Source organism: Leptospira semungkisensis (assembly GCF_004770055.1).
In the GTDB taxonomy this organism is placed as follows: Bacteria; Spirochaetota; Leptospiria; order Leptospirales; family Leptospiraceae; genus Leptospira_B; species Leptospira_B semungkisensis.
Genome location: NZ_RQEP01000005.1, coordinates 1,552,019 through 1,609,689, shown reverse-complemented (window position 1 = coordinate 1,609,689; position 57,671 = coordinate 1,552,019). Strand labels below are relative to the sequence as shown.

The 57,671-nt window shown below is 41.1% G+C and carries 49 protein-coding genes (1 of these 49 cut by a window edge); 17 read left to right on the top strand and 32 right to left on the bottom strand.

The genetic code is table 11. The annotated features are described in order from the left end of the window. Window positions 1-332 precede the first annotated feature (332 nt). Window positions 333-1,952 (top strand): helix-turn-helix domain-containing protein, encoded by a 1,620-nt coding sequence (locus EHO59_RS07680; RefSeq protein WP_135586349.1) that lies wholly within the window; start codon window positions 333-335, stop codon window positions 1,950-1,952. A 72-nt stretch (window positions 1,953-2,024) separates the two neighbouring features. On the opposite strand, the gene EHO59_RS07675 is transcribed toward EHO59_RS07680, so the two are convergent. From EHO59_RS07675 to EHO59_RS07650, 6 genes are all read right to left on the bottom strand, one after another. Further along, window positions 2,025-2,456 carry a hypothetical protein gene (locus tag EHO59_RS07675; protein ID WP_135586347.1) on the bottom strand — a complete coding sequence of 144 codons (432 nt, stop codon included), beginning with the start codon at window positions 2,454-2,456 and terminating at the stop codon, window positions 2,025-2,027. After that, the gene (locus EHO59_RS07670; RefSeq protein WP_425460209.1) at window positions 2,453-2,797 is read right to left on the bottom strand and encodes a hypothetical protein; all 345 of its coding nucleotides are present in this window, start codon (window positions 2,795-2,797) and stop codon (window positions 2,453-2,455) included. The genes EHO59_RS07675 and EHO59_RS07670 overlap by 4 nt, the downstream gene beginning before the upstream one ends. A gap of 249 nt (window positions 2,798-3,046) precedes the next feature. Continuing rightward, on the bottom strand, window positions 3,047-4,234 hold the full coding sequence (locus EHO59_RS07665) for an MFS transporter (protein WP_135586343.1): 1,188 nt from the start codon (window positions 4,232-4,234) through the stop codon (window positions 3,047-3,049). Then, on the bottom strand, window positions 4,234-5,208 hold the full coding sequence (locus EHO59_RS07660) for a spermine/spermidine synthase domain-containing protein (RefSeq protein WP_246052696.1): 975 nt from the start codon (window positions 5,206-5,208) through the stop codon (window positions 4,234-4,236). The genes EHO59_RS07665 and EHO59_RS07660 overlap by 1 nt, the downstream gene beginning before the upstream one ends. A gap of 5 nt (window positions 5,209-5,213) precedes the next feature. Beyond that, complete coding sequence (locus EHO59_RS07655; protein ID WP_135586341.1) at window positions 5,214-6,359, bottom strand: hypothetical protein; 1,146 nt, start codon at window positions 6,357-6,359, stop codon at window positions 5,214-5,216. Between the two features lie 28 nt (window positions 6,360-6,387). Continuing rightward, window positions 6,388-7,116: a hypothetical protein gene (locus EHO59_RS07650; RefSeq protein WP_135586339.1), complete on the bottom strand. Its 729-nt coding sequence runs from the start codon at window positions 7,114-7,116 to the stop codon at window positions 6,388-6,390. 343 nt (window positions 7,117-7,459) lie between these two features. Between EHO59_RS07650 and EHO59_RS07645 the strand changes: the two genes are divergently transcribed. Both EHO59_RS07645 and EHO59_RS07640 read left to right on the top strand, forming a co-directional pair. Further along, complete coding sequence (locus EHO59_RS07645) at window positions 7,460-7,858, top strand: hypothetical protein (RefSeq protein WP_135586337.1); 399 nt, start codon at window positions 7,460-7,462, stop codon at window positions 7,856-7,858. A 256-nt stretch (window positions 7,859-8,114) separates the two neighbouring features. After that, window positions 8,115-10,133, top strand: a complete 2,019-nt coding sequence (locus EHO59_RS07640; RefSeq protein WP_135586335.1) for an LTA synthase family protein — start codon at window positions 8,115-8,117, stop codon at window positions 10,131-10,133. Between the two features lie 142 nt (window positions 10,134-10,275). Here the strand turns inward: EHO59_RS07640 and EHO59_RS07635 are convergent, their stop codons facing one another. The 4 genes from EHO59_RS07635 to EHO59_RS07620 all read right to left on the bottom strand — a co-directional run bounded on the left by EHO59_RS07635 (window position 10,276) and on the right by EHO59_RS07620 (window position 14,435). Continuing rightward, window positions 10,276-10,647 carry a response regulator gene (locus tag EHO59_RS07635; protein ID WP_135586333.1) on the bottom strand — a complete coding sequence of 124 codons (372 nt, stop codon included), beginning with the start codon at window positions 10,645-10,647 and terminating at the stop codon, window positions 10,276-10,278. Between the two features lie 5 nt (window positions 10,648-10,652). Next, window positions 10,653-12,128 carry an MASE3 domain-containing protein gene (locus tag EHO59_RS07630; protein ID WP_246052694.1) on the bottom strand — a complete coding sequence of 492 codons (1,476 nt, stop codon included), beginning with the start codon at window positions 12,126-12,128 and terminating at the stop codon, window positions 10,653-10,655. A gap of 283 nt (window positions 12,129-12,411) precedes the next feature. Then, a complete protein-coding gene (locus EHO59_RS07625; protein ID WP_135586329.1) occupies window positions 12,412-13,374 on the bottom strand; it encodes an NAD(P)-dependent oxidoreductase in 963 nt (320 codons plus the stop codon). Then, window positions 13,371-14,435, bottom strand: coding sequence for a flavin-containing monooxygenase (locus EHO59_RS07620; protein WP_135586327.1), 1,065 nt, complete (start codon window positions 14,433-14,435; stop codon window positions 13,371-13,373). The genes EHO59_RS07625 and EHO59_RS07620 overlap by 4 nt, the downstream gene beginning before the upstream one ends. Before the next feature lie 261 nt (window positions 14,436-14,696). Between EHO59_RS07620 and EHO59_RS07615 the strand changes: the two genes are divergently transcribed. From EHO59_RS07615 to EHO59_RS07600, 4 genes are all read left to right on the top strand, one after another. After that, the gene (locus tag EHO59_RS07615; RefSeq protein ID WP_135586325.1) at window positions 14,697-15,749 is read left to right on the top strand and encodes an AraC family transcriptional regulator; all 1,053 of its coding nucleotides are present in this window, start codon (window positions 14,697-14,699) and stop codon (window positions 15,747-15,749) included. 108 nt (window positions 15,750-15,857) lie between these two features. Next, window positions 15,858-16,673: a sterol desaturase family protein gene (locus EHO59_RS07610; RefSeq protein WP_135586323.1), complete on the top strand. Its 816-nt coding sequence runs from the start codon at window positions 15,858-15,860 to the stop codon at window positions 16,671-16,673. A 220-nt stretch (window positions 16,674-16,893) separates the two neighbouring features. Next, a complete protein-coding gene (locus EHO59_RS07605; protein WP_246052692.1) occupies window positions 16,894-17,493 on the top strand; it encodes an LBL_2463 family protein in 600 nt (199 codons plus the stop codon). An 8-nt stretch (window positions 17,494-17,501) separates the two neighbouring features. Further along, complete coding sequence (locus EHO59_RS07600) at window positions 17,502-18,449, top strand: histidine kinase N-terminal 7TM domain-containing protein (RefSeq protein WP_342776307.1); 948 nt, start codon at window positions 17,502-17,504, stop codon at window positions 18,447-18,449. Between the two features lie 5 nt (window positions 18,450-18,454). Here the strand turns inward: EHO59_RS07600 and EHO59_RS07595 are convergent, their stop codons facing one another. Next, window positions 18,455-18,844, bottom strand: coding sequence for a hypothetical protein (locus EHO59_RS07595; protein ID WP_135586318.1), 390 nt, complete (start codon window positions 18,842-18,844; stop codon window positions 18,455-18,457). Window positions 18,845-19,379: 535 nt separating this feature from the next. Between EHO59_RS07595 and EHO59_RS07590 the strand changes: the two genes are divergently transcribed. The 4 genes from EHO59_RS07590 (at window position 19,380) to EHO59_RS07575 (ending at window position 28,900) form a co-directional block, all read left to right on the top strand. Further along, window positions 19,380-26,468 carry an RHS repeat-associated core domain-containing protein gene (locus EHO59_RS07590; protein WP_135586316.1) on the top strand — a complete coding sequence of 2,363 codons (7,089 nt, stop codon included), beginning with the start codon at window positions 19,380-19,382 and terminating at the stop codon, window positions 26,466-26,468. Continuing rightward, the gene (locus tag EHO59_RS07585; protein WP_135586314.1) at window positions 26,465-27,130 is read left to right on the top strand and encodes a hypothetical protein; all 666 of its coding nucleotides are present in this window, start codon (window positions 26,465-26,467) and stop codon (window positions 27,128-27,130) included. The genes EHO59_RS07590 and EHO59_RS07585 overlap by 4 nt, the downstream gene beginning before the upstream one ends. Before the next feature lie 485 nt (window positions 27,131-27,615). Next, window positions 27,616-28,365 (top strand): hypothetical protein, encoded by a 750-nt coding sequence (locus EHO59_RS07580; protein ID WP_135586312.1) that lies wholly within the window; start codon window positions 27,616-27,618, stop codon window positions 28,363-28,365. Window positions 28,366-28,429: 64 nt separating this feature from the next. Next, window positions 28,430-28,900: a hypothetical protein gene (locus EHO59_RS07575; protein ID WP_135586310.1), complete on the top strand. Its 471-nt coding sequence runs from the start codon at window positions 28,430-28,432 to the stop codon at window positions 28,898-28,900. Between the two features lie 260 nt (window positions 28,901-29,160). Here EHO59_RS07575 and EHO59_RS07570 read toward each other — a convergent pair whose 3' ends face one another. The 6 genes from EHO59_RS07570 to EHO59_RS07545 form a co-directional block, all read right to left on the bottom strand. Further along, window positions 29,161-30,486 (bottom strand): N-acetylmuramoyl-L-alanine amidase, encoded by a 1,326-nt coding sequence (locus tag EHO59_RS07570; protein ID WP_246052734.1) that lies wholly within the window; start codon window positions 30,484-30,486, stop codon window positions 29,161-29,163. Window positions 30,487-30,605: 119 nt separating this feature from the next. After that, window positions 30,606-31,361, bottom strand: coding sequence for a hypothetical protein (locus EHO59_RS07565; protein ID WP_135586306.1), 756 nt, complete (start codon window positions 31,359-31,361; stop codon window positions 30,606-30,608). A gap of 54 nt (window positions 31,362-31,415) precedes the next feature. Then, window positions 31,416-32,102, bottom strand: a complete 687-nt coding sequence (locus EHO59_RS07560; RefSeq protein ID WP_135586305.1) for an O-methyltransferase — start codon at window positions 32,100-32,102, stop codon at window positions 31,416-31,418. Window positions 32,103-32,109: 7 nt separating this feature from the next. Continuing rightward, complete coding sequence (locus tag EHO59_RS07555) at window positions 32,110-32,940, bottom strand: MBL fold metallo-hydrolase (RefSeq protein ID WP_135586303.1); 831 nt, start codon at window positions 32,938-32,940, stop codon at window positions 32,110-32,112. Between the two features lie 3 nt (window positions 32,941-32,943). Then, window positions 32,944-34,377 (bottom strand): M16 family metallopeptidase, encoded by a 1,434-nt coding sequence (locus EHO59_RS07550; protein ID WP_135586300.1) that lies wholly within the window; start codon window positions 34,375-34,377, stop codon window positions 32,944-32,946. Continuing rightward, on the bottom strand, window positions 34,374-35,951 hold the full coding sequence (locus EHO59_RS07545) for a M16 family metallopeptidase (RefSeq protein WP_135586276.1): 1,578 nt from the start codon (window positions 35,949-35,951) through the stop codon (window positions 34,374-34,376). Before EHO59_RS07545 ends, EHO59_RS07550 begins: the two co-directional genes overlap by 4 nt. A 94-nt stretch (window positions 35,952-36,045) precedes the next feature. Between EHO59_RS07545 and EHO59_RS07540 the strand changes: the two genes are divergently transcribed. Together EHO59_RS07540 and EHO59_RS07535 are read left to right on the top strand one after the other, a co-directional pair. After that, window positions 36,046-36,672: a hypothetical protein gene (locus tag EHO59_RS07540; RefSeq protein ID WP_135586274.1), complete on the top strand. Its 627-nt coding sequence runs from the start codon at window positions 36,046-36,048 to the stop codon at window positions 36,670-36,672. 16 nt (window positions 36,673-36,688) lie between these two features. Continuing rightward, entirely contained in the window at window positions 36,689-37,111 is a 423-nt protein-coding gene (locus EHO59_RS07535; protein ID WP_135586272.1) for a lipoprotein, read from the top strand. A 76-nt stretch (window positions 37,112-37,187) separates the two neighbouring features. Here EHO59_RS07535 and mpl17 read toward each other — a convergent pair whose 3' ends face one another. The 8 genes from mpl17 to EHO59_RS07495 form a co-directional block, all read right to left on the bottom strand. Beyond that, window positions 37,188-37,583 (bottom strand): cell surface protein MPL17, encoded by a 396-nt coding sequence (gene mpl17, locus EHO59_RS07530; protein WP_135586270.1) that lies wholly within the window; start codon window positions 37,581-37,583, stop codon window positions 37,188-37,190. Between the two features lie 62 nt (window positions 37,584-37,645). Then, window positions 37,646-38,029, bottom strand: a complete 384-nt coding sequence (locus EHO59_RS07525) for a helix-turn-helix domain-containing protein (RefSeq protein ID WP_210413034.1) — start codon at window positions 38,027-38,029, stop codon at window positions 37,646-37,648. 64 nt (window positions 38,030-38,093) lie between these two features. Next, window positions 38,094-38,360: a type II toxin-antitoxin system HigB family toxin gene (locus tag EHO59_RS07520; RefSeq protein WP_246052690.1), complete on the bottom strand. Its 267-nt coding sequence runs from the start codon at window positions 38,358-38,360 to the stop codon at window positions 38,094-38,096. Between the two features lie 126 nt (window positions 38,361-38,486). Then, entirely contained in the window at window positions 38,487-38,978 is a 492-nt protein-coding gene (locus EHO59_RS07515) for a YajQ family cyclic di-GMP-binding protein (protein WP_135586266.1), read from the bottom strand. A gap of 37 nt (window positions 38,979-39,015) precedes the next feature. Continuing rightward, window positions 39,016-41,775 (bottom strand): alanine--tRNA ligase, encoded by a 2,760-nt coding sequence (gene alaS, locus EHO59_RS07510; RefSeq protein ID WP_135586264.1) that lies wholly within the window; start codon window positions 41,773-41,775, stop codon window positions 39,016-39,018. An 83-nt stretch (window positions 41,776-41,858) separates the two neighbouring features. Further along, window positions 41,859-42,257, bottom strand: coding sequence for a 30S ribosomal protein S9 (rpsI, locus tag EHO59_RS07505; protein WP_135586262.1), 399 nt, complete (start codon window positions 42,255-42,257; stop codon window positions 41,859-41,861). Window positions 42,258-42,271: 14 nt separating this feature from the next. Continuing rightward, window positions 42,272-42,721 carry a 50S ribosomal protein L13 gene (gene rplM / locus EHO59_RS07500; protein WP_135586260.1) on the bottom strand — a complete coding sequence of 150 codons (450 nt, stop codon included), beginning with the start codon at window positions 42,719-42,721 and terminating at the stop codon, window positions 42,272-42,274. An 82-nt stretch (window positions 42,722-42,803) separates the two neighbouring features. Next, entirely contained in the window at window positions 42,804-43,619 is an 816-nt protein-coding gene (locus EHO59_RS07495; protein WP_246052688.1) for an LA_0442/LA_0875 N-terminal domain-containing protein, read from the bottom strand. A 297-nt stretch (window positions 43,620-43,916) separates the two neighbouring features. Here EHO59_RS07495 and EHO59_RS07490 point away from each other — a divergent pair, with 297 nt between their 5' ends. Then, entirely contained in the window at window positions 43,917-44,537 is a 621-nt protein-coding gene (locus EHO59_RS07490; RefSeq protein WP_246052686.1) for a hypothetical protein, read from the top strand. A gap of 6 nt (window positions 44,538-44,543) precedes the next feature. Here the strand turns inward: EHO59_RS07490 and EHO59_RS07485 are convergent, their stop codons facing one another. Then, window positions 44,544-45,167, bottom strand: coding sequence for a YceI family protein (locus tag EHO59_RS07485; protein WP_425460220.1), 624 nt, complete (start codon window positions 45,165-45,167; stop codon window positions 44,544-44,546). A 101-nt stretch (window positions 45,168-45,268) separates the two neighbouring features. On the opposite strand from EHO59_RS07485, the gene thiL reads away from it, so the two are divergent. Together thiL and EHO59_RS07475 are read left to right on the top strand one after the other, a co-directional pair. Continuing rightward, window positions 45,269-46,189, top strand: coding sequence for a thiamine-phosphate kinase (thiL, locus tag EHO59_RS07480; protein WP_135586247.1), 921 nt, complete (start codon window positions 45,269-45,271; stop codon window positions 46,187-46,189). 59 nt (window positions 46,190-46,248) lie between these two features. After that, entirely contained in the window at window positions 46,249-47,430 is a 1,182-nt protein-coding gene (locus EHO59_RS07475) for a DUF418 domain-containing protein (RefSeq protein WP_135586245.1), read from the top strand. Window positions 47,431-47,459: 29 nt separating this feature from the next. On the opposite strand, the gene EHO59_RS07470 is transcribed toward EHO59_RS07475, so the two are convergent. Continuing rightward, the gene (locus EHO59_RS07470) at window positions 47,460-51,314 is read right to left on the bottom strand and encodes a PAS domain S-box protein (protein ID WP_135586243.1); all 3,855 of its coding nucleotides are present in this window, start codon (window positions 51,312-51,314) and stop codon (window positions 47,460-47,462) included. 151 nt (window positions 51,315-51,465) lie between these two features. Between EHO59_RS07470 and EHO59_RS07465 the strand changes: the two genes are divergently transcribed. Then, the gene (locus EHO59_RS07465; protein WP_135586241.1) at window positions 51,466-51,882 is read left to right on the top strand and encodes an MAPEG family protein; all 417 of its coding nucleotides are present in this window, start codon (window positions 51,466-51,468) and stop codon (window positions 51,880-51,882) included. Window positions 51,883-51,889: 7 nt separating this feature from the next. Here the strand turns inward: EHO59_RS07465 and EHO59_RS07460 are convergent, their stop codons facing one another. The 5 genes from EHO59_RS07460 to nuoL all read right to left on the bottom strand — a co-directional run. Further along, a complete protein-coding gene (locus tag EHO59_RS07460) occupies window positions 51,890-52,528 on the bottom strand; it encodes a hypothetical protein (protein ID WP_135586239.1) in 639 nt (212 codons plus the stop codon). Window positions 52,529-52,685: 157 nt separating this feature from the next. Continuing rightward, entirely contained in the window at window positions 52,686-53,201 is a 516-nt protein-coding gene (locus EHO59_RS07455) for an SseB family protein (RefSeq protein ID WP_135586237.1), read from the bottom strand. Window positions 53,202-53,203: 2 nt separating this feature from the next. After that, window positions 53,204-54,682, bottom strand: coding sequence for an NADH-quinone oxidoreductase subunit N (locus tag EHO59_RS07450; RefSeq protein WP_135586235.1), 1,479 nt, complete (start codon window positions 54,680-54,682; stop codon window positions 53,204-53,206). Continuing rightward, on the bottom strand, window positions 54,679-56,328 hold the full coding sequence (locus EHO59_RS07445) for a complex I subunit 4 family protein (protein ID WP_135586233.1): 1,650 nt from the start codon (window positions 56,326-56,328) through the stop codon (window positions 54,679-54,681). The genes EHO59_RS07450 and EHO59_RS07445 overlap by 4 nt, the downstream gene beginning before the upstream one ends. Beyond that, window positions 56,329-57,671, bottom strand: partial view of an NADH-quinone oxidoreductase subunit L gene (gene nuoL / locus EHO59_RS07440; RefSeq protein WP_135586231.1) — the 3' portion only. 589 nt of this gene lie beyond the right edge of the window; 1,343 of the gene's 1,932 nt are visible here — the last part of the coding sequence; the start codon falls outside the window, past its right edge — the gene reads right to left on this strand; it ends in the stop codon at window positions 56,329-56,331. It abuts the gene before it with no gap.

Sequence of the window (57,671 nt, the reverse complement as noted above, 5' to 3'; positions counted from 1 at the left end):
CGAACCTAACCCATATCCTACACCCCTCCCCGTTAGCTTTCAATCCTTCAGAGAAATAGAATTTTTCAATGGGTTAAGAACGTGTCCACCTAGAGGCTGGGACAATTTTATTGTCTATATATTTTTCTAAATTTATAACATTGGACAGTTTTTAATATTGAAATTTTTCCAAAACATAGTATAGAAATTCTCAATTTATGCCTTTTTGACAAGTTAAGTCTGAATATATCCCAATCCTGAGCATAGAATAGGCTATAGCCGGACTTTAAATAGTTTTTGCTTTTGGCAGAAGATCCTTTTTTACTGCAAAACAAACATAGGTGATATGCGAAATGAACGATGCCCAAACAAAGAATCCTAAGACGCGCTCTTGCCTCCTCAGGAAAATTTGGGTTTCATTTCTATTCTTCTTTTTAGGATTTCCGATCGGGCTTCTCGCTAAACCTCCCGAAGTAGTAGAGATCTTTGCAAAATCTCCCGTCGAGAATCTAAGTCCCAAGATAGAATACAGATATTTGGGGAGTAAATTCCAACATTGCAAACCTGAGACACTCAAGTCCTTGGATGAAATGGAATGGCATCATAATACGAGCGACGTGGTTCGCGTTCCCCGTAGTCCTTTGGGAAACTGGCTCAGATTTAGGATCGTGAATCTGAGTAAGGAGTCCATCGTTAGGACGCTTTCTCTCTACTGGTTGAACGTGCCGGAAGCAGAACTCTGCTCTATTGATTCCAAAGGAAACTACGAAGCATTCTTTTCGAACAATGAAACTTCGACTCTATTCGGAAGTCGTTCCCTTCTTCCACACTTTACGATCCAACTGCCACCTCAAGAAGAACGGACCTACTATCTATTCATCAAGACGAACGAGAATATCAACTATCCGATTAGTCTTTTATCGGAAGGAGACTACAACACTCAGATCCAAGTTAGATCGGTAATCTTCTCCGCAATTTGCTTGGCACTATTACTTGCGGTCGCTTGCAATATTTACTTTTATTTTAAGACCAAGAAACTTCTATTCATCGCGCTTCTGGTCCACTTATTATCCGTCGGACTGACCCTGTATTTTTTACATGGAAGGGAGTTTTCCTCCATCTTTAAATACGAATATTCCATTTTTCGTCATAGCTATTTCTTGTTTTTAGGGATCACCCACTTCTCCTTCTACTTGTATCTGGCAACCTGGTCTGCAGAAGAGTCCGTAACGATTCACAAATCTCCGATTTTCTGGATCTCCAGCTTGTTAGGCTTGTTCTATCCTTTGATTGTATCATTTGATTTTTGGTACGAGCATAGAATTTGGATACTGATCGCAAATTACGGATTTATGATTTACTGCTTCGGCAAGAGTCATCCTTCCCTATTTGCATTAAAGGCTTATGATGAACTTTGTTATGTAGGAGTTTGGTCCGTTTTTCTAATATTCAGCATATTCAAGACTACATTTCATTTCGAATTTTATCCGTACAATTGGCTTTCCGTTTACGGGATCATCTTCTACTTTCCTTTGCTTGCGCTTGTTGCCTCGCTACTGGCGAGAGAGATTACGAATCGCTGGGCAATTGAAAGGAACCTTCTCAAGAGATCTCATCTTGCCTCTCTCGACGTAAAGGCGTGCGTAGAAACACTACTTCGTTTATTAAAACGAGAAAAGATCTATCTCAAGAAGGCGATAAAAGAAGAAGATGTGGCTAAGGAAATGGGGATCACAGTCCATCAACTGTCTGAGATCATCAATACCGAATTTAAGACGAGTTTTCCGTCCCTTCTGAATCAATATAGAGTGGAAGAGGCAAAATTCTTGCTGATAGAGAATCCAAGCGAAACCACTGCTCGCATAGGAGAAAATTCCGGATTCAGTTCCCGATCCGCCTTCTACTTAGAGTTTAAAAAAGTAACCGGAAGTAATCCGAATACCTTTAGAAAAACTAGCTCGATACGATCTTAGCTCTATTATACTTCGCTATTTTTCTGATTTGAAATATCGTATAACGATTTCAAGCAAGCCAATCACAAGACGTTATTTCTTGATGCTTGCAGTATGAGACGGAACGGGAGTACTCACGATCTCACCTTCTATCACCCCGCAAGTTCTCATAATAGGCACCGTAGGAAAAGGTAGAAAGAGCATGAACACAGTCCAAGGTGGGAAAAAATCAATCCCGTCCATATAGATGGTCGCATTTTTCAACTTAACGATATTCTTATCATCCGTATTTGGATCGGCAACTATATCATTCCAAGTAGAAGGAAAAGGTCGATTGTACCAAAACAAAACCACAAAAGAATACATGCATTTCTTCAACTGGACTCGATCCGGAGAAGGTGCTGGTTCTTCTTCCTTTACTACGGTTCCATCTGGGTTGAATTGAACTCTTTTGATATGCCCTCTTTCAAACAGGCATTGTTGAAAAAAGATTATGAGAAGTAAAAGAAAAATAATACGTTTCATTTCTTGCGAAGCTCCGGAGTGTATTCAATAAACCAACAGCCGGAACGATGCTCAAAGACCACATCATTGAAGGCTACTATTCTCGGATCTCGACTCATCTCCGCCCTAAGAGCCTCATGAATCACTCCTTCCTTTGCTCCGTGAATCCCTACTTGAAAGGCATTTAAAAAAGTCTTATCGCAGATCTGAGTCTTTGCCCTTTCTACGCTGGCAAGCTTTTCACCCTCGTATTCAGGACCTATTGTTAATTCATCGAAATTTCCAAGGACCTTTCGTCCGTAGCAGTTTGCGAAAAGGAAAATATAAAAAGAGAAAAAACCAAATATAAGAGTACGTTTCAAAGACATCTTCGTGCAGCAGTTTCTTCGCTTAATAATTGCTAACAACGAAAATTTGATCTACAAAGAATAAAAACAAAACTCACTTATATTTTGTTAAATGTATGAGATTCATCCCTTTTAAGTTTCTAAAGTTCGAGAGATTATTACAAAACGATACAGTCGAATCCCTATCTCAGAGAAATATAAGTGAGGAATAAGCATCTAATAAGCAAGGATCGAATCGCTTGGTTATTCGAGCTACTAGGATGCTCAAGATTCCTTAAGATCAAATGCATCACTATATCTTGCAAAATATACAATGACACCAAGGCAGATTACTGCAGAAAAAAGGAACATGAACTTGGCTCCTGAATAAAACCAAATCAAACCTCCCAAATAGCTCGCAAGCAATGCAGAAATACTACTCAACCCTGCAAAAGTACCGATTGCAGTAGCAGTATCTGACTCCGGAACAATATTAGAGATCAACGCCTTAGCAATTCCTTCTGTCGCAGCCGCAAACAATCCGTAAAGGAAAAACAATAAATAGAATTCAAAGGAAGTATCCGCATAGGCCATTCCTGCATACACAGAGCAAAACAGAAATAGCCCGAATATCAATGTTCTGACCAATCCAAATCTATCTGCCATTAATCCGATAGGAAGAGAAAAGAGTGCATAAACTAAATTATAAAAAATGTATATTCCAATTACGAAGGAATCTTGGGCCCCTTTTGTTTTTAACAAAAGCAAGAGAAATAGATCAGAACTATTTGCAATCCCGAATATGAGGAGTCCTACGATCAGCCTTTTGTATATACCGGGAGCATCTTTCCAATAGGCAAAGTAAGCAAGAATAGAAACCTTTTCTTCTTTCTTTGGAATGGGTCTCGTTTTTTCCTTCAAAAGTCCGGAAGCAAAAAACGCGAATAACCCAGGCACAGTCGCAAGCAAGAAAAGGAAGGAGTAATTTTCGGGATAGAACTGAAGATAAACTAACGCGAATGTCGGTCCAAGAACCGCACCGAAAGTATCCATCGCTCTATGAAATCCAAAAACGGTCCCTTTCGTTTCCGGATTCGCCTCATCGGAAAGAAGCGCGTCCCTAGCTCCTGTCCGAAGCCCTTTCCCGAATCGATCCAATGTCCGAGATATAAAAACCCAAATAGGAATGGGCAAGATCCCCATGATTGGTTTAGAAATGGCACTCAGCAAATAGCCGAATTGAACGAATGGCACTCTCTTTCCCTTAAGATCCGAAAGTTTACCGAAATAGCCTTTGCTTAATCCGGCGATTGCCTCCGCGAATCCTTCCAAAATCCCAATCAGTACCACCGAAAATCCAATATTCTTTAAATATATTGGCATAATCGGATATAGCATTTCGCTAGCGACATCCGTAAATAAACTAACGATGGAAAGAATCCAAACTGTTTTAGAAATTATCTTTAACTTCATTATTTTCTCAACCGAGAGATTGCGAAAGGGTCATCCAAAATTACATTCCCTTTTCTTGATATATTCTTTCGAAGCTCTTTTGATAGAACTCTCATGCCGACAAAAGTTGTTCCATCAAAGAAAGCTAATTTAGAACCAACCTTCTTCTTAGAGATCCATTTATCTATTTTAGAGGAATCCACCTTCTCCAGATCAATGTCTTGAGAAGCCAATAAAAATCCCCAATTCGTATAGAAAGAAGGTACAAAAGTAGAATAGCTGATGACGCTATTAAAATGTTGAGACAGAGTCCTGCGGATCAGTGCATGGCCCTTCCAATCCGTAGGCGTCAACTCAGAAGCCTGGGTAACAAGAACTCCTCCCTTTTTCAAACGGGCAGCACATATAGAATAGAACTGTTTAGAATATAGATTTTGGATCGGATCCGGTTCCGTTTTTGCTCTATCTGGGAAATAACTAGGAAGATCCAAAAGGATTGCATCGTATTTCTCTTGGCTTTCCTCCAAGTATTTTCTTCCATCCTGGAATACAAGCTTTGCCTTTTTATTCTTAAAAGATCCTTTATGCCAAGAACTTAATGTTTGAGAGAATAGCCCCACTAATTCTCGATCTATATCCACCATAGTAACGGATCGAACAGAAGAATATTTTAATACTTCTCTTAGAGTAGCACCTTCTCCTCCGCCAATGATCAGCACTTCCTCTAACTTTGGATTTAATACACAGGCAGGATGGACCAATGCTTCATGATAAATGTATTCGTCGTTTAGCGCTGACTGAAGTTCTCCGTTGATGATCAATGTTTGACCGATCGCAGGCAATTCTACTAGATCTACATTCTGAGAAGAAGTCTTGCCCGAAAAATATGTGTCGGTCTTGCGATAAAAATGCATCTCATCCTTATCGCCATAGTCCATGACCCAATACCGATCGTCGATTTCCATGCCTGATCCTTCCCCGCTATTCTCGATCATTCTTTCTACAATTCCTTTGTAAAGCCTAAGGTAAAGTAATAGATCTCTCTCTTAATATGTTGGCCTTGGTAACGATCTATCAGGATCTGTTGTAAAACAGGATTCGGAGTTGCGCTCTCTATTGCTGAAATCACCGCCTGATTCGCAAGACCGTATTGTTTAGAAGGATCCACAGTCCGACCATCCTTGATTGTAAGAGGTGTCGTCACGTTGTCAAAAAAATAGCTACTGTCATATATTTCCAGATTAGGTCTATAAGCCATATTCACAGAGAAGAAGAATTTTTTATAATCTATCTTTGCCTGAGTCGTGATATCCGAAAATCCGGAGATCCTGTCAGTGGGATTATTCTGTATGATATAACCTACGGAAGTAGAAGCGATAAACTTCAGATCCTTTGTGATCTCAAATTGATGCTGTAATTCTAAAGGTATGTAAGCCGAACCTTTGTTGATCCCAGTAGTATGAGCATCCGTATCCGGATCTGTAGTTTTATAAAATGATAATTTAGGTTCTAGGAACCTTAGGATCGGAAGCTTCCAGGAGATAAACATTTGAGTCCAAGAGAATCGATTCTGAGCAAGAAATGTGTTATAAGAAAAGATTCCTACGGAAAAGTTCCCAAAATGCTCGGACTCGAGCAAGTCATACTCCAACAGGATCTCGCCACCATCATCTCTCTTCAATCCGTTTTGCTCTTTATAAGGATGCACTACCCTGGGATCAAACGGCAATTTACCTTGTTCTAATTGAGGCTGATAATAACCGAGCAATTCCATTCCGGACGGCCCGGTCTGCAAGAATCTTTGGTCTGAATCCCTATCGCCTTTATGTGTTAAGAATAGGTTGAACCAAAACTCAACGGACAGCTTTTTAGTAACCGGGATTTCTATAGAAGGTTGGAACGCATAAGCCGGCAAAAAAGAACGATATGCCATATCATCCCTTTGGCTGATAGACTCACTTCCGAACGTATTTCCTCTAAAAATAAAATCGGATGCAAATTCTATATTCGTGGTTATCTTCTCATCTTCCTCTTCTTCCTGCTCTGAAGAAGGTTTTGAAGCAGATACATCTTTTATTGATTTTTCCGAATATAAGGAATATGAAATAAAGAAGAAAAGTCCGATTACTAATGCCTCTTTTTTCATAAAGCGAATCTTTTCCGAACCGAACGCTTTACTTTCCGAAATAGTCCAATAATTCTATCAGCAACTCGAAGGAAATCAATACAACGATCGTATATTCTGCGATCATTTCCCAGACCAAGAATTTCTTCTCGCCGAGCTTCTCCTTCAATTCTTCATAGATATGAGAGACTTTCTCCATGGACTCGAGCAAAGGATCGTATAGTTCTTTGAATTCTTTACGATAACCTTCTTGCTGTTTTGAGAATTTTAAATGATTCTTAAATATAGAGAAGCTTCTGCGAATCCCATCCAACCGAACGATTCTATACCGAAGATCGTCAAATCGATCCCTGACTTCTTTCGCTTTAAATAACTGTAATGTCTTTACTACTGAATATTTCTTCATATATTCCAAAGAAAGAAAAGAAGATAGATCTAAGTAAAGATTCGCCTCTTCATACCTTCCCAGAATAGCTGCAATCTGGGCAAGCTCCGAGTCTTTTGCGCCTTTGTATTTTTCCGTGGGTATCCGGATCGTAATCGGCTCATCTTTCCATTCTATCGAGTTTAAAGAATCGGAATATTGCCCCGCTCCAGCCTCTTTCAAGAGGACACCTATACTTTTGGGTTTGGATGAAATAGAAGAAACGAGGACAATACAATCAAATGGGAATCCAAACAGATAAATTCCTCTCTTCTCTAATTCCGCATCCTCTTTTGAATTGAACCGAGTCGATTGATCCTTTGGGAAAAATACCAGATACGCTTTCTCTCTCATCCTATTCCGTTCTTGGTCGTACTGTAGAGCCTGAAGGTGCCATCTTTATACAATCCGAGTTCGATTGATAGTTCTTTCCCGAAATCTAATAGAAAGCTCTAAGAGACAAAAACTCCCTTCCAAGAAGCAAAAAATATCCCGATCTCAGGCTGAGAATTGGCTAAAATTGGGGAAGATACTGAAAATCTAAAGCGTCATACAGGTTAAATAAAAGTAAGAAATTGCCCTAGATTTCTCTTAGCAAGTGCTTGGATCGAGAAGCCAAAAGCGAGGCTACCGGACTCCGGTTTTATAGTCTTGACAATTTGCGAAACATTACTAGGGTCGAATTCGGGTCCAAGACTTGTCATTCTTTCGAACTAAAGCCGGTAGAAAGTCCTTAAAGAAAGCGGGGAATTTTATTTTTTCCGCCTTCGTACTCTTTACCCTTTCCTTTGACGCAGTCATCGACTCAATCGAGATCTATATGGGAGAAGGGGTCCCGGTCTCTTCTTCCGAATTCATATACAGAAGCAGTTCAACTCGCCAGTCGAGATTCTCAGAAACCAACTCGATTTTTGCCGGTTCCTATTATGAGGCTCAGAATAAGCCTTCTAAGCAGGATTCTATCCATTCTGCTTTTCGTTTTATACACGAACTTTCTAAAAGTTCCGTATTCGTAGCGTATGATTCGAACTCATCTATTTACCAACGCTTACTTATTCAGTCCCTGCTATCCCTTCCCCCTCCTCCGTTAGTCTAAATCGGCCTCGAATTTTCGGCCTCTTGCAATCGAAATTTCAAAAACCGCATAACGCGTGACGAATTTCAATTGCACAAATCGAGAACTTCGAATATTCTTCGGGATCCATACGATCTCAGTTTGATTCGCATTCGAATAATGTGAATCCATGTGCAGAAACCGGCGATTTAACCTGCGGCCTCTAAGGTGCAGGATCGATCTTAAAACAAGATAGAACGTTAGCCGACTATGCATCTAACTTACGAACAGATTTTACATGAGCTTATTATTTTTGCGCGCACGCGCCCTATACGAAAAAATTCCCCCGAATATAAAGATCCTAGGATCCTATTTCCTACTATTCTTCCTTACTCTATTCATGGCAAGGGTAGCATTCCGGCTAGACAACTACGATAAAATTGCAGGAGAAAGTTTTAGCAAGATCTTACTTGCCTTCGGCTTAGGTTCAAGGTTCGACCTTGCTGTCATCGCCATTCTTTTAGGTTGGATCTGGCTTCTGTCCTGCATTCACTATCTAAATCGGCTACGGTTCTATAGACTGACTTGGGGTGCCCTACCCATCCTGATCTATTTTTGGATGATCGGCTATCTAGTTGCAGACTTTGTTTATTACAGAGAATCTAACAAGCATCTGGGTTACGAGGGTTCCCTCTTCTTAACCGGTGATTTCTTTGTAGTATTGAAATCCGCAATACGTCATGACTCGTTACTGATCGCAATATCCCTACTTGCAGTTCTGATACTTTTACCTTACTCCATCAATCGCTTTGCTAAGATGGATCCTTACAAATGGTCCAAGTCTACCAAGCAGATGGAGTATCCACAGATCCCTTTGGTGATCATAATCGTATTTGTTTTAATCAGAGGAGGATTCCAAAGCAGGCCACTGCGAGTAAGCGACGCGGTTTTTTCAGATAACCGTGCCTTAAACTGCCTGAGCATGAACGGAATCTACACGATGGTTACGGATATGTTCAATCAATCGGTAAATCGAGATTTAAGAATGTCTAAACTACGTTCTTTGAATATAGTAAAAGATAAGATCTCCTATCCGAGCAGTAGATTCATAAACGACTCTTTTCCTCTGATGAGAGAAACGATTCCCAAAGAAACAAACAAAAAGAATCCAAATATAGTCATTATCATGCTGGAAAGCTGGACTGGAAAATTTCTGAAGCCATCCGGATCAGGAATAGTAGACGGAAAAGAAGTCACACCCGAGATGAATAAGCTAATACGCCAGGGAAGATTCTTCGAGCATTTCATAGCAACGGGAGGAAGAACTGCTAACGGGTTGCTTTCTACTCTTACCGGTATACCGGATCTTCCAGGCCTAACTGTATTACGCAGGCAAGAGGTCGTGAATAAATTCTCGAGCGTTGCATCCGTTTTAAAGCAAGGCGGATACGAAAGCTATTTCTTATACGGAGGAGATATTACCTTCGACAATATGAACGTTCTCTTTAAGAACTGGGGATTCGATCATATTCTTGACCAAGAAAATATAAAAAGCGCAGGGAAGTATGAAACTGGAGATTGGGGGTATTTCGACGGAGACACATTACAACATCTTCATGAACAAATGATGGAGGCCAGAAGTCCTTTCTTAATGGTCTCTCTTACTTTAACCACTCACTATCCTTACAGAACGCCGAACAAAAGTTTCGACATTTTCTCGAGTAATGTAACGGATTATGATTACTTAAACTCTCTTCATTACGCGGATTGGGCGATCGGGCAATTTATGGAAAAGGCAAAGTCTTCTCCTTATTTCGAAGACACAGTATTCTTCTTCGTCGCGGATCATTCGCATCACAAGCACCTGGAGCCATTCGAAGATAGAAACATTCCGTTTTTGATATATTCTCCTAAGCATGTAAAACCTGCGACGGAAGCAACGATTGCATCTCAGTTAGATGTAATTCCGACCGTTTTAGGCTTTGTGAACAAGAGTGTAAAATTCTCATCCATGGGAAGGAACCTATTAGATCTAGATAAGAACGACCCAGGCTTTGCATACTTTGCCTTTGGGAATCTGATCGGCTGGGTGGATAAGGACATTCTTCTATATCACTTTGTCGACAGTGAAAAGAAGCATACTTATTCTATGGAAGGAGACAAGCCTAACTCATACTGCGAAGAACATAGCTTAGAATGCAAGATGGATGACAATAACGCGAAAGCCTTCTTGAACTTAAGCGAAAATCTTCTGGAAAAGAACCAGATCTTTCCGGAGATGATTGGAGCAGAAGCGAGTAACTCCGCTTATCATTGATATTCTGTAATCTCCTATAAACTTTTATTCTCGGTCGTAATTCCTCGATTCCGATTTTACGACCGAGTTCATTTTTATTCACGCAACTTCCAAAATATAAAAACCGAAAGAACCCTTCAAGAATGGGATTCTAAAACAAATATTATAAAATCTCAAAATTTGATTCGATCAGATCCTTAAGTTGAGCGATTTGTAGTGGCTTTATGAAAAAACCGAGAGGATTCGTTCTTGCGGCCCTTTCTCTAGTAACTGAATCTTGGTATCCTGTAACAAAGACGATTGGAATATCGATCTCTTGCTTAATCTCGGATGCTGCGGTTACTCCGTCTATCTCTCCGGCAAGAGTGATATCCATAAGAATAAGATCCGGACGATCCGCCTTTGCTATTCGAACTGCATCTTCTCCAGAAGTCGCAAGATTTAAGACGTTACATCCCATCTTCTCCAACTCCCTTTTGACTACCATGGCGGTGATAATTTCATCTTCTACTACGAGAACATTCAATTTACTCATTCATTCTAAACTCGTTTCTTATAAATATCCCTCGGGAAATCAATTACGCAATGAAACTTCGGCCCAGTACGAAATGAGATTTTTCCCGCGAGTTGCACTTCTGACACTCCTCTGACCAATTGTATGCCTAAAGAACTGCTATTTTTAAAATCGTAATCTTCGGGCATTCCTACACCGTCATCCGAATAATTTAAGATATATCTTCCCTTCGGGTCTTCGATAAAAGAAATGAAAATATTTCCGGATGAAGAATCCCGAAAAGCATACTTCATCGTATTGCTCAAGAATTCGGAAAGAACCAATCCGATCGGGATGGCTATATCCATCAAAATTTTCCGATCTTCTACATCTACGACCAAATTCACATTACGAGATGCTTCTTTATTCGTTTGCAGCACATAATTTGCGAGCTCTGATACATATTTTCTAACTGAGATGGAGGAAAGATCTCGTTCTGCAAAAAGCAACCTATGCACCAATGAAATCGCTTGGATACGATCTTGGGTCCTTTCTGCCATCAACCTTACACTTGGATTCTCAGGATACGTTTCTGCCTGAAGGAAAATTAGGCTGCCAATTACCTGCAACGTATTATTGGAGCGATGGTAAATTTCACGAATCAAGGCCTCTTTTTCGGATAAAGATTGAGCCAGATCGTGACGCACCCTTCCATGTTCCAATATTTCATCTTTAAGACGATCATTCGTATCGAGTAATTGTTTGTATGGTTTGTTGATCGAGGAAATGAACACCCCTTTATAGATTAAATAGAAAGATATGATCTTGTATATATGACCAAGTATATTATAAATATCAAATACGGTTGTATACACTGCAAAAACGGCTTCGCTCAATATACTAAATACGAATGCATATAGAAAATATTTATTAGAATTCCATCCGTATTTCTTTACCCGGAACCAATACGCAATTGTGGCTGAGATCAGCAATGCGATGACTAAAAATTCTGAATTTCGTTTAAACGGGGTAAGTCCTTCTGTAGCTGAAAATGTGATCGGCACAAGGTTAGGATAAAAAGTGATCGCTACGAAAGAGATAAGAGAAACCAAAATAGGAAAAACCAGGAATATCCATCTTAAGCGTCCTGTATTATTTTCATTCGGAAGGAAAGCACTCACGCAAAAGGAAGCTGCGGCATAGAAACGTACAATGATCCAGAACTGAGTAGACTTATTCGGAGAATTTGACGTTACGAAATCAGGCATACCGGCATACGCGAGCATGTGCATCATATCCATTAAAGCGATGCCTAGAAATACGGTTCCAATGAAAAGAGTATGTCTGTCCTTACTTTGCGCATAGCTGAACCAACCCACTCCGAAGATGGACATGGACACGAATATACTAAATGATTCTGCAATATTATGAAATAGAAGATAGGGAGAAACTTCGGATTCGAAGTACAGAGAAGAATGAAAAATTTGTATGATAGGAAAGGGAACTAAGGCTATGAGTAGCACTATCCCTAATCTGATTTTATTAGCCCTCAAATCCAAACTATCGTTTCCCATTTCTACGATTCTCGAATGAAATGCACCTTCAAGACGAACATAGTTTCTACTTGAAGACGACTTGCACGATTGATTCAGCAGATGACGTTAAATCGTTTTGTATCTATATCTCACCACCGTTCCTAAAAACGGAGTAATTTTAACGTAGAGTGTATATGGATAATGAATGAAATTTTGTCAGCTAAATATTTGTATTATTCCCAAAGGAATTATTGATAAATATCAAGGCCTTTCATTTAAGCAACTCGGACTCAGGCAATTCACCTTTAAGAAATTGTGCAATTTGAGTGGCGGCGATATCTGCAAATTCCTCGAATACCTCTTCTACAGTCCATCCAATATGAGGAGTCAATAGAACATTCGGCAAGAAACGAAGAGGAGAATCTTTTTTAAGCGGCTCTTCTTCGAATACATCTAAACCAGCTCCGGCCAAGCGTCCGCTTTTTAACACATCCATTAATGCATTCTCATCTAAGATTGCTCCTCTCGCAGTATTGATTAGAATAGATCCCTCTTTGATCCGATTGAATTTCTGAGAATCTAGGAGCCCCTTAGATTCATCCGACAATCTCAGATGAATGCTAATAATATCGCTCGTTGACAAGAGCTCGTCTAGAGAAATTCTTTCGTATTCATCATCTTTAACCTGCTTCGAGCCAGGCCTTTCCCATACGACAACATTCATGTGAAAGGCAGATTCTGCAATCTGAGCTACTTTGGAACCATGACGACCCAAGCCGAGGATCCCAAGCCTTCTTCCATGTAGAGTTTTGCCCAATAGAGAAGGCCAGTTTCCATTTCGCATTTCAAACTGAGCCAGAGGAATAAGATGAGTTAGACTCAACATCATCGCGATTGTAAGCTCGGGAACGGACTTCAAGGGAGCCTGTGCCCTTCTCCCCAGAGCGACTTGTATTCCTCTCTTAGTCGCAGCCTCTTTATCTAGATGATATGCATGACCGCCTGTTTGAAGTATCAACTTCAGATTAGGCATCAACGTGAAAACTTCTTCGGAAAGAATGGTTCTCTCACGTATCGCCATCAAGAACTCAGCCTCTTGGATCCTTTCCGAATTAGAATCTTTGATCGGTCCTTCTAAAAAATAGATCTCTACCAGATCCGAGATCTTCTTCCAAACAGGTGAAGAAGCAATTCTTCCTTCCCAATCATCTAGAACAATAAGCAGAGGTTTCATATTTTGCTCTCATACAATGTATCGACCACGAACTTAGCATCCCTTCCTACGCCTCCCACTAAAGAAGAAGTAAGACCGAACTGAAAATGATTCCCTATGAAATACAATCCATTTATGTTAGAGATCCCTCTCGGAGCGATGGGCCAACCGATCTCATCCAATCGTAAATCCGGTATTTGTATCCAGGAAAAGTCAGGTTTAAAGCCAGTACACCATACGATAGACGCAACTTCGATCGTTCTTCCATCTTGCAACAAAGGAAGTCCATCCTTCACACCTTCAATTCTTGGCAATCTTATGGCTCCGGACGCATTTAGATCTTTTTCAGATTCCTTGATTAGAGGCGCGCCACTTGTCAGGACTTTCTTTCGGATCTTTCTTCCCATCGGAGTTTGGATCGTTAAAACATTATGAATGAACCACCAATAGAATCTAGAGAGCTTAAAAAGAAGATCCGGTATCTTTCCGGAAACTTTTCCTGCTATAAACGTTCTATGAGAGCGAGAAATCTCCAACGCCAATTGTACACCTGAAGTGGCTGCACCAACGATCAACACATCCCCTTCCGGCAAATCGGCGATATTCTTATATTGAGAAGAATGTATTTGTTTTATATCAAAGTTTATGTACGAGCTAAAACTTGGAATGCGAGGCAAAGAATTACCTGCAGCCACAATGACCTTAGAACAATAGAATTTTCTAGTACCGGCATCTAAAACGAATCTCTTAGAGATCTTTGTAATTCGCTCCACATCCGTATTCGAAAGAACAGGTAAGGAAAACTTACGTGCATAATCTTTCAGATAAGCTGCCATTTCATTCTTGTTTGGAAAAGTGCTCGGTTCTCCAGGAAATGGATAACCGGGAAGTCCGTCAAATTGCCTAGGAGTGAATAGAACAAGTGAATCCCATCTCTTCTCCCATACTTCTCCTATCTCTTTAGAAGCATCAAGAATCAGAAAATCCACTCCCTTAGATCTTAAGTAATGACCTGCAGACAAACCTGCCTGCCCTCCCCCGATTACAATTACATCCCAATGTTCCTTAATATGATCCTGCATAGATTACGTTTAACCCAGTTCTTTAAGATATTTTTTACTTACTTGGATCTAAGCGGATTGATTCAAAGAACTATCTAGGAGATAGGAAGGAAATCGGTATAAACATTAAAAATTTGTGAACAAGATCCTGAAATGTTTGACGTCTAAATCAATAGTTCCGTAAATCCTGAAATTGATTTTTGATTGAAAGACTGCGGGTAATAGAATCAACTACTCGACTCAGGGCTAAAATTCTTTTGCAATTAGATTCTCTTCGACAAAATGTTACAGACTGAAAATATCATTCTTTGCCTAAAAGCTACAACGATCGCACAATTAGGTTTTCTAATCCTAAACTTTCTCATCCGAGTAAAGATCTCTTACCAAAACGTTTTAGGAAGTTTGTTTTCCCTATCCTTGATCGCATATTTCATTTGTCCTTGGGTTCACCATTCGAATGTGGACCTATTCTGGGCCATGATTGTATATACAGGCTGTCATTCTGTTTCGATTTTATTCTTTCTTTTCGTATCGAGCCTATTCGAGGATGATTTTGAACTAAGACCTTGGCACATTCTATTATTCCTCTTTATTAACAGCTATAGTTCTTATATACTTTTCTTTTCAAACACAGCGGATGCAAACTCGGTTGTTTCTAAGATCCTACTTAGTTCTCCCCAGATCTTTTATCTGATCTTGATACTTTGGACCTTAGCAAAGGTTTTAAATGATAAGAAGATAGATTTATTAGAATCTAGGAGAGAGTTCCGAGTGCTCTTCTCATGGCTAACTGGCCTTTATAGTATGGGCGTCGTATTAGTCGAAGTGATTACTATGCGAGAAGAATATTCAGCCACATTAGATCTGATAAATTCGTTCTTCATTTTTCTGTTAGTTTTCTTTATCTCTTTCCGAATCTTCGAGTTCAGGGAGACTAACTTTCCGATCCGCGAGAAAGAAACAACAAACGAAGAAGAACCCTTGGATGAGGATCTTCTAAAAAAGTTGAACTCTCTCTTAAAGGATCATAAAGTATACTTACATGAAAACCTGACCATTCTTGCCTTAGCTCAAAAACTAAATGTTCCCGAAAAGAAGATGAGAAGACTCATCAACAAAGGCCTCGGATATAGAAACTTTAATGAATTCCTAAACCATTTTAGGATAGAAGAAGCCAAATCAATACTTTCCAGTCCGGACAAAAAAGAGATCCAAGTCTTACGAATCGCCATGGATCTGGGTTACGGCTCTCTCGCCCCTTTCAATCGCGCCTTTCGAGAAATTGTAGGAACAACTCCCAGCGATTTTCGAAAGCAGAAGGAACTCGGAAAATAGCCGATCGAATCCGGAATCGATCAGCTTTTGGCCGGAATCGATCGGAATTAGGAAACGCAATCTGGTTTAATTATGTGATAGCGCCCGATATGGCGCAAAGGATCAAATATGTGCTTCCAAGACCAATTGCTTACCTACTTGTCTGAGTTGGGCCCCAAAATTCCAGTAATCTTCTTAATAGATTTTCTGAGATACCTTGCGTTTGCTAGCTTGGCATTTCTATTTTTCTATATTTGGAAACATCCCTTCCAAAATAGAAAGATCCAGAATAAGTTCGCCACAAATGCTCAATTTAGAAGGGAGTTTTTATATTCTGTTTCTTCCGTTGTAGTATACACCGCAGTTACTTTCGTGGTACTCGTGCTCCGAAAATACGGATACTTTCAGTTCTATGAGAGAATTGAAGACCATGGTTGGACGTATCTAATCCTCAGCACCTTGCTCATCTTAGCAATCCAAGATTTTTACTTTTACTGGACCCATCGACTCATGCATACTCGCTGGTTATTTAAGATAGTCCATAAGGTTCATCACGATTCTCTAATCCCTTCTCCTTGGACCGCTTATTCTTTTAGCGTTTGGGAAGCTTTGATCCATGCACTTATTCTTCCGATCATAGCTACTCTGTTTCCAGTTCATCCTCTCGCCCTCTTGGTCTTCATGACCTTTCAAATCATACGAAACGTATTAGGTCATAGCGGGTATGAAATATTTCCGTCTTGGATGATCTCCAATAGGATCCTAAAACTGATCAACACGAATACGAATCATGATATGCATCACCAAAGTTTCCGCTACAATTACGGTTTATACACCACTATCTGGGATTATGTATTCGGGACCGTTCATCCTAAGTACGAGGAGACTTTTGCCGAGATCACTCGTGGAAAATCGGAACAAGTTCAGCTTCAGGAAAGTAATTAATGCGTGAAGTTAGGCCCATCGAACCGGACGGGCCTTTCTGTGTGCAATGATTTAGAGCTCAATCCTCACCTACTTCCTATACTCCAAAATATTTTTATAATACATCGAAACGGATTTTCTGATTGCCTTGTTAAACTTTATGTGACATAATATTCTTATGGAAAAATTCAAGGATTCTTCCAATCTTCCCCTTCCCTTCGCGATAGAGAAATCAGGCACTTTGATCTATTGTATCGACTATGCCAAAAATCCCGATTTAGTTTCAGGGTTAAGAACCTTTATTAAAGAGAACTACATTTCTCATGGATATGTGGGGTTTTCTGAAGATTTCGATAGCTACAACGATCCGTATTCCACTTACTTTTTTTCGACCTCCGCAGAAGGCGAAGTCTTAGCTGTATTAAGATTAATTTATAAATCAAAATCAAATCTCCTTCCCTTTGAGTGGGGATTTATCGATGGAGAGGAGAAACGATACGGCCATTTGGGAAGAGATGTGGCTGATTTAAATTCATTTATCTTTACAAGGACACTCGATTCTAGAAAAGCGAGTAGATGCTTATTCGGATATGCTGCGAAACATATGCTTGAGCGTGGGGTAAAGAAAGCGTTCGGAATGTACGATGTTTCGAACTCGGTAATCAGAAGCATCTATGAAAAATATGGAGCTATCGATTCGCCAATTTATAACAGACAAATTTATTTTCCCGGCTACGGAAGAATGGTAGAAAATAAATTTTATGTCTCTTTTTGGCAAGTAATTGAACTAAGCTTTTCTGTGCTAAAATCTCTAACTCTTCTTGCCAATCCGATCAAATAACGGAGTATTTGACCGAAAAACGACGTACTTGGGGAATTAATTTGGCACTATTATCATCGATTCTCTTATTTGCATCTGCTTATTTATTTTATAATAGGTCTGAGCGTAACGATCTTTGCAAAGCATATTCACTACTCACGTTCTGCTTATCGCTCTGGTGCTTTTTAATGTTTCTCGGACAATTCCATTTCAGTACGGAACTTCGAATCTTTATCATAAACTTAACTCCAATCCCGTCATTGTTTATACCTTGGTTAGCCACATATATTATTATGAATTATACAAGGCCTCATGATCCAGTATCCGTTCCAGAAATTCTCTCAGGTTTTCATACTGTCGCAATAATCACCCTTTCGCTTCTTTCACTGTTCGGACACGTATCTCCTGTTTATTTCGATGGAGATACGGTTCACTTTAAAGCGAGTATCTCTTATTACTTTATACTAGGATATATATATTTGTCTCTTCTTTCCGGATTAGGCGTGATCACATACAATCTGTTTTACGGAAATTACATTGTTCGGCTTCACTCGATTTATTTATTCTCGGGAATACTTTTAGCCTGCGTAATCTCTTCGGTTTTTTTATTTTTTCTTCCTCTATTAGGTATTTACTTAAACTCTTTGGCCACTCTAGGAATGCTCGGATTTCTTTGGTTATCCTGGATTCCAATAACAAAGTATAGACTATTTAATGTGGATTTAGTTGGTTTTAGAGAGGATTTTAGAAATCCAAATTTCTCTTCGGTAATTATTTCTATTAATAGACTTCTTTTAAATTGGATGGATCCAATTTCTTTTAAGAATCTATGTGATCAATTTGAGAATCAGCGAAGAGAAGAAATTTTCGAATTACATGCCGAATTAATCACTGAAGCAGCATATACAGAAGACGGCAGCACTTCAGAGCAGGCTTGGAAATATTCGAATAAAGTAACAAAAATATTCTTAAGATAACTTTATTACTTCAATCTCGAAACTACTGAGCTAATCAATAGGAGATCTCGCTCATTCAGCTTTGCCAATTCTAAGACCAATTCTTTTAAGACAGCGTTATGCCTTATTTCCTTGATTAATGCTTTTTCTTTATCAAGGAATGCAAGGCGCTCATCCCAGGAGGCCTTTGGCTCGCCTTTATTGTCGAAGACGAAAGTCTTAGATATCCCCTTCTTAATAAGCAAAAAATCCATCCGGATTTCCGGTATTTGCTCCATATCACATAAGTATCGGTTCATTGTAGTTACCGATACCCCAACGCATTCCGCGCCATCCTCACGAGTAATTCCCAGCTCTTTAAATGCGTGCTGAAGCCGCAATCCAGGGGAATCTAGTTTCTTTACTATTTTTGACATATTGACAAATTATTTGCTTGATTATTGCTAAAATATTCTCTAATGATAACCGAGTTATACGCTCTTGGAACACACATTCGCCCTATCTGAACCTTATCAGTTTGGAAAGTTAAGCAGATTTCCAGTCTCCTCGAGTGAACTTTATAATTAATTTATGTTGAACAATAATCGAATCGAAGTATTGCGCAATCCCAAAAATTTTAAGAGCAAACCAAACTGGTATAACATAGCATATTTCGAACTTAATTCAGAGCTACCCTACTATGTCAGGGCTTTACGAAAATTTCATACATTAATCGCTATCCAATATGAAGAGAAGCGAGTCCCAAGATCAATAAAGAATATCATCTTTATATGGCGCCTTGTATCCAAATTAAAATTGGAAAAAAGGGAAAAACTTTTGTTACAAGCAGAAAACGAGCTTCTGAGATTGGAATTAGATAAATTTCAAAATCATTAAGTTAACATTTGAAAGTTAATAATTAAAAATAGTTAGAAAAATATAAAGGGATCAACACAGCACAAGGAATGTAATATGAAGAGAAAGTCAACCGGGATCTTGTTATTAATTACCTGTTATTTTATTTTTAGTGGATTCTCTATTCGTTCTCTTTTTCAAAGTATCACAGGATCTCTGGTTCCTCAAGATTTACCTCAGCTTAGAGCAACACCTGTCGGATCACTTGCAACTTCCGTGGAGATTGTTCTTCCTCCTGGAACAAAAGGAATCATACCTCAATTATCTTTATCCTACTCATCAGATGGAACGAATGGGCTCGTCGGAGTCGGCTGGAATTTAGAAGGAATTCATTCTATCTCGAGAGATCCAAGTTTTGGAGTTAATTATGATGGAAGTGACGATTTCATCTCTTCCCAAGCGGGACAACTTTTAGATGTATCCGGCAATCGAACAACTTTCCATTCAAGAAAGGAATCTTGGATCAAGTATGTTCCGCAGGGTATATGTGGAGATGGCCCATGTTCTTGGTTAGCAACGGATAGAGATGGAACTCAATACACATTCGGTTCTACTTCCGATTCTCGAATTGAAGCTTTAGGTAAAAATGGCTCTATTCGTACATGGGCTTTAAGCCAAGTAAGAGATCCGTTCGGCAATGGGTATAATATTACGTACATTGAAGATAGCACGAATGGTGAATACTACCCGAATCAAATCAGCTACCAAAACCGTACTGTTCAATTCTTATACGAAGATCGCACGGACTTTTCTCCTAACTATATGTACGGAGCTTTGGTCCAAACCACCAAGCGACTGGAAGAAATTCGCGTCACGGTCGATGGCTCCGTGATTAGAAAATATGGACTTGAATACTCGACCGGGAATATGTCTGAACGCTCTCTACTCGTTTCACTAAACCGAAGCGAATCTAACGCATTCGGTTCCGAAGATTACAACGATCTAAATTTCCAGTACGGGAACCAAAATTTCTCTCTGCAATCCGTTGCGGATATAAATCTAAACACAACAATTTCAAATTTGAATCTGTTTGTTCCGAGCGGACTTCTTCTCTATGCGAACTTCTTATTTCAAAACCCTTTACCAACACAAGCCACGGCTACTGAGAAGAGAATGGCAGACTATTTGCAATACGCAATGCATATGCCTATCCCGGAACGGGATAGCTGTAACTACGGTCCAGCAGCATGTCTTTGCGCAGCCTATGCTCCCTGCTGGGGAGGCAATCAAGGATTCTTTGAGAATTTGGTTTCTCTTTGCTTAGATTATAATAATTGGGGAGGACCAACCTACTGCTCCGCTGGAATCGATTCCGGATTGACCAACTGGATGTCTATGGATTTGGACGGAGATGGCATTCAAGATTTTGCGAGTGTAGTCGGATCTGAAACCAATAACAGCATTCAACTTAGAGCCTGGACAATCAAAAACGGAAGTATGGATTCCTCGACGAGTTTCTTAAGTCCAGCCATTCCATTACATTATAATACATTTTCTCAACCAGTTGACCTGGATGGAGATGGAAGAACAGACTTTGCGTATGAAAATAACGGAAAATTAAATGTCATCTATTCCAAATCTTCTTCATTCTCAAACGCAACAAGTTTCTCTAACGTCTTGATTCCTGCAGCTAACAGAAACATGACGGTCTTTGCTCCATATTCATACTTTTTCGAATATTCTAGCACGAATACAAAGCGGATGGCTGCAGACAAGGCTCCAGCCGATTGGTTTGCTGATATGAATGCGGATGGCCTGACCGATTTTATACATTACGATGGAAGCAAATTCAATATCTACCTCAATCAGAAGGGAAGTTTTGCAAATGCAATTCAGGTTAGCGGAACTTCCAATTATTTCATCAATGACTTTCTAGATATGAATGCCGATGGAAAATCTGAGTATGTAAGATTAGAACAGTACAGTGAAAACGCTAGCTATACCGCTCTTAGTAACCAATTGGATGACCTAAATTCCCAAGCTCAAACGATCACAAATTCCTATAATACAGAAAATGATATCTTAAATTCGATTCTGAATTCTGGAACATCTAGCGTATCCACGAGCGATTTCAATTCTGTGATCGACTATTACCTACAAGGATGTACGTATTATATCGCAAGCCTTTCTCTCGGATATTCCATAGATGACATCGTTCTCGTTCCTAATAGCTCCGGAGTGAATGTCGCCTGTCTAAATACGGATAACAATTATATTGATATTACCCAACTGCAAGCTGCACTCTCAGGGACAGCCATTCCTGTATCAAACACCCTTGCTAATGACCTGCAATTAGTCTATGCTAACCAGATCGGTCCAATCAATACCCAAGCTAGCGATATACAGTCCCAACTTAATACGATCAACGCTAGTTCAAATGGTACGATCCGCTATCGATTGAACGTAACTTATTTTAATCTAACTAATAAAACATCCTTAACTCAACAGTATGATCTGGGCACTAGTGCAGATCGACTACAAAGCTTCTTCGGAGATGTAAACTCGGATGGTTTACCTGATTTCATTACATTTGTCGGAACCAAACTCAAAGTATCTCTCAATACGGGAAATTCTTTCGGGAATCAGGTCTCTAGTGACCTAAACGCGACTGACGGGAAAAATATAACCCAGTTTAATTTCGCAGACGTAAACTCTGACGGCATGGACGATCTCATTGTATACAATAAAGAATCCCAGAACGTAGAGAGTTATCTTTCTGACGGGACAGGTATTCTCAGCCTTAATAATTCCTACGGATTCGGACCTTTTGCTCTAGCCGAACAAACTACGAACGGTGTCTACAAAGCGGATATCGGTAAGTTGATGATCCAAGATGCAAATGGAGATGGCTCGCCCGATGCTCTTCTTGTCAAACTCTGGATGGATAAAACACAAGGTCATACTCTGGTTCGTAGTACGAATCTGCGAAACTTTGGAGAAGATGATTTAATCACTGTCTCCAACGGAGTTCAATCCGCAACCGCAGCTTACTCACCTAAGCATTTACACCCGGGAGCAATTGCAGCAGGAACAGGAGATTATCCGAATATAGTAGATTCTTCTCCAGGTTTTTTGGTAACGAGTCTGAATGCGAATCTAGGATCAGGCATAACTTCCGGAGAAACATTCCAATATAGTAATTCTAGATTTTATGCAGGTGTGAGAGGGATTGTGAGAAGCCTAGGATTTGCGGATTTTACGGAGAAAGATTCGGGAACAAATTTTTACACCATTACTGAGTTTTTCCAGATAGATTACAGGTTGGCCGGAATCTCGAGTTCGGAAAGAAGTTATAATGCTTCGGGGAATCTAATCCAAGAAACGATCCAAAGTGGTTTCCAATACCCGAACCCTTTTGGAACCGAGCTCACTATTCCCACAAGTGTTCAAAGTGTTTCGTATCATAATGGAGTAATAGAGCTTAGCAAAAATACCGATATCGGTTATGATAGTTTCGGATTTCCGCTCACGCAAGCGGAGACTTCTGGAAGTCATAGCATCCAAACAAACATCACGTATTCTCATGACACAACCCAATGGAGGATCGGCCGTACTACTCGAATGCAAAAGATAGTAGACGGGGGCTTGTCCCAAGATCAATCCATTTCGTATAGCGGAGACGTCGTCGACTCTTTGACCCAATTTGCAGGTACGAATGTGGAACAAACTTCCACTTTTACTTATGATCCAACCGGAAATCCGGTCTCTATTACAAATGCACTCGGAGCAACAACAACTCTGGCTTACGATTCGGACATTCATACGTTTCCAGTTCAAACAACGAACGCACTCGGTCATGTCACCAAATCGACGTATGACACCGCTCTTGGACTAGAAGTTTCAAAGACGGATCCCAATGGAGCTACAACGAGCAAAACCTATGACGCATGTAGTCGATTGTTGACGGTGACCTACCCCGGAAATTCAGATTATAACGAAGCCTATGAATACAAAAACTCTGGAAGATATAATTTAGCCGATCTTTCAAGCAACGAATCGATCACAAAAACGATTCGAGATACTACAAGTGGGATTCAGACAAAAATCACTCAGTATACCGATCCTTACGACAATGTAATCCGAATGGTATCTGACACAGCAACAAGCGGAATTTCGCTTATCGAAGATACTACGTATGACTATGCCAAGAATCAAATAACGCAGAAATCCCAACCTTATTTCAGCAACCTTTCTCCCGTTTTTACGACGTATCAATATAATGATCCTGATTTGCGACCGACGGGAAACACTGTGCCTGACCCACTCGGAAATATTATCACCGCAATTTCGTATGACGGGCTGACCACTACTAAGAACATCCAATACCCAGATGGAAAAACGAAAGTTCTTATAGAAACGAAAAATGAACTCGGGCAGATCATTTCCCAATCGCAAAATGGAAAAACAATCGCCACGAGTTATGCAAGTAACGGACAACCAGCATCAATCCTTGATCCGGCCGGAAGAAGTGTCACATTCACATATGATATCGCAGGAAGAAAGAAGAGCGTAAACGACCAAAACTCAGGAACAGTCAGCTTCAATTATGATGCACTTGGACAGATCACCAAGCAAACGGATGCCAGAGGTAAAAGTTTGAATTTTACATATGACCCCATTGGGAGAATTACGAACACAAATCCAAGTGGCGGAGATGGGCCGATACAATACTCGTACGATGCACCAGAAATCTCAAATTCAATCGGTCGTTTAACTAAAACGATCGATGCAGCCGGCATGACGGAATTCGCATACAATGCCCAAGGAAAAGCAACCTCCCAAAGAAAGAGCATCGATGGGATGAAGTTAGACTTCCAAATCGAATACGATTCTCTCGGGCGAGGAACCGCACTCACCTACCCTGATGGATCCAAAGTCCACAACACATATTCGATCAATGGAAATTTAGAAACAGTCACAATGGATACGGCCGATGGAAAAAGCACCGGAGCAGAAGTCGCTAAATATGAAGGACCGATCTTTGTAGATGGAACGCCAGTATTCAGAAAAACCATGGGGAATGGAGTCGTAACGGATATAGCAATCAATACGATCAATTATAGAATTTCTCAGTTAACGGCGAAGAAAGCAAATGGGACATTCTTAACCAACACAAGCTACAAATTTGACGGAGTCGGAAATATAACCACAACAACCGACAATATCAGATCGGACAGAAGTCAAACGTTCACGTATGATACAGACGACCGGATCACGCAAGCGGTGGGAAGCTACGGAACAGAAAAATATGTCTACGGAAACGATGGTAACTTGCTTCAGAAAGGTAACTTCACATACACGTACGGAAATTCCAGCCATGCAAACGCAGTGACAAGAGTATACAGTAGCACAACAGGCGCAATCGACTATTCTTACGATGCAGCAGGCAATATGGTTTCCAGAAATGGTGATACCTTGATCTACGATTCTTACGGAAAGATGATCGAATACAATCCAACCAAGGGAGAACCGATCAAGTATACATACAATGCTGCAGGCAATCGATTCAAATCCTTTGACCAAAAGTCAAACACTGCCACATATTACATGGACGACTTGTATGAAATCGTCAATCCTCCAGGCCAAAAAGCCACTCATACAATGTATATCAAAGGATTCCAAGGCGAGATCCTAACGCAGATTACCCAAACGGATCACGGCAACGGAAAAGGAAGACATGCCGCACTAGCAAACGACAAACTTAGCTTTTTTGTCCCTTGGCTGGACACTCTCGGCTTCTGCAAGGATAAGGCAATCGATTGTGGTCAATATTGGAAGAATCGAATCAAGAGTCCGATTACTCGCTTCTTTATGTATTCTAAATACTTCCAAAATGGTATTCCAACTGCATATCTAAGAGCTGCATACATACTATTTTTATTGGGTTTACTATATTTAGCGTATCCGTTTCTACTTAAAGGAAACGTAATACTCGAAAGAGCAAAACTGTCCGGACTCGCATCTCCTGCATTGTTACTTTCTTTCTTTGGAGTATTCACGCTCCAAGACTGTAATGGAATCTTGAATAGAAATAGTCACGCAAATGCACCTTGGTTCGTTTTACAAAACCAATCCACTTCCGAAGACACACCATTCATCACCCAAGCTAACCCCGGCTCAGGAGAGATAAACGGATCCGGCGCACCTGTAGATGGGGCCTACTTCTATGGCTTAGATCATTTGGGTTCTACTACTATGCTCACGGACGGTGTCGGAAACCAGGTTGCCGGTCCCGGTCAGAGCGGCGTGAGCTTTGTTAGCTACAAACCATATGGTGAAATCAACTTCAAGGAATCTACTGGACCCGATATTTTCAGATACAAGTATACAGGAGAGATTTTAGACTCCGAAACGGGACTGTATTATTATAAATCTAGATATTATGATGCTTTCTTGGGGAGATTTGCCGAGGCCGATAATCGCTTTGATAGCGGGATAAACGGACTCAATCGCTACATGTATGTCGGAGGAAACCCATTGAATCGGGTTGATCCGAATGGACATAGTTGGTTGAGCGGCGCGCTCGGAAAGGCAGGAAATTGGTTGCAGAAAGCTACTTTTATAAATTCAATTCGAGCAAATAAACTAAATTTCGGTGCAAATACTATTAACTTTAATAGTCTAGGTAATCGCCTTCAATCTGCTACTTACGTAAGTTCAAAACGCTGGGCAAGCTTTGGATACACAACTTCCTTACTTGCAGCTAGCATTGCTGGATCTGTCCTAGGAGGAATAATAGGAACTGCAGCTGGATTCTTAATTGGTGGTGCGATAGGAGGTCCTTTCGGCGCCATAGTAGGTTCAGCAGTTGGGGCAGTCGCTGGTGCAGCCTATGGAGCATTCCAAGGCAAAAAAATCTTAAAATACACCCATCTCCACTTTGCAAAAATCGATGTTAAGATATTCATTAAGGAAGACATATCAATAAGTTGCGGCAGTCGTTCGGACGGACCTGTCCCGCACTGCAATGTGGATATGAGCCCACCGATTTTTATGCTACAGTTTGGATCAAATACAGGATTACCGCTTCTTAATAGAATTACGATAGCTTTTGGTGCAGCAGCATGTTATCCTCCTGAAGGTAAGGGCGGTGATGAGGAAGATGGCGATGACAGACAACATACTGAGGGCTTAGATTGTCCTTGAAATCAAAATCAAACTTCTCCAATTATTTACAAATAATCGGAGTATTGCTACTCTGCAACTGCGCAAATGTTCTGAGAGATTATGATTTGATTTCACAAGGATTGACAAGTCAATTCCGACTCGTTCATCGAGGGGAAACCGATTACTTTAATTCGCTACTATTGTTAGGTCCAACTGATTATTCAATTGAGGCTTATTATGTTCAAAGAGATTCGTTTCAAGAAATCTTATCTGATCCAAATAATTTTAATATTTCATTTAAGGATCAATCGTTTCAAATCAATCAATTTGAAGAAGGGATTTTATGGGAAATATGCGGAAATCAAAAATTTATCGATCCTTCCAATTATATTTTCTCATTAAATAAAGAGCCGATAGATTTAGTAGTGGAATATAATTTTAACTACCCCTATAGGATGCTTGGAAAAAAGAAGAGTCGCTTTTTCCCCAAAAGAATTGCGGAAGAATACTTAAAAGAAGGCAAGGCAGTGGGTTTAATTACCTGCAAACGATACCTGATCCAAATACCCAGTAAATCGCAAATAGTAGGTCGAAATTTGCTTGAAATTGAAAATCGAAATGGCAAGCATTATATCTTCGAATATGAATATAATTTTGGATTTGTAAAGAATTACAAAAAATTTATTGAAAACGGATCATAAGGATCTATCGAAAATGCAATATAAAATAATACTAGCTTTAATCATCTCTCTTATAACTTCATGCACTTTTACATATCACAATTGTGATAAAGAAAGGAAAGATAGAAATTCATGTATTTTAGCAAATGTCGAATTTTGTAATTTAGCACAAAAATCAAATCCGTCCGAAACCTGCGCTTTATATTTTGCTGGGATTGTTCAATGCGAAACAAAGTTGTCGTCGGTCTGTGGCGGAAATTAAATCGAATAAACACTCGCATAGACTATTCCTATTAAACGAGAACCCGTGTTCTCTCATCATTCCCGAATTAAAAGACAGAGCCACATTGAAGCGCCAGCAACGATGCATAATAAGGCGATATTATGTGTTTGATTAATCCGACAAATAAATATGCAATTTCAACGAGAAACTTATTCAAAGAAAGAATTTTATATATATTTGGAAACTGCAAATTTAATTTCAAAATAGTATTTCGTAAACTCTAATGAATTATAGCAAGACAGCATTTTTAATATTAGCGATGCATATATTATGTAATTGCAGCCCGGTAAATAAAGACAATTTCGTCTTCTTAAAATCGGCTCCTTACGATGAGTATGGCAAAGAAAACGATCAAAAAATTATCGATTTAAACTTTCTCGGATTTAAGGAAATAAATTTCCATCAAGGCCACATTTCTGGCAATATAGTATTGTGGTCCAAGCTACGAAGTAAAAGCAGCATTCAATCATATGAATCAAATAGCGACATCCAATCTACATTTTACTTAAATAACCCTTTATACTCGATATTCGCGCCTAAGGGCGAATATTTTGGATTTTTGGATCTACACTATGGAGCAAATGAGATATTTGTCGGAAAAACAAATGGCAACGTAAGGATATTCTTTGGAGTTACATCAAATGACGCAGAATCCTTTAATGAACTAAAGACTGAAGAATGCAAGAAAATTGAATATTCGAAGAATAGCACATTCCAAAATACTTATATTTGTCCAAAGCTCAAAAGCGACAATAAACTTTCTATCCAAGTTAGTCTGAATGGAAAGAAAGATATTAGATGGGGAACAAGTGCTGCATGGTGGACATTTTGGGGGGGAGCAGTAATTCTTGCTATTACCACGCCAAATTTAATCGGCTATGCGGGAGGTTTACTTGTCCCAGAAGCAGTCATTCCAATTTTTAAGTATCAAGAAATGGAGATTAGTTTAATACCGGACAAAACTCAAAGATAATCGGTAAGTGATCAGGAATACCAATATAGCAAATTTCATTTTGCAATATAATAGAAATAAAATCATGAGTTTAAAAGTGCCAACTCTTGGCTTCATTTTATCAATTAGTTGGCTTAGTTGCGCGACTATTCTCCCAGAAAAAGAAAGAAAGTATAATATTTCCGTTCATAAAATTGAAAGCCTCTCGAGCTTCCTAATGAATAAGAAAGAACACGCAAAGGGCTTGGTATTTTATGAAATGAATGATTTAAATATAAATTCGGCGATGATAAAATATTACAGCACTATCAAGGCAGAAAGTGACTCGTATCTAGTTTGCGCCTTTTCAATTGAACGAGACAAAAATTCAAATACTCTCTACCTAAATAATATATCTTATACACTTGACTACCGTTGCGATAATCGAAAAAGCGATACCCCTAGCAAGAGACATCTTGACTGGTGCTTACAGACTCGTGGGATAATGGGGCCAACATCTTTAGAGGATAAAGAAAAGTATATGATCCCATGCGTTAAAGAATTCTTACTGGATTAGAAATCGCTGAAATTTAGTTAAGTTCACAAAGCGGGCGAAATTGCAAAAGAACCTCTTTTTCGCAATTTGAAAACGACTACAATCTCTCCACCGCTTGGCAACGAGATGCACGTTAATTAAAAATGTTTATTTATAATGATTTTCTAACATTCAAATAACCAACTAAGCTGGATGAATTTAAGTCCTTCAAATACGTCACAACAAGTAGAAGGGCTTGGTACCATTATTTCCATAGATGATCGTAAATTATTTTGCGAAACTTACTCCTCGCGAACAATCCGAAAATAGTTGCTATCCTGCCAGTTCTCGTATCTCGACCAGTTGATCTTCTTTCCTTTAGGAATATAAGCAGAATCAATTGATTTCATTTTAATACCGTGAAACAAAGAATAGATCCCGACTGCGAGAGAGATGGCTGTATCTTTCTTTCTCTTAGTGAGGATCTTCATATCCTTCTCCTTATCGATATAACCGATCTCTATATAAGCAGAGATCGCATTTATAAATGTAGGAAGGCTATATGTAGAGATATAAGGCTTATTGATCGGACCGGGAGAAGTGAGCTCTTCATCTTCGTAAGGGATCTTTCTCAGACCATACTGTACGAATCTCATTAATTCAGCTGCGGCATAATGATTGTCTCCGCCGAATTCTTCAGGACCATCTTCTCTTCTCCAAAGCTCGGGCTCGGCTCTTTCTCTGTCCCAAAATTTTCCTTTGGCAGAATACTCTGAATGTTTTTTGGCGTAAGGTCCTGGACCGTTTAACAGCGCTTTTTCGATCCAACCGGAAGGATCCGCATACTTCCATGTTACCATGTTCTGCCTATACCCTTCGAAATTGGAGAGATCGCTTTTCTTTCCGGACTTATTAGGCCAATAACCGTTGAAGTAAATCCAAGCATCGGCGACTGCATTTTCTAAACGGGACCATTCCATTTTAAAACGCATCCACTCACTCCAAGGTCCGTTCTCAAATGACTTGGAAGAATTTCCTTCGGAGATCTTTCGAAGAGAATAGAATGTTCGATAAGAAGGAGAAAGTACAGCGGCCATTCCTCCAGGATGTCCTTTCCAACTCGGATTCAAATGCAAAGAAAGAACTAGATAAGGGCGAGCTGCATTGATCCTGGAGATCCTTCCGGGACGTAGTTTTCCGGTCTTCTTGTCCGGATAATCATACAATCTATAAAATGCGTTAGGATCAGAACTGAGATCGGCACCTTCTTCTTTTGCTGTTTCTTCTCGAGTCAGATCTGAATCGATCCTGATCCAAGGCAATGTATCCTCGGTAAACTTCTTTGCATGAGATCGAAATGTTTCAAAACCTTCGGCAGTCTTAGTGAGATCCAGGATCTCTTTCACTTCCTTTGCCAGTCCGAGAACCACTTCGCTTTCCCTTCTATTCTTTGTCTGAGCCCCCGCTTTGTAAGGTTCCAGATATTTATTGGAGATGGGATCATACTTATCCCCATGCTCTTCTTTTGGTTTTAAGTCCAAGCCTCCATGCCCGGGATCTATAACAATATTATAGGTTTTCTTAGGAGATTCTTGTGCGGAAAGTGAGAAGGCAAATAAGCAGAGGATTAGAGAGGAAAGTAACTTCTTGATCACGAAAGGAAATTTTTTTCTCCTAGGGTATCTTACTAAAACTGATACCCGTAGGAGATACGTCAAGAAATCCAGAAATTAATTTCTGGAAGAGATCAAAGTTTAGAGTCGGCGTAGACCATATTGCGGTTATCGCTTAGGTCTATCTTGTATTTCTCTCTCACATTCTTACTTTCCTCATCCGTCTTCAATTTGCTGAGGATAGAAATACCATATTCCTTAGCGATCCGAAGATGCATAAGACTGTCTTTATATCTAGAATCCCTTCTCATTCTCTCGGCTTGGATGAATTGGTAGTAAGCAATTTGCAGTTTGTGTTGGTTCAAGGAGATCTCTCTTCCCCCCGCACCTTTGGCAGCGCTGCCTGGTCCTTGCTTCTGCTCGATTGAAACGATCGCATCGGCGCATTCTCCCAAAAGTTGGTCCACTTTTTGATTATATAGGTCGGAGAACTTTCCGTATAGCTTATTGGTCTCGTCCTCGGTTTCCTTCATCTTACGACCTGCGACCACATACTTGCGCATGAGTGAATAACGATATGCCTCGTTATACTTCTTCCAAATGCCGTCGAAGTCTTGCTGCGAACCCTGGACCTGAGAGCCGAAATTCTTGACCACCACTTCCAAAGCTCCTAGGTCTCCCTTCAGTTTATTCTGAGTGGAATCCAAGGTCCTTGCAAAATGAAACTCTTCCAAGTAATCGCCTTGGTATTTCGGATCTTCTGCTGCAGATCCAAGAGAAGTGCCTTTGCCATCTCCTGCCGCAGGTTTATTTTGTGCAGTTACGCCGTACGTAAAGAGGACCAAGCAAGCGAGAATTGCAATGATCCGAGGGAAAGAAATTTTTGTCATGTTACCGACCCTTCGCGGTAATATAATACGATGCTTAAGAGACAAACAAGCTTTTTATTGAGAAAAATCGAAACATAATATTCCGTCTCCCACTGGGAACAACGTATATGAAAGCTTAGAGTCTTGGATCATAGACCATACTTTACGAACCGCTTGGTCCGAAGGAGCCTGGTTAGACGGATCTGCAATCCGTCCATGCCAAAGAACATTATCAAAAGCTACTCTTAGTTTTCGATCTCTTCCTTGAGATAAGATCTTCTCTAAAACCTCAGGGTAACGGATCTTATCGCAGTCCACAAATAGAAACTCCCTACTTTGCGTGACAGGAGAGTTTAAAAACTCCTGGAGAATATCCAAACATTCTCCTTCTCTAAATTCTAGATCAAATGAGTTAGATCCGATCTTTGGCAAAAAAGATTTTGTGATCTCTATAAACTGAGGCTCTCTATCTACAGTCGTGATCTTTGCAAAGGAAGAAAGAGCAGAGATCGTCCAGAACAAAGAAATCCCATATCCTGTCCCTAACTCCAAAATATATTCCGGCTTCCAAGAAGAGACCAAGAAGGCGAGCACAGAGCCTGAAGCAGGACTCAAGACAGGAAATCTATCTTGCAGAGCCTTCTCCTCCAATTCCTTTAGCCAAGGAAATGGCCTTTGCACTAGCTCGGAATGGATCCAATCTTCTAGTCCTTCCTTATAGATGGAGTTTCCGTATTTTCGATTGGAATCCTTGGATGTCATACGTTGCTCATTCCGGGAGAAAGAGATGAAAGCGATCCTTCTCCGAATCCGGGATCCTTTTAGATAATACTTTTCTAATATAATGGATCGGATATCTCTTGGAGAAGTGGATTAGCACTATTTTTTCGTTCTTAAACGCGGAAAGATTATGGAGGATCTCATCCAAATGAATATGCCCCCACTCTCTCGCATTTTCCACATTCCTTTCCTGATCTATATAAGTGCATTCTAAAAATATAACTTCGGACTCAGCCACGTCCTTATGAGTAAGTACATACTCTATCTTAGTATCTCCCGAAAAACTAACAACCGGCTTCGAGTGTACTTCGTTTACTTCCACCGACTCCGATTTCTTTTGAAGTAACTCGCCTTGGCTAAGTCCTTTAAACTCGGATTTAAGCTTCTTTTTCTTCTCATAGATCGTATAACCCTGAGACTCCACTCTATGAAAGGTTTTCCAGGCTCGAAAGGAATGATATGGATCCAGCTCCACTTCTTCTCCTTCTTGCAAGGATCTCATATCGTAAAGATAGGGAAAGCCCTCTATCTTAGAATATAAAGATAGGATCTCTCTCATAGGAGCTTCCAAACTTTCAGGAAGATAGATCTTAGGAGGAGGAAGTTTACGAAGAGATCTTTGAGAAATATAATAAGGCAATCCGGCAGAATGATCCAGATGCGCATGAGTAAGCAAAAGTCTTTCTATATGAACGCGAGCAGGATTCTGATGTCCTATATCGAACATCAGATTTAAACGAGGCATAGTTACGGAAGTTCTGATACCTCCCTCGGAAATTCCTTCAAAAACATAACCTCGATGTTCGAATCGACTTTCCATTCTTCAGGGAACCGAATCTTCCGGCCCGATCACCTTTTGGCCGGTCAGCTCAGAAGAAACCGAAGATTTAGGCCCGGAGATCACTGCAGTCAATTTATCTCTTCTGAAATAAGTCCTTCCGACTCTTTTCAGATCGGAGAGACTTACCTCTTGTATCTTATCTCTGTATTTACGAAGGTAATCCTTCGGCATCTTGTGCTCTCTAAAACGGACCTCGTTTCTCAGGATCTCCATGGAATCCGTAAAAAGAAAAATGAATTTGTTCAAGATAGCTTCTTTAGCATTTCTTAATTCATCTTCGGAGATCTTGGAGAAGGTAGAATCGCTCAGTATCTCTCCCATGAGCTGATATACTTCCATGGTACTTTGAGATTTTGTCTGCGTGAAGAAATACAAAACAGAATGGTCCTTTTCAAAAACAGGATGACTGGAAGAAGAATACGCGAGTCCTTTATCGGATCTGATTTTACTCATGAAGTAGGAATTAAACCCTCCTCCTCCGATTATATAATTCAAGACTTGGATCGCATAGAAATCCTTATCATTGTGCGCAGGTCCTGTCCCTAAAAAGAGCACTACATTCTGGGTATTCGCCTTATCTATAATCAGATTCTTAAGATCTCGTTCAGCCAAATTCTTAGCGAGATCCGTTTGTGTAGAAGCCTGAGCTTCTAAAATTGGTGTCCCATTAAACTTAGGAAGAATTCCCTCCAGAAACCCTGGAATCTCTTCTTCTTTCCATTTGCCTGTAACCAAAATGGATCTTCTGGCGCTTAAAAGTTGTTTTGTATAGAATTCTTTGAGAGAGTCCTCTTTAAGTTGGTCGAGAACAGAAAGAGAAGCGGACTTTCCCTTTACTTTTCCTTTATATACAAACTCGTTTGCCTTACGAAATGCAAGGCCCATGATATTATCGTTCCTTCTCTTGATCTGCTCGCCTAACTGCAATTTTGCGATCTCAAAGGCCTCCTGTCCGAATAGAGGTTCTTTTAAGAACTCAGAAATTAGAGCCAGAGATTCCTTATCGTATCTAGCAAGCCAGGAGAAGGTCAAGGTCACAGTCTCTAAGTCGGAAGCGACTCTCATCTTAGAGCCGTAGGACTCCCAAACTTCTGCAAAGGATTCGCCAGGATGAGAAACAGTCCCTCCCTTCTTCCAAGCTTCAGGAAAGATGTCCGTAAGTTCGCTTGGAATATTCGGATAATAAGAAGGTCCCGCATAGAAAGAGATCTCGAGCGTACGGATCGGGAATTCTGAATTTTCTAAAAATAGGATCCGAGTATTCGCGTCCTTTCCCATCTCCTTGATCTCCGGGAAATGGAACTCTAAAGCAGGGATCTTAACGTCTTTTACGAAATCCCCAGGAGCAGCATCTGCGGTCGCAAAACCGACAAAAAAGAATAAACCGAAAGAATATAATACTTTTTGAATATTCACTTTTTCTCTCCTTCGGAATTGGTCAGATCCCCTACAGTTAAATTGCGGGGAGAGAAATATTTTTGGGTCACTCTCATAATATCCCCAGGAGTCACTCTATCTAAACGGGAATAATCATCAAAGATCTCCGTCCAATCTCCTGCGACCAGCTCATAATATGTAAGAACATCAGCCAACTTAGAGTTGCTATTCAGACCTCGGATATAATCTCCTACGATCTGATTCTTGATCTTTAGAAGCTCTTCTTCGGAAACTGCTTCCTTCTTCAAAGATTCGATCTCCTCTAGGATAGCCGATTCAATCTTATCCGGATCGGCGCCTCTAACATTCGTAACGTAGACCGCGAACAGATTCGCATATCTTTCTCCAGGTTCTCCAGTCCAACAAGACACTCTTTGAGCAAGCTTGTCTCTCAATACCAATCTCTTATACAATCTTCCCGTTTCTCCTTGGGAAAGGATCGCATCTATTAATTCCAGAACGGGACGATCCGGATGCGGAGAAGCTGGGGTCAACCAACTCATTACTTTCATAGGCCCAGAAGAATGTTTTACGCTCACTCTTCTTGTCTCATGATCAAAGCTTTCCGCCACATTTTGGGGTTTGGGAGATTCTCCGTCCGGAATATTCTCGAAGTATTTACGGACAAGACTTTCCGTTTGAGAAAAGTCCACATCACCGACGATACCGATCGCCATATTATGAGGTCTGTATTTCTTTCTAAAGAAATCCTCGGTCTTATCTATATCAAGAAAAGGTAAATTAGATTCGAAGCCGATCACAGGCATTCCATAAGCGTGCTTTTCAAAAGCAGCACTCAGAAATTTCTCCCTCAAGATGCCCATGCCCTGATTTTCGACCCTCATCCTGCGTTCTTCGAGGACTACATCTCGTTCCGTATAATATTCCCTTAATATAGGATCCTTCAATCGATCCGATTCCAATTTCGCCCAGATTTCTAATCTATTAGATGGAAGAAGGATCTGATAATTCGTAACATCGTTCGTGGTATAAGCATTAAATCCGGTTCCGCCATTCTTATCGTAGATATAAGAATCTTCGTTGGAGACTACGAATTTGCGATGTAATTCAAGAAGGCTCTTAAAGCGAGCTTCTAAAACGTTTTTGTCTGTGATTAATTTTTCAGGAACAGGCTCTCCTTTTTGGATCAGCTCTCTTTCCTGTAGACGATAGGAGTCCAATCTCTTTCCCCAAACGCGGATCTGTTCCAGATAGATCTTTTCCTTTTCGTAATTGGTAACTCCGATATTCTTAGTACCCTTGAAAAGCATGTGCTCGAGAAGGTGAGCAGTGCCTGCGATCTCAGGAGTCTCATCCGAAGACCCAACCAAAAATTTGGTATAAACTGCAACTGTAGGAGAGCCTTCTCTCTTCATCATCAAGAGACGGATACCGTTCTTTAATACAACCTTCTTCACTCTGGATTCGAGAGAAGAACGAACTTCTAAAAAAATATCCTCATCCGCAAAAAGGGAAAGATTAGCGGATATCGAGAAAGTTAAGAAGAGAAGAATGGAACGAAAGAAATTTGATTTGGGAAGGAGACTCCACATACCTACAAGATTTCCTCCAAAAGCGAGAATGTCCAGAAGATACCTGGAAAAAATCCCGCTGGTTTTTGTACAAGGGAGCAATAAACTAGGAACTATGCACCGGGTCTTAACGGTCTTATTCCTGCTAATCTTATTCGCGCAATGCGAACAGGCCGATCCTGAATTCAGAAGAAAGGCTTGGGAAAACGTATCCGAATCCGGTTTTATTTCTCACGACTATTTTCAAGTCGTAGTGACAGTTCCCATTCCTGACCAAGAAAGACCTCTCCTTGAATTGAGAGAGGAGTGCAAGGCCAGAGCCGTCCGAAAAAGGGACGAGGTCTCCGTAACACTTATCCTTGCACAACTAACGGAAGAAAGAAAGAATCTCATCGGGATCGCAAGAACAAGCAGCGTCCCAAAATACGAGACTCCCATCTTACCGAATACGGTCCTCGCTGCCCAAGCTTCTCGTGGAAGTGGTGCTTCGATAGCTACGCAAACGTTGATACCGACTGAAAAGCCAAGCGAGGAGCAGGAAGAAAAAAAAGAAAAGAAGAAGACGGAAATCGTAAGTGCTGATTATTTAGCTTACCGCGCTTCGCTCGCGTGGTTTATAGATAAGTTGTTCTTATTCAAAGAAGACTATAGCGATCCAAAGACCTGCACGATGGTCTTTCGAGTCGTGGATGCGGATTTAATGAAGCGAATCTTAGAATCTCCAATAACTCCTAAAATGTGAGAGAAGGAATCCATCTATGTCCATTAAAACCATCTTCGCAGTGCTATTCGTTTCGCTTCTAGTAGTCTGCAAGACTCCTCAAAAAGAAGAACCAAAGACTGAGCCCCAAAGAACCGTAACTCAAGAGTCCGCTCCTGCGGAAGAGGATCAATTCGTAAAAGCTGTCGAAGGATTTTTGAATTCCTCCACCTACCAAGTAGTTGTATCCTCTTTGGACAACAACGAACCGGAAGCTTTAGATCTGGCCAAGAAAAGAGCCCTGAATTTGTTCATAGCGGAGAAGGGAGATCTATTCCGTCCTACAGACAGAAAAGTGTTAAAAGAGATCGTAGACACCAAAGGAAAAATCGTAAAAGTCTCCAAGCCAATCAATGGAAAGACGTATTATATTTTCCAAGTCACCGAAAGAGATCTCAAAATAGAGTTAAAGAAACAATAACCCTTCCTAAAACAAAAGCGGCCATATAAGCCGCTTTTTCTTTGATCTAACGATCAGATTTTCCTAATTTATAAATTTATTGTATAACTTCTTTCTGGAGGATCTTTCCAGGGATACAAATATTCCTATTATAGTCGCAATAGAAGATCTTAGCATGGATCTCTAAATCTCCTTTTCCCTCTAACTTCACTTGCATAGGATCTACTGTCTCAAAGTATTCTTTCTTGCGAGTGGAAGTCTTACCTTTCAATTTCAGATCCGCAGAGACTACTTTCAGTCCTGGCCCAGGATTCATTAGGATTCTATGAGGAGCATCCTTTTGCACACCGAAATTGTCCGGATGGATCAACCTGAGTTGGTATGTATTCGGAGAGGATTTTTCTAGTTTGAACTTGATCGGATTTTCTTCTTGGGCAGAAACTCCGGAAATTAGAAAGATAGAAATGAGTGCGAAGAAATAAAAACGTTTCATGCTGATTAGACCCTTATCATATCGAATAGTTATTCCAAGCCGCTCGAAAATAGAAAATCGGCTTACTTCTTTGTGGCATATTTTTGGATTAGAATATCACCAGAAATGCCTAACGAATCTCTTATTCTGCGGATCGCTTGGATGGAAAGAGGAATTTTCTTATTCAAATACTCAGAAGCTCTATGCTTAGAGCCAAGAATTTTAGCAAAATCGGTTTGTGATAGTCCTTCCTGCTCCAATCTGAATTTAATTGCATCAATCGGATTAGGAGGGAGTATAATGAAGTGTTCGTCTTCGTATTTTTCCACCAAAATAAAAAGAGTTTCCAATTCTATCTCTTCTTCTTTGGTTTTATTTCCTTTCTCCATCAAAGATTCAATCCGTTTTAAAGCAGATCGATGATCTCCTTTAGAGATTACCGGCTGAATATTAATCACACTCGTCATAACATTTCACCAAACCTACCAAACAAAATAACAAATAAACCAAACTACACAATAAAACAGAACATTAAATGGTCTTAACGTCGATCCTATCGTATTCATCGTGAGTGCCTACAAACCTTATATAAACACCCCCGAACCTATATTCCATCTTGATTACGACTCTATAATTGTTCCCTCCGATATTAAAGACTACTCTGTCACCTGGAATAAAATCTGCAGATCTGTATTTTTCCTTAATATCGCTTGGTTTTCCCCAAAAGGATTTTCTTGCCTCGTCATACCAAGCCGAAAGAGGGATTTTGGCCTTCGGGTGCTTCTTCCAGAATTCCACTAGGGTGGCCCTGGATATAACCCTATTATTTCGCATTAGAATATTATACGTGTAGTTCCAAAAAATGGAACTACTTTTTGTAGTTTCACTGAAAAAGGAGGGAGTTTAAAAATATGTTTAATCAGCTTACTTGAAATTCTGGAACTGAACATCGAAAGGAAGATCAGCTGCTTTCAAGAGTCTCATAATTTCCTGAAGATCATCCTTCTTCTTGCCTTGGATCCGAACGCAATTCCCCATAATCGTAGGAATAACCTTCAATTTTGAATCTTTCACGATCTTAGTGATTTCTTTGGTTTGTTCTTTTTCCAAACCGTTACGGATCTTCACTTTCATCCTGACAGTATTGCCGGTAGCAGGCTCGATCTTAGATTTGAAGTCGAAGGACTTCAGACCTAGTCCTCGCTTTGCCATTTTATTGATCAATACATCGATCACACTTTCCAACTTGGCCTCATTATCGGAAGTAAGCACCATTGCTTCTTCTTCCAATTTGATTTCGGATTTGGAACCTTTGAAATCGAAGCGAGTCTTGATCTCGCTGATCGCTTGGGTGACAGCGTTTTGTAGTTCAGGTCTGTCTATCTCGGAGACTACGTCAAAAGAAGGATCGCTCATATATTTACTCCGCCTATGCTAAAGACTTTTGGTCTTTTTAATTTCCGTTTAAACCAAGAGATGCCTTTTGGACTGCTAAGTCTACGGCTTCCTGAATCTTGGAGACTTCTTTCCCTCCGCCTTGGGCCATGTCCGGTTTTCCACCGCCCTTACCGCCTAATATCTCACAGGCGGCCTTGACTAAATCACCGCAATGCACTTTCTTTCCTGCGATAGAAGGAGAACAAGTGACTACTATGCTTGCGTCTTCTGCGTTCTTACTCGCGAGAATGGCAACGATCTCCTTTTCTCTCACTTTCAAATTGTCGGACAGACCTTTTAGAGCTTTTGCATCCTTGGAATCGAATATATAAGAAACTATCTTAACTGTGCCAATAGATTTCGCAGCTGAAAGCACTTGGTTCAAAACTTCCGGATTGTTCTCGAAGTCTCTCGATTCTCTATTCTTCTTTTCTTTTAAGAATTTACTCTGGGTATCTTCTAATTCCAAAGAAAGTTTTTCGGTAAGCTCACGGAATGAGACTACTGCATCTGCTCCCTTCTTCTCGAATAAGGAACGCACTTCATCCGGTCCCGGAATATTCGTCTTGATGGAAAGAGAAGCTCCTTCGGCTCCCAATTCTTCTTTGATCTTTAGGTTCAGGTTTTGCACTGCTTCGGTCAATTCGGCAAAACGGTTCTGAAAGGTTTCGACTACAACCGGCCCGGCAACCGCTTCTATGCGTCGGTTTCCAGCGCCTGGGCTGGATTCTTTTTTAATGAAGAAGTATCCGATGTCTCCCGTATTTCCCACGTGAGTTCCACCGCAGAATTCCAAGGATCGGTCTCCCATTTTCAGGACTCGGACCTTATCTCCGTATTTTTCATCGAATGCGGCAACAGCACCGGTCTTCTTTGCGTCCTCTATCGCCAACACTTCCGTCTGAACAGGAATATGACGACCGATGCTTTCGTTGACCCAGGATTCTATATTACGAATTTCTTCTATACTCAATGGGCTTGGATGGGAGAAGTCGAATCTGAGATAATCCGGAGAAACGATGGATCCCTTTTGGAGTACATGACTCCCGAGCAAGTTACGAAGCGCTCCGTTCAGCAAGTGGGTTCCGGAATGATGAAATTTGAGTTTTTCTCTTCTCTCCTTCTCCACTTCTAATCTAGCCTTGTCTCCTACGGAGAAAGAACCGGAAAGAACTGTTCCTATATGTAAGATAATATCATTCTCTTTCTGAGTGTCTAAGACCTTAAATACGGAAGAATCTTTTCGGATAAAGCCAGTATCGCCTACCTGTCCCCCTCCTTCCGGATAGAATGGACTTGATTTGAAAACCAAAACTCCCGCTTCTCCTTCTTTCAAAGAAGAAGTTTGCTTATTGTCGGAGAATATAAAATCGATCTCAGACTCTGCTTCCAAAGCATCGTAGCCCAAGAATTGGGTCTTGTCAGTCTTGATCCCGGTAAATAAGGAGACCTTATTCGCTTTCCAAGTTTCACGAGAAGATTGTCTGTCCTTCTCCAATTCTTCTTCGAAAGCTTTCTTATCGAAAGAGAGACCATGCTCCGCTACGATCTCTTCGGTCATCTCAGCAGGAAAACCGTAAGTCCCATATAGCAAAAAGCTATCTTTTCCGGAGAAGATATTCAAGCCTTCTGCCTTTGTCTTGGAAACCAGAACCTCGATCTTCTCTAAACCGATCTCTAGAGTTTTCAAGAACAACTCTTCTTCTGCGAGAAGGGTCCTTTCGACGGAAGAGATATGCTTCTCGAGCTCGGGATATCTTTCCTTATAAATATTGGCCACCGGCTTTGCAAGTTTGTAGAGGAAAGGCTCTCTTAAGTCAAGCTTGCGGGCGAATAATACTGCGCGTCTGATCAAGCGACGTATAACGTATCCTCTTCCGGTTCGGTCCGGATAGATCCCATCGCTTACAGTAAACAGGACGGAACGGATATGATCCGTGATCACACGGAACGGCACCTTCGTGGATTCTTGGTAAGTCTTTCCGGAGATTTTTTCAACCTCGGAGATGATCTCTCTTAACTCATCCGTATCATAAACAGAATCCACGCCTTGTAAAAGAAGTGCGACTCTTTCTAAACCGGAACCGGTATCTATCCCGGTTTGTTTGAGAGGATGAAGGTTACCTTCTGTATCCTGATTGAATTGATTGAATACAATATTCCAAAATTCTAAAAAACGATCACAGTCGCATCCAGGGCGACACTCGTATTTCACTCCGCAATCCGGAAGTCCTTTCTCGGGTCCTCTGTCCAAGTACAACTCGGAGCAAGGTCCGCAGGCACCACTATCTCCGGCAGGTCCCCAGAAATTGTCCTTCTTGCCGAGGCGAGTGATCCTTTCCTGCGGAATTCCTTTGGAAAGCCAGATCTTCTCCGCTTCGTCGTCGTTCTCAAAAACTGTGATCCAGATCTTTTCCTTCGGAAAGCCCAGATGATTTACCGAGCAATCCAAAGCGAAGTCGATTGCTTCTTCTTTAAAATAATCACCGAAGCTGAAATTTCCAAGCATCTCGAAGAAGGTGCAATGTCTCTCTGTCTTTCCCACATTCTCCAAGTCAGTGGTCCTAAGACATTTCTGAGCAGAAGTAGCCCTGGTATAAGGAAGCTCCACTGCTCCAGTAAACAGAGGTTTGAACTGGACCATTCCCGCAGTAGTGAATAAAAGAGTAGGATCTCCTGCGGGCAATAAGGAAGAAGAAGGTACGATTGTATGTCCCTTCTCCTGGAAATAATTCAGGAAGACTTTGCGGATCTCTGAGACTTTTTTAAAATTCATGCAACCTCTAAAAACAGAAAATGCCCGAGGTCTTGATGGCAAGAACTTCAGGCATTCCCAAAAACAGATCTAAAAAACGAAGTTTATCGTTTAGAGAACTGGGTTCCTCTACGCGCTTTGTGTAGACCGTATTTCTTGCGTTCCACCATACGAGGGTCACGAGTAAGAAGACCTTCTTTTTTAACAGTGGCTCTAAACTCAGGATTATAGCGGCAGATCACTCTCGCAAGAGCGTGACGGATAGCGCCAACTTGCCCGATAATTCCTCCTCCAGAAACGTTTACTTTCAGATCGAACTTTTCAGTAACGTTCATCAGAGTTAGAGCAGTTATAGCTTCTTTAATATTAGAACGGCTATTTTGCAGATAGTCTTTGTAATCTCTATCATTGATTACAATTTTGCCGGAACCTTCTTTCAATTTTACGCGGGCGATTGCGTTCTTACGACGACCTACTGCCCAGATTTCCTTGGCGCTTGCCATATTCTAATATTCTCCTAGAGTTCCAGTTTAACCGGCTTTTGTGCGCCGAGGTTATGCTCGTTTCCAGGGAAGATCCTGAAATGAGTCAGCATTTCTGCTCCGAGTTTGCTTTTTGGAAGCATTCCTTTTACGGCTTCATAAAGGATTTTTTCAGGATGCTTTACTCTCATGTTTTGAAGAGTAGTTGCAGTCATCCCGCCCGGATAACGAGAGTGATGGAAATATTCCTTTTGAGTTTCCTTGCTTCCGGTTACTGCTACTTTAGCAGCATTGATAACAATGATATTATCTCCGCAATCCACGTTCGGAGTAAAAGTAGGTTTATGCTTACCGCGAAGTCTATGAGCGATCTCCGAAGCGAGACGGCCTAAGGTCTTACCTTCTGCGTCCACTACATACCAAGCCTTGTTGGCTTGTTCCTTTTTCAAGGAAGGAGTTCTATGCGGTTTAGATACGATTGGCATGTGAAAAAACGTCCTGTATAGGCCAATTTCGCGTACCGGCCTAATGGGTCAAGGAAATTTAGACAAGAAGACAAATCCAGTCTTAGAAGCGGACCAAGAGCCTGGCCTCGGCTCCCCAACCCATCCTTCCGGAAATCAGATCCGGCTTGGGATTGACTCCCCAGGTAACCGGTGCATCCGCCTGACTCGCCCAATTACCGCCTAAAATATAGCTACGTACAAGCTGGGTCAGGTAAACTGCGCCCAAAACATAAATAGCCTCATTATAATGCTCCACGGCATTGTGGTATTCGGATCTGGCATGAGGAACTTGGGTATAAAGGAAGTAATTCGCCAAACCTCCTCCGTAGATGTATGTGCCTGTGGTGCTGGTTTTAGAAACTGCATCGTCATAGGTTTTCTTAGCGGATGCTGCCTCTACTCTGGTAGCAGCGGCCAAAGCCAATGATCCTAAGAAAATGCTCCCAGTCCAAATTCCTTCGCTCTTATTTTCCGCATAATATTGGCCCCAACCTGGGAGTACTGCGGATCTCCAAACTACACTCCAACGACTTCTGGGAGGAATTTCCGCCTTCGGAGGTTCTATAATAATGATCGGTTCCTCTATTTTTTGCTGAGGGTTTTCCTGAAGCTTCTTTTCTTCTTCTTGGCGAATCTTCTTTTCTTCTTCTTTAGTAACATCTTTATAAATAATTCTTAAAATATCTCGTTTGCTGATATTTTTCTTACCGATGTCCGTCTGAACTGTAATACTTCTCTCGTTCTGACCTACGACAGATCCCACGACCTTTCCCCCACTTCTGAGTAGAATTGTCTGCTGGGCAAAAATCCCGATCGGAAAATAGAATAGAAGAAGTAAAATTGTAATTCTGAAACTTCTGGTCAGGGTACGTCGCATAACATTGAGATGCAAAAGCGAGAAGAATACGTCAAGCAGAATGATCCTTGCAACGGACGGATCTTAGTAATCAGTATGAAACATTCATAAATTAGTATATTGAAGGATTTTAACTTAGAATCTATTCCTTAAGAGCCGTGGTCACTGAAAAGCGACCAATCTGCTGCTCTTCATTATATTTTCCAGAGAGGTAAGTGCGTTAATTTCTTGCCGAACAATTTACATAAATACGATACTGCGGATATGAAGCTTCGAATCCTTGCACTTATTCTTTTTTCATTTGTATCGCAGGGATGTTTGTCGGAAAAAACATGTTCTAGCCAAGACAGAGGTTGCAATTCGGCACAACAGGTACTGTCCTTATTCTCCGCGCCCTCTGGAGTGTACGTATATCCTACTTCTACCAGTTACCAAGGCAACTTGTCCATTCTTGGTGCGGGAGCTTTGGATTCTAGCTTGAGTGTGATTTGCGGAAGAGACAAACTTCTGGCTCCGATCATCGATCTGGGTTGCTCTAAAGTGGCACCGATGGTCTCCACTTCCTTGGTTTCATTCAACGCAATCAATACGTTCTATGCGGATATTCCTTATACAGGAACACCAGTGCGAGGCCCCAAGGGAGGCATCATCGCTGACGATCTATCTACTCTATTTGCTTCGGATCTGAAAATGTCCTTATCTGCGGCAGGCCTTGGCATCGGTGGCCAATTGTATTGGAGCTTTTCGGACGGCTCCGGAAGCGTTTCATCCGACACCTGCAACGATGGAGGAGATAACACAGGGGCTTACAATGGAGCGGTCGGAAGCACAACCATTTCTGCCGTCGGCAGTTGGTTCAATGTCAATAGCGCCTCTTGCAGCGAATCTCATAGAGTTCTTTGCCTATGCTATCATCCTCTCAGTTCTTCAGGCGGTTGATCGATCTTACTTACAATCCTTCTTTAATTCGGATTTAATTGTGATCTCAACATCCGGCCAAAGAACGGATTTACCGTCCTTGCTCGTATGCAAGTCCTTACAAATATCATTTAGTGCTTTTAACGCTGCACCAGCCTTCCAATGATTCAGATCCAAGGAACCCTTAACGTTCAGTATATTTCCATTTTCTAATGTAAACTGAAGAGGAAGAGCTTTAGTCACTCCATTTAAGGTCAACTGGATCACTCCCTTGCCCGATTTTTGATCTGCATCCAAGCTTACGGAAGAAAGAGAACCGGAAATCTTTCCGTTTGCCTTTAGATTTCCAAAGAAAGCTCCCTTGATCTTAGGATCTCTCTCCGCATTCCCGCTATCTAGATCGATCGGCTCTAAGGAAAATTTTAAACCCTTCAAGGCATGTGTAACGGAATCTCCTGGCTTGGTCCCTGAAATACTTACCTTAGTGAACTTACCGCCCACTCCGGTTTTTTCGGTAAACTTAAAAGCCTTCCACTCCAGACTGGTTTGCTCGGCTACTACCGAATACTTGCAAGAAGTATCTGCAGCAAACGTTTTGGATTGCCAAGGCCCGGCTAAAATGAATGCTAAGAAAAGACTTACGCTTAGAATTCGGAAGTAAAAAGAATTTATACGAACTTTCATAGCCTTATACTGAGGTTGAAAGAAAACAAAGTCAAGATTTTTAGAAAAGGATCTAAAAAGGAAACAGTTTGAACGAAGAAGAACTTATCTCCTCTCTTTATCCTCCGGGGAAGGAACAGGAAAACGACTGTTATTCGGATGAAAACGGAAATCTGATCACTACGGACACGATCGTAGAAGGGACACATTTTCGTTTGGATTGGAGTCGTCCCCAAGATTTGGCAAACAAATTGGTAGAAGTGAACGTTTCGGATATCGCAGCTGCAAATGGAATCCCCGAAAAAGCGTTTTTCAATTTTGGACTTTCTCCTTCTTGCAATCGCAAAGAATTCTTAGAGCCTTTTGTAGAATCGTTTAAGAAGGCATTATTATCCTATAATATCGAGCTTTGTGGAGGAGATACATATAGGACCCAGGAGTTAAATCTTGCATTAACCCTACTCGGCAAATCAAATTCTCCTTTAGATCGAAAAGGAGGAAAGCCGGGAGACAAATTGTATCTCAGCGGTCATATAGGCGCTTCCTTATTAGGCTACAAGATATTAGAAGGTGCTCATCTTTCCTTGTCTCCACAGCTAAGAGAGATCGCGTTAAACAGACACCTTCGACCAAAGGCCAGATTGGACTTAAGCAAATCCTTATATTCTAATAAACGTATCCATGCGGGAATGGACCTAACCGACGGACTAAAACAGGACGCCTTCAAACTCGCTAAATCTTCCGGGGTTCTTATCGAAATAGAATTGGACCAGCTTCCCTTTGAAATCGGAGTTAAAGAATCGATCGGAATAGAAGGGATCCTAACCTCCGGAGAAGAGCTAGAGTTACTGTTTCTTTCTCCCGAAGAATTGCCTCAGGCCTGGGAAGGAATTTCTATCCGACAGATCGGCTCCGTTAAGAGCCTGAGCCAAGGAGAGTCTCCTCATGTCCGTTATTCGTACGAAGGAAAGATGTATTCTCCAAAAGAATCCGGCTTCCGACATTTTTGAAAGAATTCCGGTCCCAAAATTACTTGGAGAAAGTCCAAAGAAAGGATTCACTGATTCGTATGATCACGCACAAAAGGATCGGCTTTATAGATTTCTTAAGGGGTTTTGCTCTTTTCGGAATATTGGTAGTCAATCTTCCTTATTTTTCTAAGCCGATGTTTCTTGTAGCTTCCTTGCATGAGAACTCTACTCTTCTGGACTCCATAGGCTCCTGGATCGTAGCGTTCTTTTTCGAATCTAAGTTTTATGTTCTATTTTCATTTCTATTCGGCTACGGATTCTCGATGCAAATGGACTCGAGTGAGAGTTCGAAAGCAAACTTCGAGTATTTCAGAAGGATCTTTGCTTTAATCATATTAGGGATCCTGCATGGGATTTTTTTATTCTTAGGAGATATACTATTCTCCTACGGAATATTAGGGATCGCGTTATGGTTTTTAAGAAAGAAGAGCCCGATCTGGTTATTGCGTTTTTCTTTCCTCTGTCTATTGCTTGCAATTGCAGGAAGAATTGTTTTATTTGCTGCCGAAGATTCCTTTAGAGCCTTTCTCGCAAATCATCTGACCCAGATCTTAGAAGAAACAAGAAAGGCGTATCTGGGAAGTTTCTGGGAGAATGCGATCCAAAGATCTAAGGAAACATTTTCCTCTTTTCGATTTTTGGTTTTATACCAATGGCCTTCGATCTTGGCAATGTTCTCTCTTGGTTTAGCGGCGGCAAAGAAATCCATATTTGCTGATTGGGGAGAAGCAAGACTCTTTCTAAGTAAATATTTCCCTTGGATGCTTATATTAGGAGTGCTCGGGAACTTACTCTATACTCTCCATTCTCGCCATGTTTTTCCAGAAGACTTGAATAAGTCCCTGAAATTCTTTTTAGTTTGCTTGGATCCGATCAGCGCTCCCGCACTTACTTTCTGCTACGTTTATATATTAGGAAATTATTATGCGTCTTCTAAAAGTTTGGCGGACAAACCATGGTTTGAGACTGCCGGAAGATTGTCCTTAACCAGTTATCTGGGTGAATCCTTGGTCTGCACTTGGATCTTTTGCGGTTGGGGCTTAGGATATTTCGATCAATTAGGAAGCTATATCGTGCTATTGCTTTCGGTTCCGATCTGGATTTTTTGGGTTGGTTTTTCGGCACTTTGGGACCGATTTTTCTCTCTCGGACCCATGGAATGGCTTCTTAGATCCTGGACCTACTGGTCTTTCATGAAACTAAAGAGACCTGGCTCTTGATCGAAACATTGATTGAAATTGGTCTTAGATCAGCTAAGCCATTTATAGATCATCTTGGCAAAGTCGGCTTTTACTGCAGGCTTACTCATATAATCGTCCATTCCGGCATCTAAACATTTTTCTCTTTCGCCTGAAACAATACCCGCTGTCACAGCTATAATAGGAATGTGTCCTCCAGAATTTTCTAATTTTCTAATATATTGTGTAGCCTCATATCCGTTCATCTCCGGCATCTGTATGTCCATGAAGACTATATCCGGTTTTTCGGACTCGTATTTCTTGACCGCTTCCTTGCCGTTCGGTGCCTCTATGCATTTTGCATTCGGAAGGATACGCTTTACTATATTTGTAGCAAGCATCATATTCACGGAGTTGTCCTCCGCAATAAGAACTGTAACCGCCTTGTTCTCGAAAGATTTCTGAGACATTTCGATAGACTCTGCCTGTTTCGAACTTTCTCCGCTATGAAGAATAACTGGAACGACCACTTCATTTCCAGAGTCTTCCATTTTTGAAAGTTTTAGATCGAAATAAAAGCAGCTTCCTTTGCCGATCTCACTCTCCAAATGCAATTCACTTCCCATCATATAGAGAAGTTTATTCGAGATTGTTAATCCCAATCCTGTTCCCCCGAATCTGCGAGTCGTGGACACATCACCTTGGGAGAATGCTTCGAAGATCTTCTCTCTACTGTCCGAAGCGATACCGATTCCGGTGTCGTTCACAGAGAATCTAAAATCAAATTCCGTTTGGGAGATCTTCTTCAAGACTTCTACTTTGAATTCTATGGTTCCTTCTTCCGTAAATTTAACTGCGTTACTGAATAGATTTAGAATAATCTGCCTGAGCCGAATGCTATCCGCTTTTACAAATTTAGGCACTTCGGGAGCTATGCTGACTATAAGTTGAAGGCCCTTCTTCTCCGCTTGGACACGTATCATATTTACGATCTGGCTACATAGATCGAATAGATTCGTCTTCTCATAAGAAAGCTCTAGTTTACCTGCTTCTATCTTGGAGAAATCCAGAATATCATTAATAATATCTAATAAAGATTCCGCAGATTGAAAGACTGTCATCATATACTGTTGCTGGCTCTCGTCCAAGGACGTCCTTAAAAGAAGATCCGTGAATCCTATAATCCCGTTCAAAGGAGTTCTGATCTCGTGGCTCATATTTGCCAAGAAATCGGACTTGGCTTTGTTTGCCTGTTCTGCTAGAAGTTTTGCTTTCTTCAGCTCTTCTCTTTGCAAACAACTTTCCGTAATGTCCTGAGTAAACATCATGATTCCGCCCACGGAACCATCCATCTGATACCAAGGCCTCACTTCCCAGCGAAGGTATTGATCATGATCCCAACCTTCCGGCCTCCAGACATTTTCATCGTTCTTGATTACCTCTCCTTGGAGACATCTTTGATGGATCGCCTTCCACTCATCCGAGATATTCGAAAAGACCTCATAATGAGAAAGTCCAACTAGGTTTCTTCCGGGTAGATGATACTCGGACAACCATCTTTGGCTTACCGCAATATAGCGGATTTCAGTATCAAACATCGCAACTGCAGCGGGAGCGTGCTCAACAAAGGCGAGAAGTCTGGATCTTTCCTTAAAGAGTTCCAACTCTGCTTTCTTTCTTTCGTCTATATCCGAAATAGCGCCAAAGATACGAACGCAAACTCCGTCTTCGAATTCTGCACCCGCAACGGAACGGACCCAAAGTTCATTTCCTTTTGCAGTGACCAATTGCATCTCTATATCGTAAGGAATTCCTTCCTTGATCAAGGCTTGGATTGCATCGATGACCTTAGTTCGACTCTCCCCTTCTTTTACGAAATTCAATCCACCTTCTAAAGAAGGCTCGTAATCGGGAGGAACCTCGTGCATCTCTTTCGTTACCGCTGACCAAGTAGCTACGCTATTCTTGAGATCCAAATCCCAAGCACCAACTCGGACAAGCTTACTGGTTTGTTCTAGTAATTCTTTAGCGTGACGAAGTTGTTCCTCAGTCTTCTTGATATCGTCGATATCCATGATCTGAGCGATATACTGAATTGGTTTACCATCCGCTCCTTTTACCACAGAGGCGGATAAAAGGATCCAGATCACATCCCCATTTTTCGTAATATAACGTTTTTCTAAATGATATCCGGATCTCTTTCCGTCTATCATCTCCTGCAATAAGATCAGATCCTTTTTAAGATCTTCTGGATGAGTAATATCCTTAAACGTAAGATTATATAATTCTTCTCTTTCGTATCCGAGCAGATCGACTAGATTGTCGTTTACTTTCAGCCATCTTCCTTCTGGATCGAGGATAGCCATACCGGTAGAAGAATATTCAAATGCACTCTGAAAGGATTCCTGGATCTTTCTTCTTTCGCCAATATCCCTTCCTATCTCGGAGGAACCGATCATCCTTCCCAAAGAATCGAACATAGGAGAAAGCGAGATGGACATCTCGATGAGACGACCGTCTCTTCCTTTTCGGATTGCTTCGTATTGAACGGTTTCCCTTCCTCTCATCATTCTGGCTTCACTGCCGCTTTCTTCTGCCACCGATTCTCTCGGGATAAGAGTTTGGATCGGAGTACCGATCACCTCACTTGCAAAATAACCGAAGATCTTCTCCGCACCTGGATTCCAAGAAATGATCTTATCCTCCAAGTCTCTTCCGATAATCGCGTCATCAGAAGATTCTACGATCCTTGCTAAACGAAGATTCGCCATCTCCACTGTCTTACGTTCATCTATGTCCTGTATAATTCCGAATAATCTTTTGCATTTGCCTTTCTCGAAATCGGATTGCCCAACAGTGCGGACCCATTTCAATATTCCTTTCCTATTTTGGATCTGCAATTCCAAGTCCCAAGAAAGTCCCTTGCTCACCGCATTTCGGATCGCTTCCGCAATCTTTGTCCTACAATTTCCTTCCGAATAGATCCGGATCATTCCCTCCGCATCGGAGACTTCGCTTTCTGTAACCTCGCAGATCTCCTTTGCTACATCGGACCAATAACGAGTATTCTCTTCGAAATTGATTTCCCAGCCACCGACCTTCGCGACTCGATTTGTTTTTTCGAGTTGCTCTTTTGCTCGAATCAGTTCCAGTTTCGTATTACGTATCTCGGAGACATCGTTGGATATAACGGAGAATCCGACTACCTTTCCGTCCAATATATCAGGAACGTAATATGTTAGCGCGTATCTCGTTGGCCTTCCATCTGTATAAGGGATGGCTCTTTCAAAGATCTGCCTTTCTCCTTTCAAAGCTCTCTCGATGTGCGGAAGGTTTTGGCGATAGAGTTCTTCTCCGAGCACATCCTTAATGTGCATACCACTGATATCATTCATCCCGATACCGAGCCAATCCAAATAGGCATCATTTGCAGCTCGATTGAGTTGATTCGCATCCCAATAACCGATCAAAGAAGGAAGATTATTCGCAAGAAATAGAAAATCTATATCTCTCTTCTTGGAACGATTGTCGGGCTCCTGATCGTTTTTTAGGTTCAGAAGTCCTACACAGATTCGTTCTCCATCCAGAGAATGAAAAAGGATCTTGGTGCTTGCAGTGAGAATCGAACCAGTAGAATGCTGATAGTGTAGAGTAAGAAGAGAGGTTTCCTTGCTCTGAGAGAGGCAATGATCTACAGTTTCTAGATCTTGAGGAGAGAGAATTTTATTCCAGTTAAGAGCTGCTTCCTGGTCTTTTACTTTGGCCCAACCAAGAAGGGATTTAAGTTTAGGATTGATCCAAAGATGATTCTGTTTGTTTAAGTTTCTAGCCCAGACTCCGTCCTGGCCAAAGTTCAACATGCAATCGAAAAAATCCCGATCCGTTTTCAGCCAATCATAAACGAACTTTTCAAGATACTCTTGCATTTTTAAACGCAGTAAGATAAGACGATCGGAAAAGAGTCTTACAAACTAGTGAAAAACAAAAGCTAGTCAATGAAAATTAATTTCCAGTTCTCAAGAGATATAAGGAAATTCTGTGTCTTTTAATTGAGATTCGTTAGAAGGAAAAAGAAATATGCAAAAAGAACTTTGGTTATTTCCCATTGGTGCGTTAGCCTTATTGACCTTTTTCGTGTTGGTACAAGTCCCGATTCGACGTTTCTATGCTGGTTTCAAAGGAATGGTCACTGCCAAGGATTTTAAATTCGGAGAATCCAAGAGAGTTCCAGATTGGGTAGTGGTGGTAAATCGCAATTATATGAATCTTTTAGAGGTTCCTACCCTTTTCTATTTGATCTGCGTAATCCATTTCTTAACGGACAGAACCGATTCACTAAGCCTAGGTCTTGCTTGGATCTACGTATTCCTGAGGATCCTGCATAGCGTGGTCCATCTTACTTACAATAATGTATATCATAGATTAGCAGTGTTTGCGTTTAGCAATCTGATCCTCGGAGGGCTCTGGCTAGACTTCTTTAGATATTATATTTAAAGGATATTTAGTTCTTTTCTTTCTTCGATGAAGAAGAAGGTTTCTTGAAAATTCCCTGAGACCGGGCTGTTTGCAACGTATAGGCAGCCATATAACGTGCCAAACCATCGTATTCCCAAGATGGAAGATAAAAAGGCATTAAGAACAGAAAGAAGATCTGATAATAGTATTCGTATTTTTCAGAGAGATCCACGGAGCCTAAATGGTTTCCTTCAGAATCATAAAAGTCTGTGCTTACTAAAAAGCTACCTTCTTCTCTATACGGACGAAATCCGTATCCTTTAGAAAGAAAATATCCGATCGTTCTATTCTCAGCTTCTTGCTCTACTATCTTCACTCTGATCTGAATATCTGCCCTCTCTTCGAAAGAAACTGACTGAAACAACTCAGAATCCTCACAAGCAGAAAGAAAGATCTTCTTCCATTCTTCTTGTCTGTCAGTATTTTCTTCCTCATCCAACTGGTGGAGGGAATCGTTCTTTGTGGGCACATACATCACTTGCAAAGTTGCCCTTTTGTAAAAGCTGGGAGTTTGATTCTCTTGGTTCGAAAGCTTGGAATAGTCTGCTTGGGTAAGCATAATACAATTCCCTAATACGAAGAAAGGAACCAAATATCGCGATGCAGAACGAATGATAGCGGGCATAGAACAGAAAACTCTAATATAGAGCAATCATTAGATTGGCCGCTCTGAATTCCAATCCAAATTTGAAGCGGCTACGGATCCGAAGATAAAATTTCGTTTTATATAAAATAATAAGCCGAATTTCGTGATACGGGATTACTTTTTCTTTATATAGATCTTACTTTTCTTTTTGAAGGACTTCTAAATGGTCTCTGGAAAGGATCCATAGTGTAGAACCAGGGTCTATTGCGACTCCAGAGACTCCCTTGTTCTGCAAGCCAACGGACCATAATTCCTTGGCAGTGATGGGAGCAAGCTGGGTCTCCTTTCCAAAATAAAGCGTGGATTCAGAAGGATGTGAGAAGGCAGGAAGATACACTCTTCCCTTTTCGTCGCTGATATAGAGTAGAACAATTGGCTCGGGTCCGTCGTTCTTAGGAACAGTCTTCTTCTTTTTCTTGGCGGCTACTTTCTTCTTGGGCTTGGACTTCTTTGCCAGAGCTTTTTGATCCGTATAAGGGATCAAAAAATATGCCTTGGTCAATTCCGAGGATAATCTTTCTAAATTCTTCTCGGAACGATGCTTTGAATAACGATAGATCGCCTCTTGAAAGGGAGCGTTCTTTCCTTCAAACTTAGGAATGGGAGTAAAATAGTCTTTTAAATAAGAAGAAAATCTTTGGATCAAATTCATTCTTACTTACGAAGTTCCGCCGATTTATTGAATCTCAAGCTGGTGAGATCCTTTGGTTGTAAGAAATACCAACCGAATACGACTGCCATCAGACAGAATGCGGATACGAAGACTACTCCATAACTTGTCTTAGGAGGAGATACTTGAGAGATCTCTCCGTCTGTGGAGCTCATATAAGCGGAGATCCCTACTTTTACATAGTAGTATAGAGCCAATGCCGAATTTGCAATCCCGCCGATCAGCAGTAATCTTCCGATCGCATTTCCGTTATCCGCAATTCTCTGGAACAAAAATAATTTTGCCCAAAAGCCGCCTAACGGAGGAATCCCTGCAAGAGATAAGAAGAATAAAAATAACGCCAAGCTTGTCCAAGGCCTGGTCTTTGCTAATCCAGCGATGGATTCATAAGTAACATGCTTGTCCCCTTCTTCCAAGAAGGAGAGAAGTGCAAATGCACCCAAGCTCATGAAAGAGTACACAATCAAATAAAAGATCGCTTCCTTCTCACAGCCGAGTGAGACCCCTGCAACCACATAGCCTGCATGAGCAATGGAAGAATAAGCCAATACCCTTTTTAAGCTGCTCTGTTGCAAGGCCACGAAATTTCCGTATGTCATGGACAGAAAAGCCAAGATCCCCATGATCCATGCCCATTCTCCGTTTGCGACTGGGCTTGGAAGTTTGGAAAATACCACCATGAGTAATCCCATGGACGCAGACTTGGAAGCGGTGGCCATGAAACCTGTGACAGGAGTCAGTGCACCTTCATACGCATCTGGAGTCCAAGAATGATACGGAAATAAAGCGATCTTAAATGCGATCCCAGTCAGAAGAAGCAAAAGTCCGATCTTAGTAAAATTGGACTCGAAGCCCGCAATAGAGAGAGGCTTTAAGGATTCTTGCAGATGAGTGGTCCCTGATCCTCCGAAAAGGAAAGCCATTCCGAGAAGAAAGAATCCTGTAGAAAAACTTCCTAATAGAAAATATTTCAAACTCGCTTCTAAAGAGAATACATCGCTTCTCGCCATTCCTACAAGAACATAGAGAGAAACGCTCATAAGTTCCAATCCCACAAAGATCGTGACTGTGTCCGTTCCAGAAGTCATTAGGAACATTCCCACTACGGAAAAAAGAAGAAGAGGATAGAACTCAGGAAATTCCATATTATGTTGTTCTAATACTCTTGGAGAAGCCAATATGGTTCCAAAAGCCATGATTAGATACAAAGAGGAGAACCAGAATCCTAAATTGCCTATCTCATAATGTCCGCCGAAGTAGTTTCCAACACCTGGCAAAAAGAAATGAGATGCAATTAACGAAACAAATGCAAATACTAAGATCAAACCGGAAGTGAATCGGATAATCCTGAATTCAGAACCTTGAAAGAAGAATTGCATTCCAAGGAGTAAAATGCCTCCTCCGGATAAGATCAATATCGGGAGAATCGCCAATAGATCGTTTGGACTTGGGATTAAACTCATTCTTCCGCCTCTTGCGCTACGGTTTTCTTGCCTGGGATCCCACCAGATCTTCCGGAAGGAATTCGTTCCTCATAACTGAGAACATTCGCGCCCAAGGTCTGATAATTAATATATTTCTTTTGCGTTGTTTTCAAAGAACCTTCTTGTTCTCCAAAAGCTCTTTCTTTCAACACTTGTTGAGAAGCGCTGTTTAAGACCACTCTCGCACTAGGAGCCAGATATTCTAACAAAGGTTTCGGATAAACACCGGTAACGAGAATAATTGCTGCTGTTGCAAACAGAATGAATTTCTCTCTAAAATTCAAAGGACTTAAACTCGAAGAGAGAGAATTCGGCTCCCCGAATACTAAGATCTTAGCGAAGTACAACATATATCCCGCAGCAAAGATCACAGCCGTTCCCGCTAAAACTCCGAATAAGAGACTATATTTAAAGGTTCCGATCAATACTAAGAATTCCCCCACGAAACCGTTTGTTCCTGGAAGTCCAGCACTCGCAAATGCAGCAAGACCGATAAATGCTGCAAGCAAGGGAGCAGATTTTGCCAGGCCGGAATATTTACTTAATTCGTTCGTCCCGGTGCGTTCATGCAAGAATCCTAATATAAAGAAAAGCAGGCCGGAAGTAAATCCGTGGTTCACCATCTGTAGCATTCCCCCGGCAACACCTTCTTCTGTGAGAGAAAGTATTCCTAGAATGCAAAAGCCCATGTGAGAAAGAGAAGAGAACGCAACGAGTCGTTTGCTATTTTTCTGAGTAAGAGCGACTACCGCGCCGTAGACAACTCCCGCCACTGCCAATGCGGCGAAGAAATTTCTATATTCCAAAAACACTTGTGGGAAGATGGGAATCACCACTCTTACATAAGCGAATAATCCGATCTTCAATAGGATCCCAGCCAAGTCCACCGAACCCACTGTAGGAGCTTCTTCGTGAACATCCGGCATCCATGTATGAAAAGGAAAGAGAGGAACCTTGATCGCAAAGGCGAAGCTGAATCCTATAAATAACCAAAATCTAAGATCGGAAGGAATATCATTCAAAGAAGCGACTGCAAGCTTCTCTAAATCCAAAGTGTGAGTGAAATGATATAATACCAAAATACTCGCGAGCATGAAGACAGATCCGGTAAAGGAAAAGATCAGATACTTCATTGCAGCCTTGATCCTTCCCGCTTCTCCCCAAACACCCACCATGATTGTGAAAGGAAGAACCATCCATTCCCAGAAAACGTAGAATTGAACTAAGTTTACGGAGAGAAATACTCCGATCACTCCAGTTTCAACAAGAAGAAGAAGGATAAAGAATTCTCTCACCCTATGCTTTACATTCGAAAAAGCTGATAAAGCGGAGAAGAAGAAGAGCAAAGCGGACATTGTCACTAACAAGAGTGCGAATCCGTCCACAGCCACATAGTAATCCAAACCTCCCGATTCAAAATCCAGAAAATTCCAGATATGATGAGCGAATTGGAAACCTCCGCCGGCTCTCTCATATTCGAATAATAAAGGAATGGTCATCCCGAAGACGGCAAAGGTAAATAACGTAGCTACGCTACGGATCCACTTCTCGCTCTTGGAGAAGAACACAAAAGGAATCCCGATCACGGGCAGAAAGAGCAAAATGCTCAAATAATACTGAGGCACTTAGATTCCCCTCCAGAGAAATGCAGAAAGGATGAGGACCGTTCCAAGAACGATCAGAAAAGCGTAATCAACCACCGTTCCGGTCTGTATCCTACGCAAGACCGAAGCCACTCCTTCGGAAATTCTTCCGGCGCCGACCAACACAGTGTCGATCCAACGTTTCTCCACTACTTCGGAGAAAAATTCGGAAACCGAAGTAAGAGGTCCTACAAATACGTTTTGGAAGAATTCATCCACATAGTATTTATTCGCAGGCAGCGCTCTCCAGCCTGTATAAGCAGACTCGTCGCTCGGAAGTTTTTCTTTCTTAGCAAAAAAGATCCAGTAGATCCCGAAGCCCAAAAGGATCGCTCCCAAGGAAAGAAGAGCGAGTAAAAGTTCCTCGCTCGGAGCTAAATGATGAAGAGCAACGTGAGAATTCTTAAGCTTAGCGGAATAACCCAAGCCTTGGGCAAACACAGGAGCAAAATATCTTTCCAGAACATCGACTCCTCCCAAAGACTCAGGAACAAGAAGATATCCGGAGAACGCTGCTCCCAATGCAAGTATAACCAATGGAAGGGTCATGGTCCAAGGACTCTCATGAGGATGCACATTCGCAGCTACCTTGGACTTTCCGGTAAACGCAAGAAGGGTCAAACGGAACATATAGAAGGTCGTTAGAAAAGCAGTAACCACTCCCATGGCAAAGAACACAGGATGGAAGAAATAAGCTTTTTCTAATATAAGATCCTTAGAGAAGAAACCACTGAAAGGAGGAGCACCGGCGATCGCCAAGGTCCCGAGCAAGAAGGTCCACCAGGTGATCTTCATCTGGGACTTGAGCCCTCCCATTCTTCTTAAATCCTGCTCGTCATGAAGAGAGTGAATCACGGAACCGGAACCCAAGAAGAGTAACGCTTTAAAGAATGCATGTGTCAGAAGATGAAAGAGTCCAGCCACATAAGCTCCTGCACCCATAGCGACGAACATATAACCCAACTGAGAAACTGTGGAGTAAGCTAAGACTTTTTTGATATCGTTCTGATACACGCCTATCGTTGCAGCAAAGAACGCAGTAAACGTTCCGATGCAAACGATCCAAAATCCCACTTGAGGAACTAATACAAAAATGTAATTCAATCTAGCGATCAAAAACAATCCAGCAGTCACCATGGTAGCCGCATGGATCAATGCAGATACTGGAGTTGGACCAGCCATCGCGTCCGGCAACCAAACATGAAAAGGGAACTGAGCGGACTTACCCATCGCGCCTACAAAGAAACAGATCGCAACGATTGGCAACGCTTGCTGAAAGAATTTTGCCTGAGGTAAATTCTCCGCGATCTTCGTAAAAGAAACAG

What these genes read in the sequence shown, in the direction of transcription:
- EHO59_RS07680 (WP_135586349.1), top strand. Translation starts at nt 333, where the DNA reads ATGAACGATGCCCAAACAAAGAATCCTAAGACGCGCTCTTGCCTCCTC.
- EHO59_RS07675 (WP_135586347.1), bottom strand. Translation starts at nt 2,456, where the DNA reads ATGAAACGTATTATTTTTCTTTTACTTCTCATAATCTTTTTTCAACAA.
- EHO59_RS07665 (WP_135586343.1), bottom strand. Translation starts at nt 4,234, where the DNA reads ATGAAGTTAAAGATAATTTCTAAAACAGTTTGGATTCTTTCCATCGTT.
- EHO59_RS07660 (WP_246052696.1), bottom strand. Translation starts at nt 5,208, where the DNA reads ATGATCGAGAATAGCGGGGAAGGATCAGGCATGGAAATCGACGATCGG.
- EHO59_RS07655 (WP_135586341.1), bottom strand. Translation starts at nt 6,359, where the DNA reads ATGAAAAAAGAGGCATTAGTAATCGGACTTTTCTTCTTTATTTCATAT.
- EHO59_RS07650 (WP_135586339.1), bottom strand. Translation starts at nt 7,116, where the DNA reads ATGAGAGAGAAAGCGTATCTGGTATTTTTCCCAAAGGATCAATCGACT.
- EHO59_RS07640 (WP_135586335.1), top strand. Translation starts at nt 8,115, where the DNA reads ATGAGCTTATTATTTTTGCGCGCACGCGCCCTATACGAAAAAATTCCC.
- EHO59_RS07635 (WP_135586333.1), bottom strand. Translation starts at nt 10,647, where the DNA reads ATGAGTAAATTGAATGTTCTCGTAGTAGAAGATGAAATTATCACCGCC.
- EHO59_RS07625 (WP_135586329.1), bottom strand. Translation starts at nt 13,374, where the DNA reads ATGAAACCTCTGCTTATTGTTCTAGATGATTGGGAAGGAAGAATTGCT.
- EHO59_RS07620 (WP_135586327.1), bottom strand. Translation starts at nt 14,435, where the DNA reads ATGCAGGATCATATTAAGGAACATTGGGATGTAATTGTAATCGGGGGA.
- EHO59_RS07615 (WP_135586325.1), top strand. Translation starts at nt 14,697, where the DNA reads ATGTTACAGACTGAAAATATCATTCTTTGCCTAAAAGCTACAACGATC.
- EHO59_RS07610 (WP_135586323.1), top strand. Translation starts at nt 15,858, where the DNA reads ATGTGCTTCCAAGACCAATTGCTTACCTACTTGTCTGAGTTGGGCCCC.
- EHO59_RS07595 (WP_135586318.1), bottom strand. Translation starts at nt 18,844, where the DNA reads ATGTCAAAAATAGTAAAGAAACTAGATTCCCCTGGATTGCGGCTTCAG.
- EHO59_RS07590 (WP_135586316.1), top strand. Translation starts at nt 19,380, where the DNA reads ATGAAGAGAAAGTCAACCGGGATCTTGTTATTAATTACCTGTTATTTT.
- EHO59_RS07580 (WP_135586312.1), top strand. Translation starts at nt 27,616, where the DNA reads ATGAATTATAGCAAGACAGCATTTTTAATATTAGCGATGCATATATTA.
- EHO59_RS07575 (WP_135586310.1), top strand. Translation starts at nt 28,430, where the DNA reads ATGAGTTTAAAAGTGCCAACTCTTGGCTTCATTTTATCAATTAGTTGG.
- EHO59_RS07565 (WP_135586306.1), bottom strand. Translation starts at nt 31,361, where the DNA reads ATGACAAAAATTTCTTTCCCTCGGATCATTGCAATTCTCGCTTGCTTG.
- EHO59_RS07560 (WP_135586305.1), bottom strand. Translation starts at nt 32,102, where the DNA reads ATGACATCCAAGGATTCCAATCGAAAATACGGAAACTCCATCTATAAG.
- EHO59_RS07555 (WP_135586303.1), bottom strand. Translation starts at nt 32,940, where the DNA reads ATGGAAAGTCGATTCGAACATCGAGGTTATGTTTTTGAAGGAATTTCC.
- EHO59_RS07545 (WP_135586276.1), bottom strand. Translation starts at nt 35,951, where the DNA reads ATGTGGAGTCTCCTTCCCAAATCAAATTTCTTTCGTTCCATTCTTCTC.
- EHO59_RS07540 (WP_135586274.1), top strand. Translation starts at nt 36,046, where the DNA reads ATGCACCGGGTCTTAACGGTCTTATTCCTGCTAATCTTATTCGCGCAA.
- EHO59_RS07535 (WP_135586272.1), top strand. Translation starts at nt 36,689, where the DNA reads ATGTCCATTAAAACCATCTTCGCAGTGCTATTCGTTTCGCTTCTAGTA.
- mpl17 (WP_135586270.1), bottom strand. Translation starts at nt 37,583, where the DNA reads ATGAAACGTTTTTATTTCTTCGCACTCATTTCTATCTTTCTAATTTCC.
- EHO59_RS07525 (WP_210413034.1), bottom strand. Translation starts at nt 38,029, where the DNA reads ATGACGAGTGTGATTAATATTCAGCCGGTAATCTCTAAAGGAGATCAT.
- EHO59_RS07515 (WP_135586266.1), bottom strand. Translation starts at nt 38,978, where the DNA reads ATGAGCGATCCTTCTTTTGACGTAGTCTCCGAGATAGACAGACCTGAA.
- alaS (WP_135586264.1), bottom strand. Translation starts at nt 41,775, where the DNA reads ATGAATTTTAAAAAAGTCTCAGAGATCCGCAAAGTCTTCCTGAATTAT.
- rpsI (WP_135586262.1), bottom strand. Translation starts at nt 42,257, where the DNA reads ATGGCAAGCGCCAAGGAAATCTGGGCAGTAGGTCGTCGTAAGAACGCA.
- rplM (WP_135586260.1), bottom strand. Translation starts at nt 42,721, where the DNA reads ATGCCAATCGTATCTAAACCGCATAGAACTCCTTCCTTGAAAAAGGAA.
- EHO59_RS07495 (WP_246052688.1), bottom strand. Translation starts at nt 43,619, where the DNA reads ATGCGACGTACCCTGACCAGAAGTTTCAGAATTACAATTTTACTTCTT.
- EHO59_RS07475 (WP_135586245.1), top strand. Translation starts at nt 46,249, where the DNA reads ATGATCACGCACAAAAGGATCGGCTTTATAGATTTCTTAAGGGGTTTT.
- EHO59_RS07470 (WP_135586243.1), bottom strand. Translation starts at nt 51,314, where the DNA reads ATGCAAGAGTATCTTGAAAAGTTCGTTTATGATTGGCTGAAAACGGAT.
- EHO59_RS07465 (WP_135586241.1), top strand. Translation starts at nt 51,466, where the DNA reads ATGCAAAAAGAACTTTGGTTATTTCCCATTGGTGCGTTAGCCTTATTG.
- EHO59_RS07460 (WP_135586239.1), bottom strand. Translation starts at nt 52,528, where the DNA reads ATGCCCGCTATCATTCGTTCTGCATCGCGATATTTGGTTCCTTTCTTC.
- EHO59_RS07455 (WP_135586237.1), bottom strand. Translation starts at nt 53,201, where the DNA reads ATGAATTTGATCCAAAGATTTTCTTCTTATTTAAAAGACTATTTTACT.
- EHO59_RS07450 (WP_135586235.1), bottom strand. Translation starts at nt 54,682, where the DNA reads ATGAGTTTAATCCCAAGTCCAAACGATCTATTGGCGATTCTCCCGATA.